The organism is Rhizobium centroccidentale, assembly GCF_030182565.1.
Taxonomy (GTDB): Bacteria; Pseudomonadota; Alphaproteobacteria; order Rhizobiales; family Rhizobiaceae; genus Rhizobium.
In genome coordinates, this window is the sequence record NZ_JAQJCG010000016.1 from 113,023 (window position 1) to 155,541 (window position 42,519).

41 protein-coding genes and 1 tRNA gene are annotated in these 42,519 nt (G+C 60.3%); 18 read left to right on the top strand and 24 right to left on the bottom strand.

Features of this window, described 5'->3' with window-relative positions; genetic code table 11:
- Window positions 1–195 precede the first annotated feature (195 nt).
- Window positions 196–801, bottom strand: a complete 606-nt coding sequence (locus PH562_RS20695; RefSeq protein WP_350223780.1) for a class I SAM-dependent methyltransferase — start codon at window positions 799–801, stop codon at window positions 196–198.
- Window positions 802–1,105: 304 nt separating this feature from the next.
- Between PH562_RS20695 and PH562_RS20700 the strand changes: the two genes are divergently transcribed.
- Window positions 1,106–1,984 (top strand): glycosyltransferase family 2 protein, encoded by an 879-nt coding sequence (locus tag PH562_RS20700; RefSeq protein ID WP_285175421.1) that lies wholly within the window; start codon window positions 1,106–1,108, stop codon window positions 1,982–1,984.
- A gap of 152 nt (window positions 1,985–2,136) precedes the next feature.
- Window positions 2,137–2,436: a putative quinol monooxygenase gene (locus PH562_RS20705; protein ID WP_092708861.1), complete on the top strand. Its 300-nt coding sequence runs from the start codon at window positions 2,137–2,139 to the stop codon at window positions 2,434–2,436.
- Window positions 2,437–2,512: 76 nt separating this feature from the next.
- Here the strand turns inward: PH562_RS20705 and PH562_RS20710 are convergent, their stop codons facing one another.
- The 3 genes from PH562_RS20710 to PH562_RS20720 all read right to left on the bottom strand — a co-directional run bounded on the left by PH562_RS20710 (window position 2,513) and on the right by PH562_RS20720 (window position 4,724).
- Window positions 2,513–2,914, bottom strand: a complete 402-nt coding sequence (locus tag PH562_RS20710) for a hypothetical protein (RefSeq protein ID WP_285175422.1) — start codon at window positions 2,912–2,914, stop codon at window positions 2,513–2,515.
- 265 nt (window positions 2,915–3,179) lie between these two features.
- The gene (locus PH562_RS20715) at window positions 3,180–3,332 is read right to left on the bottom strand and encodes a hypothetical protein (RefSeq protein WP_285175423.1); all 153 of its coding nucleotides are present in this window, start codon (window positions 3,330–3,332) and stop codon (window positions 3,180–3,182) included.
- Between the two features lie 165 nt (window positions 3,333–3,497).
- Window positions 3,498–4,724 (bottom strand): LysR family transcriptional regulator, encoded by a 1,227-nt coding sequence (locus tag PH562_RS20720; RefSeq protein WP_285175453.1) that lies wholly within the window; start codon window positions 4,722–4,724, stop codon window positions 3,498–3,500.
- Between the two features lie 440 nt (window positions 4,725–5,164).
- On the opposite strand from PH562_RS20720, the gene osmF reads away from it, so the two are divergent.
- The 4 genes from osmF (at window position 5,165) to PH562_RS20740 (ending at window position 9,162) form a co-directional block, all read left to right on the top strand.
- The gene (osmF, locus tag PH562_RS20725; protein ID WP_113229394.1) at window positions 5,165–6,073 is read left to right on the top strand and encodes a glycine betaine ABC transporter substrate-binding protein OsmF; all 909 of its coding nucleotides are present in this window, start codon (window positions 5,165–5,167) and stop codon (window positions 6,071–6,073) included.
- A gap of 232 nt (window positions 6,074–6,305) precedes the next feature.
- Window positions 6,306–7,472: an ABC transporter permease gene (locus PH562_RS20730; RefSeq protein ID WP_285175424.1), complete on the top strand. Its 1,167-nt coding sequence runs from the start codon at window positions 6,306–6,308 to the stop codon at window positions 7,470–7,472.
- 5 nt (window positions 7,473–7,477) lie between these two features.
- Complete coding sequence (locus PH562_RS20735; RefSeq protein WP_285175454.1) at window positions 7,478–8,416, top strand: ABC transporter ATP-binding protein; 939 nt, start codon at window positions 7,478–7,480, stop codon at window positions 8,414–8,416.
- Entirely contained in the window at window positions 8,413–9,162 is a 750-nt protein-coding gene (locus tag PH562_RS20740; protein ID WP_285175425.1) for an ABC transporter permease, read from the top strand. Before PH562_RS20735 ends, PH562_RS20740 begins: the two co-directional genes overlap by 4 nt.
- 25 nt (window positions 9,163–9,187) lie before the next feature.
- Here PH562_RS20740 and PH562_RS20745 read toward each other — a convergent pair whose 3' ends face one another.
- Window positions 9,188–9,571, bottom strand: coding sequence for a YciI family protein (locus tag PH562_RS20745; protein WP_285175426.1), 384 nt, complete (start codon window positions 9,569–9,571; stop codon window positions 9,188–9,190).
- A 177-nt stretch (window positions 9,572–9,748) separates the two neighbouring features.
- Between PH562_RS20745 and PH562_RS20750 the strand changes: the two genes are divergently transcribed.
- Window positions 9,749–10,144 carry a VOC family protein gene (locus PH562_RS20750; protein ID WP_285175427.1) on the top strand — a complete coding sequence of 132 codons (396 nt, stop codon included), beginning with the start codon at window positions 9,749–9,751 and terminating at the stop codon, window positions 10,142–10,144.
- A 61-nt stretch (window positions 10,145–10,205) separates the two neighbouring features.
- On the opposite strand, the gene PH562_RS20755 is transcribed toward PH562_RS20750, so the two are convergent.
- A complete protein-coding gene (locus tag PH562_RS20755) occupies window positions 10,206–10,598 on the bottom strand; it encodes a PRC-barrel domain-containing protein (RefSeq protein ID WP_285175428.1) in 393 nt (130 codons plus the stop codon).
- A 349-nt stretch (window positions 10,599–10,947) separates the two neighbouring features.
- Between PH562_RS20755 and PH562_RS20760 the strand changes: the two genes are divergently transcribed.
- Complete coding sequence (locus PH562_RS20760; RefSeq protein ID WP_285175429.1) at window positions 10,948–12,645, top strand: long-chain fatty acid--CoA ligase; 1,698 nt, start codon at window positions 10,948–10,950, stop codon at window positions 12,643–12,645.
- 174 nt (window positions 12,646–12,819) lie between these two features.
- On the top strand, window positions 12,820–14,445 hold the full coding sequence (gene pgi, locus PH562_RS20765; RefSeq protein WP_183713215.1) for a glucose-6-phosphate isomerase: 1,626 nt from the start codon (window positions 12,820–12,822) through the stop codon (window positions 14,443–14,445).
- 398 nt (window positions 14,446–14,843) lie between these two features.
- Here pgi and PH562_RS20770 read toward each other — a convergent pair whose 3' ends face one another.
- The 3 genes from PH562_RS20770 to PH562_RS20780 form a co-directional block, all read right to left on the bottom strand.
- Window positions 14,844–15,770: a carbohydrate kinase family protein gene (locus tag PH562_RS20770; RefSeq protein WP_285175430.1), complete on the bottom strand. Its 927-nt coding sequence runs from the start codon at window positions 15,768–15,770 to the stop codon at window positions 14,844–14,846.
- Window positions 15,771–15,847: 77 nt separating this feature from the next.
- Window positions 15,848–16,546: an orotate phosphoribosyltransferase gene (locus tag PH562_RS20775; RefSeq protein WP_113233767.1), complete on the bottom strand. Its 699-nt coding sequence runs from the start codon at window positions 16,544–16,546 to the stop codon at window positions 15,848–15,850.
- Between the two features lie 125 nt (window positions 16,547–16,671).
- Window positions 16,672–17,322 (bottom strand): TetR/AcrR family transcriptional regulator, encoded by a 651-nt coding sequence (locus PH562_RS20780; protein WP_285175431.1) that lies wholly within the window; start codon window positions 17,320–17,322, stop codon window positions 16,672–16,674.
- 99 nt (window positions 17,323–17,421) lie between these two features.
- Here PH562_RS20780 and PH562_RS20785 point away from each other — a divergent pair, with 99 nt between their 5' ends.
- On the top strand, window positions 17,422–17,895 hold the full coding sequence (locus tag PH562_RS20785) for an anthrone oxygenase family protein (RefSeq protein WP_285175432.1): 474 nt from the start codon (window positions 17,422–17,424) through the stop codon (window positions 17,893–17,895).
- A gap of 43 nt (window positions 17,896–17,938) precedes the next feature.
- On the opposite strand, the gene PH562_RS20790 is transcribed toward PH562_RS20785, so the two are convergent.
- From PH562_RS20790 to PH562_RS20815, 6 genes are all read right to left on the bottom strand, one after another.
- Window positions 17,939–19,090 (bottom strand): GGDEF domain-containing protein, encoded by a 1,152-nt coding sequence (locus tag PH562_RS20790; protein ID WP_285175455.1) that lies wholly within the window; start codon window positions 19,088–19,090, stop codon window positions 17,939–17,941.
- A 197-nt stretch (window positions 19,091–19,287) separates the two neighbouring features.
- Window positions 19,288–20,328: a dihydroorotase gene (gene pyrC, locus PH562_RS20795; protein WP_285175433.1), complete on the bottom strand. Its 1,041-nt coding sequence runs from the start codon at window positions 20,326–20,328 to the stop codon at window positions 19,288–19,290.
- 144 nt (window positions 20,329–20,472) lie between these two features.
- Window positions 20,473–21,105 carry a nucleoside triphosphate hydrolase gene (locus PH562_RS20800; protein ID WP_285175434.1) on the bottom strand — a complete coding sequence of 211 codons (633 nt, stop codon included), beginning with the start codon at window positions 21,103–21,105 and terminating at the stop codon, window positions 20,473–20,475.
- Window positions 21,102–21,911 carry an ATP-binding cassette domain-containing protein gene (locus PH562_RS20805; protein ID WP_174175513.1) on the bottom strand — a complete coding sequence of 270 codons (810 nt, stop codon included), beginning with the start codon at window positions 21,909–21,911 and terminating at the stop codon, window positions 21,102–21,104. The genes PH562_RS20800 and PH562_RS20805 overlap by 4 nt, the downstream gene beginning before the upstream one ends.
- On the bottom strand, window positions 21,887–22,951 hold the full coding sequence (locus PH562_RS20810; protein WP_113406745.1) for an ABC transporter permease: 1,065 nt from the start codon (window positions 22,949–22,951) through the stop codon (window positions 21,887–21,889). Before PH562_RS20810 ends, PH562_RS20805 begins: the two co-directional genes overlap by 25 nt.
- A gap of 173 nt (window positions 22,952–23,124) precedes the next feature.
- Window positions 23,125–24,150 carry a sugar ABC transporter substrate-binding protein gene (locus PH562_RS20815; RefSeq protein ID WP_095433852.1) on the bottom strand — a complete coding sequence of 342 codons (1,026 nt, stop codon included), beginning with the start codon at window positions 24,148–24,150 and terminating at the stop codon, window positions 23,125–23,127.
- Window positions 24,151–24,401: 251 nt separating this feature from the next.
- On the opposite strand from PH562_RS20815, the gene PH562_RS20820 reads away from it, so the two are divergent.
- Together PH562_RS20820 and PH562_RS20825 are read left to right on the top strand one after the other, a co-directional pair.
- Window positions 24,402–25,649: an ROK family transcriptional regulator gene (locus tag PH562_RS20820; RefSeq protein ID WP_285175435.1), complete on the top strand. Its 1,248-nt coding sequence runs from the start codon at window positions 24,402–24,404 to the stop codon at window positions 25,647–25,649.
- Complete coding sequence (locus PH562_RS20825; RefSeq protein WP_285175436.1) at window positions 25,633–26,067, top strand: RbsD/FucU family protein; 435 nt, start codon at window positions 25,633–25,635, stop codon at window positions 26,065–26,067. Before PH562_RS20820 ends, PH562_RS20825 begins: the two co-directional genes overlap by 17 nt.
- A gap of 206 nt (window positions 26,068–26,273) precedes the next feature.
- Here PH562_RS20825 and PH562_RS20830 read toward each other — a convergent pair whose 3' ends face one another.
- The 5 genes from PH562_RS20830 to PH562_RS20850 all read right to left on the bottom strand — a co-directional run bounded on the left by PH562_RS20830 (window position 26,274) and on the right by PH562_RS20850 (window position 31,783).
- Window positions 26,274–27,311 carry a 4-hydroxyproline epimerase gene (locus PH562_RS20830; protein ID WP_285175437.1) on the bottom strand — a complete coding sequence of 346 codons (1,038 nt, stop codon included), beginning with the start codon at window positions 27,309–27,311 and terminating at the stop codon, window positions 26,274–26,276.
- A gap of 174 nt (window positions 27,312–27,485) precedes the next feature.
- Window positions 27,486–28,778: an alpha/beta hydrolase gene (locus tag PH562_RS20835; protein WP_483315367.1), complete on the bottom strand. Its 1,293-nt coding sequence runs from the start codon at window positions 28,776–28,778 to the stop codon at window positions 27,486–27,488.
- A 559-nt stretch (window positions 28,779–29,337) separates the two neighbouring features.
- Window positions 29,338–30,219, bottom strand: a complete 882-nt coding sequence (locus tag PH562_RS20840) for an aldo/keto reductase (protein WP_285175439.1) — start codon at window positions 30,217–30,219, stop codon at window positions 29,338–29,340.
- 212 nt (window positions 30,220–30,431) lie between these two features.
- On the bottom strand, window positions 30,432–31,076 hold the full coding sequence (locus tag PH562_RS20845) for a TetR family transcriptional regulator (protein WP_285175440.1): 645 nt from the start codon (window positions 31,074–31,076) through the stop codon (window positions 30,432–30,434).
- Between the two features lie 59 nt (window positions 31,077–31,135).
- Window positions 31,136–31,783 carry a class I SAM-dependent methyltransferase gene (locus PH562_RS20850; RefSeq protein WP_285175441.1) on the bottom strand — a complete coding sequence of 216 codons (648 nt, stop codon included), beginning with the start codon at window positions 31,781–31,783 and terminating at the stop codon, window positions 31,136–31,138.
- Window positions 31,784–32,000: 217 nt separating this feature from the next.
- Here PH562_RS20850 and PH562_RS20855 point away from each other — a divergent pair, with 217 nt between their 5' ends.
- Window positions 32,001–32,921, top strand: coding sequence for an oxidoreductase (locus tag PH562_RS20855; protein ID WP_285175442.1), 921 nt, complete (start codon window positions 32,001–32,003; stop codon window positions 32,919–32,921).
- A 75-nt stretch (window positions 32,922–32,996) separates the two neighbouring features.
- Here PH562_RS20855 and PH562_RS20860 read toward each other — a convergent pair whose 3' ends face one another.
- Complete coding sequence (locus tag PH562_RS20860; RefSeq protein ID WP_285175443.1) at window positions 32,997–33,470, bottom strand: BA14K family protein; 474 nt, start codon at window positions 33,468–33,470, stop codon at window positions 32,997–32,999.
- A 149-nt stretch (window positions 33,471–33,619) separates the two neighbouring features.
- Between PH562_RS20860 and PH562_RS20865 the strand changes: the two genes are divergently transcribed.
- Complete coding sequence (locus tag PH562_RS20865; protein WP_285175444.1) at window positions 33,620–34,069, top strand: MarR family winged helix-turn-helix transcriptional regulator; 450 nt, start codon at window positions 33,620–33,622, stop codon at window positions 34,067–34,069.
- Complete coding sequence (locus PH562_RS20870) at window positions 34,066–35,622, top strand: MDR family MFS transporter (RefSeq protein WP_285175445.1); 1,557 nt, start codon at window positions 34,066–34,068, stop codon at window positions 35,620–35,622. The genes PH562_RS20865 and PH562_RS20870 overlap by 4 nt, the downstream gene beginning before the upstream one ends.
- Window positions 35,623–35,729: 107 nt before the next feature.
- Here the strand turns inward: PH562_RS20870 and PH562_RS20875 are convergent.
- The 3 genes from PH562_RS20875 to PH562_RS20885 all read right to left on the bottom strand — a co-directional run bounded on the left by PH562_RS20875 (window position 35,730) and on the right by PH562_RS20885 (window position 39,618).
- Window positions 35,730–35,806: transfer RNA gene (locus PH562_RS20875), tRNA-Arg, on the bottom strand.
- A gap of 125 nt (window positions 35,807–35,931) precedes the next feature.
- Window positions 35,932–37,452 (bottom strand): sensor histidine kinase, encoded by a 1,521-nt coding sequence (locus PH562_RS20880; protein ID WP_285175446.1) that lies wholly within the window; start codon window positions 37,450–37,452, stop codon window positions 35,932–35,934.
- A 159-nt stretch (window positions 37,453–37,611) separates the two neighbouring features.
- Window positions 37,612–39,618: a HAMP domain-containing methyl-accepting chemotaxis protein gene (locus PH562_RS20885; protein ID WP_285175447.1), complete on the bottom strand. Its 2,007-nt coding sequence runs from the start codon at window positions 39,616–39,618 to the stop codon at window positions 37,612–37,614.
- 419 nt (window positions 39,619–40,037) lie between these two features.
- Here PH562_RS20885 and rpmH point away from each other — a divergent pair, with 419 nt between their 5' ends.
- From rpmH to yidC, 3 genes are read left to right on the top strand one after another with little or no spacing between them, the layout of a single operon-like run.
- Window positions 40,038–40,172, top strand: coding sequence for a 50S ribosomal protein L34 (gene rpmH, locus PH562_RS20890; RefSeq protein ID WP_041677194.1), 135 nt, complete (start codon window positions 40,038–40,040; stop codon window positions 40,170–40,172).
- 25 nt (window positions 40,173–40,197) lie between these two features.
- The gene (rnpA, locus tag PH562_RS20895) at window positions 40,198–40,599 is read left to right on the top strand and encodes a ribonuclease P protein component (RefSeq protein WP_015338668.1); all 402 of its coding nucleotides are present in this window, start codon (window positions 40,198–40,200) and stop codon (window positions 40,597–40,599) included.
- Entirely contained in the window at window positions 40,599–42,401 is a 1,803-nt protein-coding gene (gene yidC, locus PH562_RS20900) for a membrane protein insertase YidC (RefSeq protein ID WP_285175448.1), read from the top strand. The genes rnpA and yidC overlap by 1 nt, the downstream gene beginning before the upstream one ends.
- Window positions 42,402–42,519: the final 118 nt, after the last annotated feature.

The window sequence follows — 42,519 nt, forward strand, 5'->3', positions numbered from 1 at the left end:
TGCCGCGTCAATCATTTGGCAGGCGCTGAATGGCAGCGGCCTTATCGACCTCGTATCAGCGACGGGCGCCTGCTGGCAGGCCATGACGCCTAAAGCGCAGTGCGATCTTTCAGAATCGCTTTTCGCGCTTCAGGTCTTTGATTTTGCGCATGTTATGTTGTCGCAAAACCGCACCGCGCTTTTGCGGGGCATGCTTCAGAGCCGCTTCAGCGAGAACGAAAAATGCCCGTGGGATTCCACGGTCATGTATTCGAACTGCCAATGGAAATCCTTGCAGAACTTGGTGCAGGCTTCGACCACGCCATATGGAATGGCATCGACGACATTGCCGGTGCAGAAGTCGTGGCCGGCGATGCGGCCGTCCTGCTTGACCTTGAAGTGGCTGATCTGCAGCTCCTCCAGGGTCGTCTCGTAGCTGTGATTGGTGTCGACATAGACCCAATCGAAAAAGCTATTGGGAAATTCCGAAAGCCGCACGGTGGAATAGCCCTGGACGATGCGCAGGCGGCCTTGATCCAATGCGCCCCGGAATTTTGACCTGATCTGCTCCAGGCCCTCCTGATAGCGGGGCGTATCCCACGCGTCGATCAGGTAAAGCTCCCGCGGCGCATTCTTTTCAAAGATCTCGGCGGTGAAATCGCCGAAGGCCGCACCGATCTCGGCACAGACGCCGCCATGCGGCAGGCGGTGCAGAAGCTCGCCGCGATCGGGCAGCAGCCGGGCATTTTCCATGTGATGCAGGCCGAGCTGCGTATGCGGCATGCCGCTCTTATACTGAAATCTCGAGTCGCGCGTTTGCATTTGGCGGCGGATACCTTCGATATCGGCTGAAGGGCAGATCGCATAGACGACCTGTTTCTGGACCGTGGATGCTGCAAGTCTTGGCATTCATGGCTTGCGTCAGGCATTCGCGAGCCGATCACAAATGCCGGCCGGCGAGACGGCCGCCTCTTTCGAAACGCTCTGTCGACGGCTGTAAATGAGCCAGCCGCCGACAACGAAGCAGCTTTTGCGCGCAATCCGTTGAATGCGTGCGATTGGCACAACCAATGATTCAGCTTTTGGTGGTTCCGTGCGCCTGGGGATCATATTCTGGAGGATGCTCATGAAAATTGCCGTTGGCGTGGCGACATGCGGTCGCAAGGCGATTCTCGCCGCGATGATCGATAGATTGGCGAAGCAAGCGCGCAAGCCGGATCATCTCTTCCTGTGTCCGGCCAAGGGCGATGACATCAATACGGAGCACTTACGTTCCGCACCCTTCCCCGTGACGATCGTCTCTTCACCGCAGGGAAGCTGCCCGCAGCGCAATGCCATCATCGATGCAGCCGTCGGCATAGATGTGGTTGTCTTCTTCGATGACGATTTCTTCCCGGCAACGAACTATCTCTCCGAAACGGAAGTCCTATTTGAGGCGGATGAAGAGATCGTTGTGGCGACCGGCGAAGTCGTTCGTGACGGTATCCTTGGACCGGGCCTGACGGCGGACGAAGCGGATGCGGCGCTCGCAGCCGATGCCACGCCCTTTCCGGTGCCAACGATCGAGGACACGCACAACGCCTATGGCTGCAACATGATTTTTCGCCGGAAGCAGATGCTCGCAAATGGCATCTATTTCGACGAGGATCTGCCGCTCTACGGCTGGCAGGAGGATGTGGATCTGTGCCGGCGGCTGCGTCCTTTCGGCAAGATCGTCAAGTTCAATCGCCTGCGGGGCGTCCATCTCGGCGTCAAGACCGGCCGCACATCGGGCCTGCGCCTTGGGTACTCCCAGGTCGCCAATCCGCTCTATCTCGTCAAGAAGCGCTCGGTATCGCTGAAATGGGCGCTGAAGCTGATGGGCGGCAATATCGCCTCGAATGTCGTCGGCTCCGTCAGCCCACCGCCCTATATCGACCGGCGCGGTCGCCTGCAGGGCAATCTCCTCGCGGTCAGCCATCTGCTGAGCGGATCGCTCGATCCGAAATACATCAACCGGATGTGAACGCCGCGATCCAGCAAGAATCCCATGCGCGATAAAAATTGAAGTTTGGCGTTCGAGCGGTCCCGTTCCGTGGTAATGGTTGAAACCGGCCACACATCCGGTGGCATCCGTTATTCCCTATCCGTATTGAATATCGTTTCAAGGACATTTCCATGATTCACGTGCTCGCCATCCTCACCGCCCATCCCGGCAAGCGCGCCGAGGTGCTCGAAGCATTTCAGGCGAATGTTCCGGCCGTCCATGCTGAAGACGGCTGCATCGAATATACCGCCGTCGTGGATGTCGAAGGGGCCGATCCTGCCTTTGGGCCTGATACGTTCGTCGTGGTCGAGAAATGGGAAAGCCTGGCCGCGCTGAAGGCGCATGCCGCTTCCGCGCATATGGCTGCCTATGGCGAGAAGGTGAAGCACCTGATGGCCGATCGCGCCGTTCACGTGCTGAATCCGGCATGACCCAATGCTGTCAGACAGCTCGTAAACTCATCCTCAGACGGCGCCGAAAGGCGCCGTTCTGCCATCGGACAGGCCCTCAGTTGTGCGAAAAATGCGGCTGGCTGTAATAGCGCCAGTGGCCGCCGCCGCCATGCCATCCGCGATGGCCGCCGGCATACCATCCGTGATTGTATCCGCGCCCGCCATACCAACCGTGGTGATGGCGATAGCCGCCATAGCCACCGAAAACGCCGAATACCCCCAAGGGATAGTAGGGCTGGTCATAGCTGTAATAGGGTCGGTCATAGCCATAATACGGCGCGTAGTAGCCGTAATATGGGCGATAGTAGTGATGGCGGTAATAGTAGTGATGATGATAGTGCCTATGGACGATCATCCGATGGTGGTGTCCATGATGATGGTGAGGACGCGCCTCGGCATAGGTTGCCGGCAACACGACCATACCTAGCGCAATCAGCGCTGTTGCCAGAATTTTCATTTCCAGCCTCCTTGAATGCCGGACGTAAACGCTACTCGTATTACTCGCGTCCTCCGGACGATATAATAAACGCAATAGCGCCTTCGAAAGTTCCGCTATCCCTTGGAGAGCAGGCGTTTTCGCGACATCGCCATAGGTCCGCCTAAGCGCGATCGCGCACTTCTCGTCTGATGGGTTTCAATCGGTATCGTCAGGACGGAAGGAGGAGGACGCGATAGATGGGTAGTCGCAAAAACGGCGCCCGAAGGCGCCGTTTTCATGCCAATCAGCTGCCGTCAGGCATGCGAGAAATGCGGCTTGCTGTGCCAGCGATGATGGCGATCTCCATGCCGCCACCCTTCATGGCGATGCCAGCCATGATGATGAGGGCGATAGTCGCGATGATGGTGTTGATGCCAGCGGTGATGGTGATGATCACGCGCCTCGGCATAGGTAGCAGGTAAAACAATAATGCCTAATGCGACGAGCGCCGTTGCAAGAATTTTCATGTATGGTCTCTCCTTGGGTGCCGAACGCGCCCCCCGGCTGCGTACGCCCGGACTAACCTAACCGACCTAAACGCGAAGATGCCGCATTTGTTCCGCTACCGGGGGGATGACGAGCGCTTTCGTGTCGTACCCATCTCTCCAACCAATTCGCGAACCGCCTGCTGGATCAGCCGGCAAGCTTCCACCGAGGCTTTACGGCCGTTATGGGCGAGATGATAGGACAGCGGCAAGATCTCATCGGGCTCGACTATGCGAACCTTGTCTGCGATCGGAAGCGCGCTGACGCGGCCGAGAAACGACACATAGCCATGATTGGCGACGAGATCGACGATGACGGGCAGGGAATCGGCCGAGGTGATATCGCGGCCGCGAAATCGGCGGCGATCGCGGCTGTCATAGCCGAAGGCCGTCGCGGCATTGCCGATGCCGGTCCGGGGGCTCGGCACGCAGAGCGGATGGTTTTCGACGAGCGCGGCAAACGTCTGCTCCGTGCTATCGGGCGGGGCGATCGCTACCATGTCCGTGGCGACTAGTTCCACATGTTCGAAGGCGTCGAGGCCGAAGACGGAATCAACGATGGCGACATCGATGCGGCCGGACCGGAGCGCCTCGCGCAAATCGTCGGCCGTCATCAGCAGCAGCGACAGCATGTTGCTGTTGCCGCCGATGTTCCAGCGCGATACCAGGCTCGCCAGCGAGCGCGCCACCCAGCTTTCCGAGCCTGTGGGAATAATAGAGCCGATGCGGACCGCCCGCGCAGTGCGCTGAAAGCGCTCGTCCGCCGCCGCTTTCATCTCGTCCCAGGCCTGTGCGATCGCGGCGAGAATGGCGTGAACTTCCTGGCCGGCCTCCGTCAGCACCGAGCCCTGCGCCTGCCGGGCGAACAGGCGGCAGCCGAACAATTCCTCCAGATTTGCGATCTGCAGGGAGAGCTGCGGCTGGCCGAGACGCAGGCGGCGGGCAGCGCGATTGATGCTGCCCTGATCAGCGACCTCGAGGAAACGTTCGATGGTTGCGATCTTCAGCGGCAGGCGCGCGGCCCATTGGTCATAGTCCCCTGGCGCTGGCGGCTCCTTCACCAGAGCGGAGAGTTGGCGGATACAGCGGAGAATGGGCTGCAGGCCTTTCTGGACCTTCGAGCTCGCCAGAAGGGTCGCAAGCTCGCCGGAGGCACGCTCGACAAGCTTCATGGCAAGCTCCGTTTCGAGCCGGCGCAGAGCACTGGAGACGGTCGAGGCCGAGAAGGATAGCCTGCGCGCGGTCTCCCTCACCGAGCCGATGGAGAACACCATGTCGGCTATGAACAATGCGCCGAGATACAAATCAGCCCCCTCAGCCGCGGCGCGCATCCTGGCTCGACCGCAGCAATATCAACGATATCCCGACGATATGACGTGTTCTCGAAAAAAGATATCCCTAAGCCGAAAAGCGGCGGCTATCGTTTCTTGCCGCCTACCGATCCAGCCGTAAAATGAGATCGGAACAGCGCCAAACGGGTAAGGGGAACAAAAACAAACGCACTTGCCTCCGAAAAAAGAAATCCAATTTCGCGCGAATGTCGAGTACGCTCGTCATAATCGCGCGACTGCAACGGGTATTCGGGGCGCATCGACTTTTCCGCGATGAGCGCTAACTGCCTGAAGCAGCCACAAATTCGCTTGTGGGCCGCCGGTCCGCTCCAAGCCTGCCTGTCGGACTGCGGCCCTTCAAGGCGGCGCGGGCAAGCAGAAGAACGATTTAACGGGGTACAAAGGGAAACATCATGTTCAAGAAGCTTGCACTTGCCGCCACGCTGACGGCTCTCCTTGCCAGTGGCGCCAGCGCTGCCGACGTCGTCGTCTCCTCCAAGATCGATACCGAAGGCACGCTGCTCGGCAACATCATCCTCGCAGCACTCAATGCCAACGGCATCAAGGCTCAGGATCGCATCGCTCTCGGCACGACGCCGGTCGTGCGCAAGGCCATTACTGCGGGCGAAATCGACATCTATGCCGAATATACCGGCAATGCCGGCTTCTTCTTCAACAAGGCCGACGATGCGGCCTGGAAGAACCTGCAGCAGGGCTACGATCTCGCCAAGAAGCTGGATTACGACGCCAACAAGATCGTCTGGCTGACGCCCTCGCCGGCCAACAACACCTGGGCGATCGCCGTGCGCAACGATGTCGCCGGTCCGGCAAAACTGAAAACCATGTCGGACTTCGGCAAATGGGTTGCCGGCGGCGGCTCGATCAAGATCGCGGCCTCTTCCGAATTCGTCAACTCCCCGGCAGCCCTGCCGGCCTTCGAGACCACCTACAGCTTCAAGCTGAAGCCGGATCAGGAAGTCGTGCTTTCGGGCGGTGACACAGCCGCGACGATCAAGGCTGCGGCCGACCAGACCAACGGCGTCAACACGGCGATGGTCTACGGCACCGACGGCGCCATCGAAGCGGCGGAACTGACCGTTCTCGAAGACGACAAGAGCGTGCAGCCGGTCTATGCACCGACGCCGATCATCCGCGAGGCCGTGTTGAAGGCCAATCCGAAGATCGAAGAGGTTCTGGCGCCGATCTTCAAGGGCCTGACCGCTGACGTGCTGCGCAAGCTGAACGGCCGTATCCAGGTCGATGGCGAGCCGGCTAAGGCTGTTGCCGAATCCTACCTCAAGGACAATGGCTTCCTGAAGTAAGGCACTGACGGTGCTCTGGAGCATGATGCCGAAAGTGTAAACGGTTTTCGGACGACATCATGCTCCACTCCTCTAGTTCCGGAGCGGATTCAGATTTTAGGTCTAACAGACCTAAAATCATCCGCTCCAGCGGCTCCATTTTGATAAGGTAGAGCCGCGGACATTCGAATGGGCATGATCTTGTCCGAACCCGCCTTGAATTCTGGGCTCATGCGCTGACGGAGCTTGCCTGATGGAAGATGCGCTAGCGGTCCGCAGAGTGGATCGTCTCGGAGTGGTATTGGTGGCCGGCGGCGTGCTGGCAACGGCCTGGATGCCGTTCATCATCGTCAAGGCAAACCGCATTGCCGCCGGCAAGCCGCAACTGCTGACGCAGCTCATTGCCCAGCCGGCCGCGCTGTGCCTGCTCGTCCTTCTGGCCGCAGCCGCGTTCGCCGCGCTTTTCCTGCGCAACCAGATCATTCGCCTCGGGATCGCAACGCTCGCGATCGCCATGCTGATCGTCACCCTCGGACTGGTCTCGACGGCCGCGACGCCTGCGGGCAGCACTGTGGCGCGCATTACCCCCGGCGGCTGCTTCTGGGTGCTGCTCGCGGTGGTAGGATTGATGATTTCGGATGCGCTGGTCAAGCTGCGGCTGACGCCCTGGCTGCGGGTTGCGGCACTGGCTGTTTATGCCGCCCTGCTTGCCGCGGTCCTGCGCTCCGGCCTGCTCAACAATCTCTCGATCATGAAGGAATACGCCAACAATGCCGACAAATTCTGGCATGAGGCGTTCAACCATGTGTTCCTGTCTCTGGGCTCGGTCGCGATCGCCATCGTGCTGGCGCTGCCGCTCGGCATCTTCTGCTATTGGCAACCTGGCACCCGCGCCGTCGTGCTGCGGGCGCTGAGCCTGGTGCAGACCATCCCCAGCCTTGCCCTCTTCGGCATTCTCATGCTGCCACTCGGCTATATCGCCGCCAACGTGCCTTTCGCCGCCGAGATCGGCGTCAAAGGCATTGGCGTGGCGCCGGCGCTGGTGGCGCTCGTCATCTATTCTCTGCTGCCGATCGTCGCCAACACCGTTGTCGGCCTTGCCGGCGTCGACCCTTCCGTGCGTGATTCCGCCACCGGCATGGGGCTGACGCGCCGGCAGATCCTGACCGGTATCGACTTGCCGCTCGCCTTTCCGGTCATCCTCACCGGCATCCGCATCGTGCTGGTACAGGCGATCGGCCTCGTCACCGTGGCGGCGCTCATCGGCGGCGGCGGCTTCGGTCTCTTCATCTTCCAGGGCATCGGCCAGACGGCCAATGACCTCGTGCTGCTCGGCGCCGTGCCGACGGTCTTTCTCGCCTTCTCATCGGCCGTCATCCTCGATGCGGTCATCGACAGCATCCGGGGACAACGCGCATGACCAACATGATCGAGCTCAAGGGCGTCACCAAGCGTTATGGCAACGCCACAGTGGTCGATAATGTCAGCATGAGCATGGAGAAGGGCACGATCACCGTCATCGTCGGTACGTCCGGCTCCGGCAAATCGACGCTGATGCGCATGATCAACCGGCTGGTGCCGATATCGGCCGGCCACATCTCCGTTGCCGGCGAAGACATCATGAATGTGCCGGCGACCGAGCTTCGCCGCCGCATCGGCTATGCCATCCAGGGGCACGGCCTTTTTCCACATCGCACCGTTGCACAGAATATCGCCACCGTCCCGGAGCTGCTCGGATGGGAGAAGACGCGCATCGACAGCCGTGTCGAAGAACTCCTCAATCTCTTCCATCTCGACCCCGGCACCTTTGCGGGCAAATATCCGAGCCAGCTTTCCGGCGGCCAGCAACAACGCGTCGGCGTCGCCCGCGCCCTTGCGGCCGAACCGGAACTGCTGCTGATGGACGAGCCCTTCGGCGCGCTCGACCCGGTCATCCGCGGCAAGGCGCAAGACGATCTTCTGGCGATCCAGAAGCAGTTCGGCACGACCATCGTCCTCGTCACCCATGACATGGACGAAGCCTTCCATCTCGGCGATAAGATCGCGGTCATGAGCGGCGGCAAGCTTTTGCAATGCTCAGAGCCCGAGAAGATCCTGACGGAACCCGCCGACCCCTTCGTGCAGCAGCTCACCGGCACGTCCGACCGCGCCTTGAAGCTGATGTCGCTGCTGCCGCTGAAGGAAAGCATGCAGCCGCCGCGGCCCGGGCTCGGTCACAGCCTGCCGCAGAGCCTCAATCTGCGCGACGCATTGGCGGAATTGATTTGGCAAGGCGCGGACGAGGCGACGGTTGAGGACGAGCGCAAGATGCCCGTCGGCTCGATCTCGATCCAGCATCTGATCGAGCTGGGCCGCAAAGCATGAAATTTCTCGCCGCCAATCTCTTTCGCGTCCTGGCCCTGGCATTGCTGCTTGTCATGCTGTTCCGTCCGGAATGGCTGACGCCCGTTCTGGCGCCGCTGACGAAATTCGGGGCGTCGCCGATCTATACACAGAACAGCCTGCCGAGCCTGGCGCTCAGCCATCTCGAACTGATTCTCGTCTCGATCGCGGCAAGCGGCATCCTGGCGGTGCTCGGCGGCATTTTCGTCACGCGGCCGATCGGCGCCGATTTCCTGCCGTTGTCGCGGGCAATCGCCAATGCCGGGCAGACCTTTCCGCCGGTTGCCGTGCTGGCGCTTGCGATCTCAACCACCGGCTTCGGTGCGGTGCCGACATTTATCGCGCTGTTTCTCTATGCGCTGCTGCCGATCTTCGAGAACACGGTCGCGGGCCTGCAGCAGGTGCCCGCCTCGGTGCTCGATGCCGCCGATGGCATGGGCATGAACGGCTGGCAGCGGCTCTTCCGCGTCGAGCTGCCGCTCGCCCTGCCGCTCATCATCGAAGGGCTGAAAATCGCGACCGTGATCAATATCGGTACGGCGACGATCGGCTCGACCGTCGCTGCCAAAGGGCTCGGCGAAGTCATCATCGCCGGGCTGATCAACGACAACACCGCCTTCATCCTGCAGGGCGGCCTGATTGTCGGACTGATGGCGGTGCTGATCTATGACGGCATGGAGATGATCGAGCGGTCGGTCACCAGCAAGATCGGCCTTCAACCTCATTGAGATCGACGCCGATCACAGCTTCCCATCAGTTGCCTTCGCCTGACGGCAAGGATGCGCCAGGCAGGTAAAGCGAAATCGGTCTGACTTCATAAACGGCGGTGGGATTGACGCGGCGCAATTCGCGCGCTGCCTCGACTGCCCCCTCAATCGTCGGAAAATCGACGACGTAGAAGCCGAGCAGCTGTTCCTTGGTTTCTGCAAACGGCCCGTCGATGACCATGCCCGCACCCTTCCCCCGCAAGGTCACGGCATTCTGGGTCGATCCAAGACGCGCAGCCGGCCCCAGCGATTTCTGCGCGACCATGCGGTCATTGATCTCCAAAAGGTCCGTCATGAGCGCGGCATCTTGCTCCTTACTCCAGGATTCGACGATACCTTCCTCGTGATAGGCCAGAATGGCATAGTACATGGTTTCCCCCCTTGAGCCCTATACGTGGGCGCCAGGGAGTTAAGCAGACCGATCGCAATCCGGAAACCCTGGATCTATGCTCGATCGGAGATATGGCGAGTTTCCCCATGCTTGCCTTCAATGGCTGCCGATGGCATTGGCTGCAATGACATGCCCTGACGATTTATGGAGACGCCGATGGCCAAGATGATTCACTCGATGATCCGCGTGCTGGACGAGGCGCGCTCGACCGAATTCTACGACAAGGCCTTCGGCCTGAAGGTTGCCGACCGCATTGCCTTCGAGACCTTCACTCTGGTCTATCTCAGCAATGCCGAGACCGGGTTCGAACTGGAATTGACCGTCAATCAGGGCCGCATCGAGCCTTATGCGCAAGGGGATGCCTACGGTCACCTTGCGGTTTTGGTCTCAGAACTGAAGGACGAGCATGCGCGCATGACCAAACTCGGGCTCAACCCCGGCAAGATCATCGAACTCAATCGTGATGGGAAGCTTTTTGCATTACTGTTCTTCGTCACCGACCCCGATGGCTATAAGATCGAGGTCGTGCAGAGACATGGGCGGTTTCAATAGGGCCAAACAATGCACAGCCCCGCGGAGGCGGGGCTTGCCGTAGCGCCCTTCGCTAGCCCGATCACATCCAATAGGGCGGCACGCCGAAATAATCGTGGCTCTTGTGGCCATGATTCTTATGATCGTGATCGTCCTTGGCGGCGAAACGACATGCCTTTTCGATGTCGTTCTTGGTCATGCTGACGCGATAGCCGTCGATGCGGGCATCGTAGCGCAGCTTCTCCCAAGGCAGCCGGTAGTGCTCCTGGCCGATGCCGAAGAAACCGCCGAAGCTCAGAATGACGAAAGCGATGCGTCCATCACTTTTTTCCATCATCAAGCGTTCAATATGACCAATCTGCTTGCCGTCCGAGCCGAATACCCTGGACCCTTCAACGCGGTCGCAGGCGACCAGCATCGACATGTCCTTGATGTAAAGGTCACGACCCGAAAAATCGGCACTCTCTTTATGCATATGCGCACCTCCTTTTGGATACGCGTCACATAAACTATGGAGCGTCCGATCTGCTCTTTGAGGCAGCACGATGCTCCGATGGGTTTAGACCCATGGCGCTATTAACGCTCCGTTGTCATAAAAGTTCCAGTCCTTTTTTTCAGGATTGTAAAAAAACGTGAGCGCAAGACGATTATTGACGTTTACGTCAAGGTTATTGTAGCTTCGGTTGCGCTCCGATGATTTAGTTGAGAGCAAAGACTGCGGCGATGTGAAAAGCGGGAGACTTTTTGATCGTCCAATGACACTCTGCATAGCCGCCGCATATGACGGCGGAGCGTGGTGATGGTGCGTAGAGGAGGAAATGCGCATGAATTCAGTCTCCGCTCCTTCGGATAGACCGCAGGTCAAGAAAATATGGCTTGCCTCCTATCCGGATATCGTACCGGCAGAGCTGCCGCCGCTGGAGCATGCATCGCTCGCCGAACTGTTGGAGGAAAGCTGCTCGCGCTATGCCGACAGACCCGCCTTCACCAGCATGGGCAAATCCATCACCTATCGCGATCTCGACTTGCAGACACGCAAGATTGCCGCTTGGCTGCAAAGCCTCGGCCTGCAGAAGGGCGACCGCGTTGCCGTCATGATGCCGAACGTGCTGCAAAATCCGATCGCGGTTTACGGCATCCTTCGCGCCGGGCTTGTCGTCGTCAACGTCAACCCGCTCTATACGCCGCGCGAACTCGAACACCAGTTGCGTGACTGCGGCGCCAAGGCGATTTTCGTTCTGGAAAACTTCGCTCATACGGTTGAGCAGGTTCTGGCCCATACGGATGTGCGCCATGTCGTCGTGACCGCGCTCGGCGACATGCTGGGGGTCAAGGGCCACATCGTCAACCTGATCGTCCGTAAGGTGAAGAAGCTCGTCCCAGCCTGGTCCATTCCCGGCCATCGCAGTTTCAAGAGCGTGATCGCCGAGGGCTCGCGTCTGCCCCTGAAGCTATCGGAACTGACCGGCAGCGACATTGCCTTCCTGCAATATACCGGCGGCACGACCGGCGTCGCCAAGGGCGCGATCCTCACGCATTCAAACCTGCTCGCCAACCAGCTGCAGTTGCTGCTCTGGCTGCAATCCGCCTATATCAACAAGCCGCGCCCCGAGCAGCTAACCTTCGTCTGCGCCCTGCCGCTCTATCATATCTTCGCGCTGACGGTGAATTCTCTCATGGGCATGTCGCTCGGCGGCCATAATGTGCTGATCGCCAATCCGCGTGACATACCCGCCTTCATCAAAGAGCTCGGCAAATACAAGTTCGACATGTTCCCCGGCCTGAACACCCTGTTCAACGCGCTGATGAACAATCCGGAGTTTACCAAGCTCGACCTGTCCAATACCGCAACGCTTGCCGGCGGCATGGCGGTGCAGCGGCCAGTCGCCGAACGGTGGCAGAAAATGACGGGCGCCTGGATCACCGAAGGTTATGGCCTTTCAGAGACCTCGCCGGTCGCAAGCGCCAATCGTTTCGACAGCCCGGAATTTACCGGCACGATCGGCCTGCCGATCACGGGAACCGATTTCGACATTCGCGACGAGAACGGCAATTCGCTGCCGCTCGGCGAAGTCGGCGAGATCTGCATTCGCGGCCCCCAGGTGATGGCCGGTTATTGGAAGCAGCCGGCCGAGACCGCACGCGTCATGACACCGGATGGCTTCTTCCGCAGTGGCGACATGGGCTTCATGGACGAACGGGGCTACACCAAGATCGTGGATCGCAAGAAGGACATGATCCTGGTCTCGGGCTTCAACGTCTATCCGAACGAGATCGAGGAAGTCGCCGTCATGCATCCGGGCGTGCTCGAGGCCGCGGCAATCGGCGTGCCCGACCCGCACTCCGGCGAGGCGGTGAAGCTCTTCATCGTCAGGAAGGACCCGGCTTTGACCGAGGCCGACGTCAAGGCTCATTGCGCTGAAAATCTAACCAATTACAAACGCCCGCGCTTCATCGAATTCCGCACCGAATTGCCGAAATCGAATGTCGGCAAGATCCTGCGCAAGGAGTTGCGCGGCTGACATAATTCCATGTCATTCACGAAGCCGCTCGCGCTTTTTCACGAGCGGCTTTTTTCGTTTTGGGTGATAGGTGAACTTGATTTACGCCCTACATAGGGAATAGTTTTCGCGACCAAACTCAAAGCGCTTGGCCCGGTTTTGAAGGCCAGCAGCGCGAACCGCAAGGAGCCTCCCATGAACGCCCTCGTCGATCAACTGAAGAGCACCGCATCGGCAACGAAGGCTACGGATATTCGCGCCGCTTTCGCCGCCGATCCGAAACGCTTTTCCCGCTTCAGCGCCTCGTTCGACGACCTGCTGATGGATTACTCCAAGACGGCTGTCAACGACGATATCCTCGCTCTGCTCGAGAAGCTCGCAGCCGAGGGCGGCGTTGCCGCCAAGCGCGAGGAAATGTTCTCCGGCGTCGCCATCAACTTCACCGAAAACCGCGCCGTCCTGCACACCGCGCTGCGCAACCGCTCGAACAAGCCGGTGCTGGTCGACGGCAAGGACGTCATGCCTGATGTCAACGCGGTTCTCGCCGCTATGGGCAAATTTGCCGACGGCATCCGCTCGGGCGCGCTGAAGGGCTCGACGGGCAAGGCGATCACCGATGTCATCAATATCGGTATCGGCGGCTCCGATCTCGGCCCGGTCATGGCAACGCTGGCGCTCGCCCCCTTCCACGATGGTCCGCGCTCGCACTTCATCTCCAATATCGACGGCGCCCATATCGCCGATATCCTGAAGCTCGTTAAGCCGGAAACGACGCTCTTCATCGTCGCTTCGAAAACCTTCACGACGATCGAGACGATGACCAATGCCCAGACGGCACGCAAGTTCATCGCCGATGCGCTCGGCGAAGCCGCCGTGCAGCATCACTTCGCCGCCGTTTCGACGGCGCTCGACAAGGTTGCCGCCTTCGGCATCGACAGCGAGCGCGTCTTCGGCTTCTGGGATTGGGTCGGCGGCCGCTACTCGATCTGGTCTGCCATCGGCCTGCCGCTGATGATCGCGATCGGCCCGGAAAACTTCGGCAAGTTCCTCGACGGCGCGCATGCGATGGACAACCATTTCCGCCAGGCGCCCTTCAAGGAAAACCTGCCGATGCTGCTTGGCCTGATCGGCTTCTATCACCGCAACGTGCTCGGCTATCCCACGCGCGCGATCCTGCCCTATGACCAGCGCCTGTCGCGCTTCCCGGCCTACCTGCAGCAGCTGGATATGGAATCGAACGGCAAGGGCGTCACCATCGACGGCACGCCGGTCGAAGGCAATTCCGGCCCGGTCGTCTGGGGCGAGCCCGGCACCAACGGCCAGCACGCCTTCTATCAGCTCATCCACCAGGGCACGAGCATCATCCCGGCCGAATTCATGATCGCCGCCAACGGCTTCGAGCCGGAGCTGCGCCACCAGCACGACCTGCTGATGGCCAATTGCCTGGCGCAGTCGGAAGCGCTGATGAAAGGGCGCACCTTCGAGGAAGCCAAGGCTCAGCTCACCTCCAAGGGGATGGACGACAAAAAGGCCGATTTCATCGCGCCGCACCGCGTCTTCACCGGCAACCGCCCGTCGATCACCTTCGTCTATGACAAGCTGACGCCATTCGCACTCGGCCGCCTGATCGCCCTCTACGAGCATCGCGTCTTCGTCGAAGGCGTGCTCTTCCGCATCAACTCCTTCGACCAGTGGGGCGTCGAGCTCGGTAAGGAACTGGCAACGGGCCTGCTGCCGGTCATCGAAGGCAAGGAAAGCGCTGCCGGCCACGATTCTTCGACGCAAGGGCTGGTGGCTGCGCTGGCAAGCCGCGCGAAGTAAAAGCGTTCATCCACCTCCCCCTTGAGGGGGGAGGTCGCCGCAAAGCGGCGGGTGGGGGTGATTGAGCTTGCCCTCTCGCCCGAAGGATCGCCCCACCCCGACACTGTGTGCCAATCCTGCTCTTTGTGACAGGGTTGGATCACAGCTGGATCTCATCGTTTGAATGTGTGGCGGGTACACCCCCCTGTGTCAGCTTCGCTGACATCTCCCCCACAAGGGGGGAGATTGGTAACCCGTGGCGTCCTCTCGTAACAAGCAAGCCCGCAGCTTTTGAGGAAGCGTTTGCTGTCATAGGATGTGCGGCAAACTCCCAACGATCTCCCCCCTTGTGGGGGAGATGTCACGACAGTGACAGAGGGGGGTGCGGCCTCTCTCCACCCCCAAAGCCCGATAAACGATTACAGCCCGATCTCACTTGCCCAAGGCGGATTTGCGCCAGCACGCGATACCGTCACCGCCGCAGCCTTGGCGCCCAGAGCCAGAGCATCCTGCAGCGCCTTCTCATTGAGCGAAGCCACCTGCGCCTTGGTCAGCAGGTTGTTCATCTTCAGCGATGCCAGAATGCCAGCATCGAAGGTATCACCAGCCCCGACCGTATCGACGACCGTGACGCGCTCGCTCGGCACCGAGACCTTCAGTGACTTTGTATAGCCGGTCGCGCCTTCCGCGCCCTTGGTGACGACGACGAGCTTGGCGCCCTGGTTCAGCCAATGGGCGGCCAGCTCATCGTGATTGCCAGCAATGCCGAACCATTCCAGATCCTCATCGGAAAATTTGAGAATGTCGGACATGGCAGCCATCCGGCTGATGCGGCCCATATGCGCCGCCTGGTCCTTGATGAAGCCCGGGCGGATGTTCGGGTCGAGCGAGATCACCCGGCTCTGGTGTTCGCGCTTCATCAGTGCCTCATAGGTTGCGCCACAGGGATCGGGGATCAGGCTGATCGCACCGAAATGCAGAGCTTCGCAATCATCGCCGAGCGCCGGAAGATCCGCTTCGGTGATCATGCGGCCGGCCGTGCCTTCGTCGTAGAAGGCATAGGTTGCCTGACCGTTGACGAGCTTGACGAAGGCAATCGTGCTCGGACGCGGCGTGATGGCGCAATAACTGAAATCGACCTTGGAGGCCGAGAGCGTGTCGCGCAGGATTTCGCCCATCATGTCATCGGCAATGCCGGTGAAGAAGCCTGTGGGAATGCCGAGGCGCCCAAGCGCGATCGCAGTGTTGAAGATCGCGCCGCCGGCATAGGGGGCAAAGCCCTTTTCACCCAGCGTCGTATCCCGCGGCAGCATGTCGATCAAAGCCTCGCCACAGCACAAAATCATTCCGGCCTCCCAAAGAGCGCGTCTGTCTTATCCAGTTACATAAATCGATTAGATAGATTCAATGCAAAAGCAAAGCGTCAGTTTGTCGGCAGCTCCGAAATACCGCCGTTCCAACCGGACCAGGCGAGCGGCGCATTGAGAAAGGCCTCGACTTCCTCGAGCGTCTTGTCGTCGAACAGCTTCTGCTCCTTGGCGACGGCGAGCACTTCGCGCCAGGTCGTGATGTATTGCAGGCTGACTTTCCGGTTGGCAAAGCGTTCGACCGCCTCGGGGAAGATGCCGTAATAGAACAGCGCCATGCCATGATCGACGATACCGCCGGCTGCGCGGATCGCGTCGATGAAAGTGAACATGCTGCCGCCGGCCGTCGTCAGATCCTCGATGACGAGCACGCGGGCGCCCTCCTTCATGTCGCCTTCGATCTGGGCGTTGCGGCCATGGCCCTTCGGCTGCTTACGAACGTAGATCATCGGCAGGTTGAGGCGCTCGGCCAGGAAGGCGGCGAAGGGAATGCCCGCCGTCTCGCCGCCGGCGACGCAATCGAACTGCTCGAAGCCGACATTGCGCACGATGATGCTGGCGGCGAAATCCATGACCGTCGAGCGGATGCGTGGATAGGAGATCAGCTTTCGGCAATCGATATAGACCGGGCTCGCCATGCCGGATGCGAATTTGTAGGGCTTGTCGGCATTGAAGTGGACCGCCTTGATCTCCCAAAGCATCCTAGCCATCAACTCGGCCATGACAGTGCGATCGGTGAATATCATCTGGGTCATGCAAGGCCTCCTTGGCGAGCGCTAATGTTCCAGCGGCAATAGCAGCAAGCGGGCCGAGTTTCCAGACGTATGAAAGCTTTTGCGGATATCCCCGCGGTCGCCGTCTGCAGGGCGACCGGAAGCAATTAGCGCAGTGCTCCAAGATCGGCAGGGAGCATGGCCTTGAACAGTTCGATGACCTTGTCGCCTTCCTCCCGTTCGATCGAAATCGCATAGCGCACCGCAGCCGCGACAAGCTGCATGGTCAACCGGGCTGTTCTTGCAAGTTCGGAATCGTCGCGCTCCGGCCATAGGCGTTTTAGGACGGTCAGAAATGCCTGCGAGTGCCATTCCATGTCGTCGGCATCGACCTGCTGCAGCAGTTTGTCGGCATGGGTCGCATGCCAGATGTCGCGCATGACAGGCTCTTCCAGAAACATTGCGTAATAGCCGTCGACGATGCGGCCAAGGGCCGACTGGAGCTGGTCGCGACTCTTGATCGCCGCCAGCTCATCTTCGACGCATTGCCGGCCCTGCTCGTTGAAGCGCTCCGCCAGCACGCGGATGATTGCCGTCTTGTCGGGGAAATATTGGTAGAGCGAGCCGAAGGAAACGCCCGCCTTTTCGACGATCTCGCCCATGCGCAGCGCATCGCTCCCGTTTTTCGCAATCAGATCGGATGCCACCGAAAGGATCAAATCCACCCGCTCACGGCCACGCTGCTGGCTGGGTATGCGTCGCGGTGTGCCTGCCTCGTCCTTGCTGCGCCTGCGTCTCGCGATCGATTCCTGCGTCATGCCATTCCCTGCCTGTGCCTGTTGACAAGCAATATAAGAGAGTTTATCACATTTCGCAAATGAGAGAATTTATCACATTTTATGCTGGAGGAGCTTGAAATGCAGATCACAACTATCGCCCTCATCATCGCCGCGATCAGCAGCGGTCTTCTCGCCGGCGTCTACTTTGCCTTCTCGACCTTCGTCATGCAGGCCTTCGCCCGTCTTCCCGTTGATCAGGGGATCGCGGCGATGCAATCGATCAACGTCACGATCGTGCGCTCGCCCTTCATCGTGCTGTTCCTGCTGACGGCAGCGCTCTCGATCTTCATCGCCGTGATGGCCATTCTTTATTGGCGGGGCGGCACCAGCATGATGATGCTGGCGGGTGCGGCGCTCTATATCGTCGCGAGCTTTCTTTCGACCATAGTGTTCAACGTGCCGCTGAACGACGCTCTGGACAGGCTTGACGGCCATTCGGCAGAGGCGGCACAGCTATGGTCCAGCTTTCTCACCGACTGGATGGGCTGGAACCATGTACGCACGGTCGCCTCGCTCTTGGCCGCATGCGCCTTCGTGAAAGCCCTATTCTAAAGGCATTGGTGTGGTGGCGATGCAGTTCGCGAAAGTTTACCGGTTAGACAGCCCGCAGATAGGCCGCGACCTCGACACGGTTGCGGCCGTTTCGCTTCGCCTCGTAGAGCGCCTTGTCGGCGGCCCGAAGCACATCGTCAAAGCCGGCCCCTTTGGCCGTGCCGGTCGCGACGCCCGCGCTGACGGTGCAGGCGAAAGATTTGTCTTCGATGCTGACCACTCGTGCCGCCAAAGCATCGCGCACCCGCTCAGCCACCTGCTCGGCACGGCCCGGCAGGGCATTGTCGAGAACGAGCGCGAACTCCTCGCCGCCAAGACGGGCCACAGTATCGGAAGAACGCAAGCCGAAGGAAAGTTCCTCCGCGAAAAGCTTGAGTACGAGATCGCCGGCGGCATGGCCATGCTGATCGTTGATCGTCTTGAAGCGATCTATGTCGAAAATGATAACGGCCATTGAGGCACCGAAGGACCGGCGGCCGTAGAGATCGAACAGCGCGCGGCGATTGAGCAGCCCGGTCAGGGAGTCGGTGATCGCCTCCTGACGGTGAAAGGCGGCCTGACGCCACTGATGCAAAGCCAGCGATAGCGCTCCGATCCCGGTCATTCCGGCGATGCATACCGCGAGGCTGACATCCTCTGCCCAATTATCCGGCGCATGACCGAGCACCAGCTTGCCGTCGGCGATCAATACGGCCGCGCACAGCGCGAAGGAAATCGCCGTCAGCGTGTAAAGCGCGGTAATGCCGTAGAGCGGCGTCGGTGCCTCGCGCCGGCTCAGCCAATACTCGCGCGCCGTCAGAAGCAGGAGCATGCAGATGACAAGGTTATCGGCGATGAAAGCCAGCCCGTCGTAGCCGGCAAGCATCGGCCCGATCGATGCTGTCATGCCCGGCAGGCAACCGAGGGCAAAGCGGATCTTGGAAAGGCGACGGGTGCGAAACTGATAACCAGCCACCCAGATCGTCGCGAAGCCAAGGAAGAATAAGACGAACGTCAAAATGGCAAAAATCGGCCTGGGGTGGTCGACATAGGCGCCATAGAGGAAAATGCCACCGACGATGGGCACAAGCCCGGCAGAACACGTCAGGAGGAAGGTATCGGGCCGGCGCGAAAACCAGCTTCCGACCAAGGTGACCGCAAGACATGAGGCGGAGACACCGAGAGCCAGAAGAAGCGAGTTGTAATCGACCAGCATCATGCTCTTTCAACGGTTTGATTTCTACCGCAGGGGATTGCTGCCACGCTAGGCCGTCAAGGGTATCAAATTAGTTACGGCAAATAATAAAGAAAATGTGTTTCAACAAAATATACGTTCAAAATTGCGGCATACACCAATTGAGTGCCGCAATACAGTCTTATATATTTATTTCACTTATGTAGATTAAACTAAAATTAAATCTCGACATCCCAGTGCAAAGGGAACATCGGGTCGAAAACGGTAACCGGTCCGGCGCCAGTTTCGATCTTTGCCGGGAAGGTTACAGCTTCGGGCCGGCGCACGAGCGTGATGCTATCCTCGTTGACCGGCAGGCCATACCAGGCCGGACCATTCAGCGAAGCAAAAGCCTCAAGCCTGTCCAATGCACCTTCCTGCTCGAAGACATGCGCAAGGCAGCTCATGGTGTTGATCGACGTATAAATGCCGGCGCAGCCGCAGGCGCATTCCTTCAGCGGATCGACATGCGGCGCCGAATCCGTGCCGAGGAAGAACCTGGCGTCGCCGCTCGTTGCCGCCGCACGCAGCGCCAGACGATGGCTTTCGCGCTTGGCGACCGGCAGGCAATAATAATGCGGGCGAATACCGCCGACGAGGATGGCATTGCGGTTGATGATCAGGTGATGCGTCGTGATGGAGCCGGCGAGATTTGCATTTGCCGACTTGATGTAGTCGACGCCATCTGACGTTGTCACATGCTCCATCGTGACCTTCAGTTCCGGCAGACGCTGGCGCAACGGATCGAGCACGGTTTCGATGAACACGGCCTCACGATCGAAAATATCCACCTCGGGCGTCGTCACCTCGCCATGAACGCAGAGCGGCAGGCCGATCTTCGCCATGCGCTCCAGCACCGGCATTGCCTTATTGAGATCCCGCACGCCGCCATGCGAATTGGTCGTCGCACCCGCCGGATAGAGTTTGACGGCCGATATAAGGCCGCTCTTCTTGCCTTTTTCGACGTCGTCGGGATTGGTGTGTTCGGTGAGATAAAGCGTCATCAGCGGTTCGAACCGATCGCCCGCCGGCAATGCTTTCAGGATGCGCTCGCGATAGGCGGTCGCATCCGCCGTGGTCACGACCGGCGGCACGAGATTGGGCATGATGATGGCGCGGGCAAAATGCCTGGAAGTATCAGCGATCACACCCTCCAGCATGGCTCCATCCCGCAAATGCAGATGCCAGTCGTCAGGACGGCGGATGGTGAGCTTTTGCATGGGCGCGACCTCTGGAAATGTGAGCGCGATCTTGCCCGACGGCTGCTTCGGCCTTTTCGGGATCGCACTTTCTGCTATCGCGCTTCGATAGCACCATCCGCCCTCGCAAAACAATCCGCGACGGCGGTTAAATGATGGGCGAGGTCAATCCTGCACGATATCGAAGGTAGCGTCCGCCCGGCGGCGGTTCTCGAGGATAAGCCGGCCATTCGGCAGATCGTTGCCATAAACCTTGGCCCGGGCGGCTTCTTCATCGAGATCGTAGCCCCGCCAGCGAGCCCAGAGCCGCTCCTCGAGCACTTCCATGGGAGGGGCGAGCATGATCGAATAGTCGAACAGACCTTCCAGCTCCGCCCATTTGCCCTGGCTGAACAGCAGATAATTGCCCTCGATGACGATGAAGCGATGATCTGCCGAGACGATACGGGCAGAGGCGATGGCAATCTCTCGTGAGCGGTCGAAGACCGGCACGAGGACCTCCTGATCGGCGGCGCGCACGGCCTTGATGATATCGAGGAAGGCGCGCACGTCGAAACTGTCAGGCACGCCCTTCCGCTTCAAAAGTCCCTTCTCGATCAGGACGGCATTGTCCATATGGAAGCCATCCATCGGCAGAACTTCGGCGCTCTCACCCTTCGCCTTCAGCGCCTTGGCGACATTATCGGCCAGGGTGGATTTGCCAGCGCCGGGCGGGCCGGCAATCGCGACCAGGAAGCGTTTCGCGTTGCCGGCGCGGGTGATGATCTCGCCGGCAACATCGTCAATAGAAGCACTCATGCAGCAACATTCTCAACCGGGGGAGCCTTAGCGCCGGTCATGAAGGCAACAGCATCGGACATCGAATAATCCTTGGGATTGATGACGGTCAGGCGTCGTCCAAGGCGATGGATATGGATACGGTCCGCAACCTCGAAGACATGCGGCATATTGTGCGAGATCAGGACGATCGGCAAGCCGCGCGCACGCACATCGAGGATGAGTTCGAGAACCTTGCGGCTTTCCTTGACGCCAAGGGCTGCTGTCGGTTCGTCCATGATGACGACCTTGGAGCCGAAGGCGGCGGCACGGGCGACGGCCACACCCTGGCGCTGGCCGCCGGAGAGCGTTTCCACCGCCTGGTTGATGTTCTGGATCGTCATCAGGCCGAGTTCGGTCAGCTTGTCGCGGGCGCGCTTTTCCATGGCCGGCCGGTCGAGCATGCGGAACACCGAGCCAAGAATGCCGGGCCTGCGCACTTCGCGGCCGAGGAACATGTTGTCGGCGATCGAGAGCGCCGGCGACAGGGCCAGGTTCTGGTAGACCGTTTCGATGCCGGCCTCGCGCGCTTCCATCGGCGAGCGGAAGTGGACGGGCTTGCCTTCCAGCTTGATCTCGCCCTCGTCGGGGGTGACCGCGCCGGAAATGGCCTTGATCAGCGACGATTTGCCGGCGCCGTTGTCACCGATCACGGCAAGAATCTCGCCGGGATAGAGATCGAAATCGGCGTTGTCGAGCGCGGTCACACGTCCATAGCGCTTGACGAGGCCACGCGCGGTGAGAAGGGGTTCGCCAGTCGTGGTCATGCCGATACCTTTCTGATCCATTGATCGATCGCGACGGCGCCGATGATGAGCACGCCGGTCAGAAGCACCTTCCACTGCGGGTCGGCGCCGAGCATGTTGAGGCCCATGGAGACGACGCCGACGATCATGGCGCCGAAGAGCGTGCCGAGGATCGAGCCGCGCCCGCCAAAGAGCGAGATGCCGCCAATCACGGTTGCGGTGATTGCCTGAAGATTGAAATCGGTCACGGCAGAAGACGGGGAGACCGAGCCATTGCGGCCGATGGAGACCCAGGCGGCAAGCGCTGCGATCAAGCCCGAAACGCCATAGACCGCGAGAAGAACCTTCTTGGTCTGGATACCGGCGAGTTTCGCCGCTTCCGGATCATCACCCACCGCGTAGACGTGGCGGCCCCAGGCAGTGTGATTGAGGACATACCAAAGGCCGATAACCAGAAGCACCATGGCAATGACACCGAGGGTCAGCACGGCACCGCCGACGCGGAAGCTCGCGGCGAACAGATGCAGCAGCGGCGCCTTTTCATCGACATCGGTGTCGCGGATGGTTTCATTGGCCGAATAGATGAAATTCGTCGCCATCACGATATTCCACGTGCCGAGCGTCACGATGAACGGCGGCAGCTTCATATTGGCGACAAGGAAACCGTTGAGCAGCCCGCAGATGCCGCCCACCACCATGCCGGCAACGATGGCGACCGGTGTCGGCAGGCCGTATGTCACGGCGACATTGCCCATGACGACCGAGGAGATGACCATGATGACGCCGATCGAGAGATCGATGCCGGCGGTCAGGATGACCAGCGTCTGGGCCGCGCCGAGAATACCGACGATGGCGATCTGCTGCAGGATGAGCGTCAGTGTATAGGCGGAAAAGAACTTCCCGCCGATCGTGATGCCGAAGATCACGATCGCCAGCACCAGGACGATCAGCGGCACCGCCGCCGGCGTCGAATGCAGAAAGTGCTGCACGCGCTTCAATAGAGAGACATCGTTGTGCTCGAACGAAGCGACATTCTTGTCGCTGCTATCGAGAACACGTTCGAATTCCTGTGCTCCGGACATAATTATTCCTCCGCCACCGCGCACATGCGCGGAAACCGCCGGCTGTTGGGGGCCAGCCAGGATCTGAACCCGGCCGACGTGACTGTTTCGATTGTCTGCTCCCTGTAAAAGAGCCGCGCCAGCAGGCGCATGACGCGGCTCCCGAAGGGGACTATATCACACTTGTGAGGGGCTTAGCCCCAGCACTTGTTCAAGCCTTCCTTGGTGTCGATGGATTTCAGGCCGGAGACCGGCTTGTCCGTCACCAGGGAAACGCCGGTGTCGAAGAAGCTCTTGCCTTCGGTCGGCTTCGGCTTTTCACCGCTATCGGCGAACTTCTTGATGGCCTCGACGCCGAGGGCTGCCATCATCAGCGGATACTGCTGGGCGGTTGCGCCGATGACGCCGTCCTTGACCGACTTGACGCCGGGGCAACCGCCGTCGATCGATACGATCAGCACCTGCTTTTCGAGGCCGACGGCCTTCAGGGCCTGATAGGCGCCGGTAGCAGCCGGCTCGTTGATCGTGTGGATGACGTTGATGCTGGAATCCTTCTGCAGAAGGTTTTCCATGGCCTTGCGGCCGCCCTCTTCGTTGCCGTTGGTGACGTCATGGCCGACGATGCGCGGATCGGTTTCATCGCCGATCTTATTCGGATCCTTCGGGTCGATGCCAAAGCCGATCATGAAGCCCTGGTCGCGCAGAACGTCGACCGACGGCTGCGACGGCGTCAGGTCGAGGAAGCCGATCTTGGCATCCTTGGCCTTGTCGCCCAGAGTTTCCTTGGCCCACTGGCCAACGAGTTTGCCGGCGAGCAGATTGTCCGTGGCAAAGGTGGCGTCAGCGGAATCAGCCGGCTCAAGCGGTGTGTCGAGCGCGATAACAAGCAGACCGGCGTCACGTGCTTTCTTGACGGAGGGAACGATGCCCTTGGTGTCGGATGCGGTGATCAGGATGCCCTTCGCGCCATCGGCAATGCAGCTCTCGATCGCGGCAACCTGGCTTTCACTGTCACCGTCGATCTTACCGGCATAGGACTTCAGCGTGACGCCGAGTTCCTTGGCCTTGGCGGTCGCGCCTTCCTTCATCTTGACGAAGAAGGGATTGGTATCGGTCTTGGTGATGAGGCAGGCGGATACGCCGGCGGCCTTGGCAGGTGCGGCAAAAGCAACGCCGAGCGCCAGGGCGGCAACGGCTGCGGAAATAACGGATTTCTTCATTCAATCCTCCCGATGTTTGAAAAGCCGGACCCTCCGGCTGTCGCGGGCTCACTTCGAACCCGGTTAAAGATGCGTCAAGCCTGTCGGATTGTTTTCGGTAGACCTCCTCCAAGGCTATGTGCGCATCCCCGACGGCCAATATCAGACCCTAAAGAAATCCACCTGTCAATAAATAAATCGGATTGAATTATTAATTCGATGTGGCATTCTGGAAGAAAATAAGGCATGGCCATGATGGAAGGAGCAGGCCCATGTCTCTCGTACATGACCCGGAGGACACACCCACAACACCCGCTATTCTCGACCCCTCCGGGGGCGCGAACCAGCTTGGCGTGCGCGCCCATAACGAACGGCTCGTGCTTTCGCTCGTTCGCCGCCACGGCGCGCTTTCGAAGGCCGATATCGCGCGGCGGAGCGGGCTTTCGGCGCAGACGGTGTCCGTCATCATGCGGGAGCTGGAAAAGGACGGGCTGCTATCGCGCGATGCTCCGGTCCGCGGGCGCGTCGGCCAGCCTTCCATTCCGATGCGGCTCAATCCGGACGCCGTACTTTCCTTTGGCGTCAAGATCGGCCGGCGCAGCGCCGACCTCGTGCTGATGGATTTCGTCGGCGGCATCCGGATGCAGCTCCATCAGATCTACCCCTACCCGCTGCCGCAAGACATCATCACCTTCGTCGCAGCCGGTATCAAGGAACTGGAAGGGCGCCTCAGCGAAGAGCAGCGCCGCAAGATCGCGGGAATGGGCGTTGCCGCACCATTCGAGCTATGGAATTGGGCCGAGCAGGTGGGCGCGCCGCCAGGAGCGATGGATGCCTGGCGAGGCTTCGATCTAAGAGCCGAAATCGCCTCGCGTGTGGCTTACCCCGTCTTCCTGCAGAACGACGCCACCAGCGCCTGCGGTGCCGAGCTGGTCTTCGGGATCGGCCCCCATTATCCGGATTTCGTCTATTTCTTCATCGGCTCGTTCCTCGGCGGCGGCATCGTCCTGAATTCGTCCGTCTTTGTTGGCCGGACCGGGACGGCCGGCGCACTCGGCCCGCTTCCCGTGCGCGGCCGCAACGGCGAGAACCGTCAGCTTCTGGAAATCGCCTCGATCTTCGTGCTGGAAAACCTATTGCGGGATCATGGTTTCGATCCACGCCCTCTCTGGTATTCAGCGGATAATTGGATCGATTTCGGCGAACCGCTGGAGATCTGGATCCAGGATACGGCCAAGGCTCTCGCACAGGCGATCGTCGCCTCCGCCTCCGTTCTCGATTTCAGCGCGGCGGTCATCGATGGCGGCTTTCCCGGCTGGGTGCGGGAACGCGTGGTGCGCGCAACCATCAAGGCAGCGGCGGAACTGGATCTTCAGGGTGTCGTCATGCCCGAGATCATCGAGGGTGCCGTCGGGCCGCAGGCCCGCGCCATCGGCGGCGCCAGCCTGCCGATCTTCGCGCGCTACCTCATCGACCAAAACGTTCTTTTCAAGGAGATTGAGCATGCTGAAGGGCATTGACCCGCTGTTGAGCCCGGAACTTCTGGCGACGCTACGCGCCATGGGCCACGGCGACGAGATCGCCCTCGTGGACGGCAATTATCCCGGCCTCGAACATGGGCGCCGCCTCATCCGCCTCGACGGCCATGGCGTCATTCCCGTGCTCGATGCGGTGCTGAGCGTGCTGCCGATCGACGATTTCGTGCCGCAGGCGATATTCCGGGCGACCGTCAAGCAGGACCGCGATGCCGTCGACCCCGTCCATGCGGAGATGATCGAGTGCTGCGCCCGGCATGTGCCTGAGATCAAGGTCGTGCCGTTACTGCCGGCGGAGTTCTATGAACGGGTGCAGCGTGCGCATGCGCTCATCCAGACCAGCGAGCCGCGGCTCTACGGGAATATCATTCTGCGCAAGGGTGTGATTTATCCGAAAGCATAAGATTGTGCCAAAGGCCGCTCATCCGGCCTTCGGCCACCTTCTCCCCGCCAGCGGGAAGAAGGAGATGGGCGCATCTACAGCCTTCTTTCCGGCAATTTGGTTAGACGTGAATGTAGAATTAGTCCCCTCTCCCCGCATGCGGGGAGAGGCTAGGGTGAGGGGCTAAGCTGTTGAAAAGGCAGGCAATGACTGCCGATACTCTACCCTCAAATATCGCCCGCAGAAGGTCCCCAAACATCCGTCATGGCAAAGCCTCCCGCCATCGGGTCGAATGGATCGAGCGCCACCTGGCTGAGGCCGAAAGTGAAGCCGCGCCCGGTGATCGTCGGGATGATGGCCGGCTTGCCGGCCACTTCGGTCTCCGCCTGCAGCCCCACTTCGAACTCCGAACCGATGATCGAGCGGGACTTGAAGATATCGCCGATCTTGGCCTTGCCGCGGGCGTGCAGCGTCGCCAGATTGGCGGAATTGCCGGTGCCGCAGGGCGAACGATCGGCGCGGCCGGGCCACATGGTCGTGCAGGTGCGGATAGCGCCATCGGCGTCGATATCGCGGAACATCACATAGGCAACGCCCGAGATGGCCGGGATTTCCGGGTGGACTACGGTCATCGCACGGTTGATCGCTTCCTTGATGATCATGCCGGCCTGCACGAGGGCGGCTGCATTGGCCTTTTCGATCTTCAAGCCGATCTGACCGACATCGACGAGCGCGTAGAAAATGCCGCCGTAGCAGAGGTCGAGCTTGATCTTGCCCCATTGCGGCGTGTCGAGCCCGACATCCAGCTCATGCACGAAGGACGGCACCATGGTCAGCCGCACCTTTTCGCAGCGGCCGTCGCGGCAGGTCGCAGTGGCGCGCACGAGGCCGGCGGCCGTATCGAGCGTGACGACGGTTTCCGGCTCCTTCATCTCGACGATGCCGGATTCAAGCAGCGCCGTGGTCACGCAGATGGAATTCGAGCCGGAGCTTGCATGCGCCTGATCGGGCTGCAAGATGATGAAACCGGCATCGGCCTCAGGATGCTTGGCCGGCAGCAGCAGGTTCACGGATCCGATCGGCGCGCCGCGCGGCTCCAGCACGAGGAAACGGCGCAGCTCCTGGCCCTTTGGATCCGTGTTCAGCCAATGGAGCTGCTCGGCAATGCTGTTGCCGGGGATCTTCGGCACGCCGCCGATGGCAACCTTGCCGATCTCACCCTCGCAGTGGACATCCAGCAACTGGATCGTGCGCTTCCATCTCATTTCACAGGCTCCCATCGGACGTGTTGCGTCATGCCGCCGCCAACGCGCGTATTCTGGCGGGTAAACCGAGCCAGCGCCATGCGCAATTCTCTGATATATCAGATTGAGCAGCATGGCCATGGCGTTTTGCGGCGGCGTTGAAACGCCTCGGCCGAGAAATTTGCTGTGAAGGCGCTATTGCTTCAATGCGTCGCCGACATTGTTGCCGGTTGCCTCGACGCTATCGCCCAGCGAGCCGACGGTATTGTTCGCCGATGCGCCGACACGACGCCATTGCTCGCCGTAATTCGCACGCGTCCGAGGGTCGAAAATGGCAATCGGAGCGCTGACGGCAGCACCCGCGACGCTGCCGACCGTCTGGGCAGCGCCCATGGCGACCGCGCCGACGGCATCGCCGATGCCGACATCGGAATCGGTGATCGTCTGGCCGGCAATCAACCGTGCGCCGATCAGCTTCACCACTTCCGGGCTCTCGGCGAACTTGCCGTGATTGAGGCCATCGCCGGTCTTGAGCTTGGTGAGATCCAGCACGGTGATCCCCTGTTTTTCCAGCTCGCTGCGATAGGGCTCGGCGGTGGGATCGATCTGACCGAGCCGGTCGATATTGCCGGAAATGCGCCGCGACAGCGAAAGAGCGCGGTCGTCCCGCGAGACGAACAGCGTGAAGTGCGGCTTGTCCTTGCCGAGTGCAGCGAACTGCCGGCCGAAGACATCGACGTCGAGATCAGGCGAAGCGAGGATGACGTTCTTGATCTTCGGCGCGACGCGGCCGTTGCGGATCGCCATCTGCCGCAGCGATTCGACTGCGAGCCAACTGCCCATCGAATGCGCCATGAGGGTGATGTCGCCGACAGCCGGATCGGCCGCAACGCGACGCAGCAGCTCTTCTAGGGAGTCGCGGGAATAGTTCGTGCTTTCCTTGTCGTAGGCATAATCGAAAATGCTGGCGCGCGACGGCCAGGTGAATACGATCGGCGCGACGTCGGCATGCGAATCGTGAACGATCTGCGCAAAGCGGTAGACGGCATCCTCATAGCGGTTGTTGAAACCATGCACGAAGATCAGCACCCGCTTGTTCTTTGGCAATTCCGCATGCACCCAGGCACGCCCATCCGCTTCGGTCGCGAGTGGCTTGACGCCGATCGTGACGAAATTCTTCAAAGGATTGCCCGGCAAGCGGCTCGGCCACTGCACCTGACCGACCTTGCGATTGGCCTCCGGCGGAATGGAGACGCTGACGGCATCCACCTTGAGCCCCGGTCCGCGCTCGCCCGAAAACAGAATGGCCGGGTCCTTGTCCGGCAGGCGTGTCGTCGCGACGAGGAGGTCGACCCTGGATGTGCCCGGCACGTTTTCACTGATAGGCTGCATGACCCCGATGGGGCGGCCGCATGCGGCGAGCGACAACGTGGCAACGACAGCTACAGTTCGGAAAAACAGCTTTCTCCATCGGTCCGAACCCGCCATGCGCTGCATCATGCAACCCTTCCTTACCGCCATAACGTCGCGCCACTCTACGCATGGATACCTGCGGCGCAAGCGACTCCAGCGGTTCTTGACCACATGATGCGATGCTAATTCGCGGCGGCATTGCAAAGGCGCAACGCCTTTAAAGATCCGGAAAATCACTGAGGAAGATGAGATAAAAAAGAGCCCGATGCGGGAGGAGGATGCATCGGGCTCTTGATCCGGATTGGCAACTGGGAGGAGGAGGAGTGTTGCCAATCATTGAAGGAGCGCTGGGAGGAGGAGTGCGCTGCCTTCGAGGGATTAGATATAACGCTGGCGACTGCATGAACAGATCATCTTTCGCATTGCAGCAATGCAGCGAATGCATTGCTTTCTTCGCAGATGCCGAAAATATCGCATAGCGCCGGCATTTCGAGGCTTCCAGCGCCTATTTTGCAGTCGTTCTTTGCCAATTCCGCAAGATTCACGTGATTGTGATCATCACTTTTGCATGGGAAGCGCCGTTCGCCGAGATATGGCCGGTGGGTCATGTCCCGCCGGCCAAACGATTTTCAGCTCACGCCGCCTTGAAGGCCTTCTTGCCTTCGGCATCCAACGCTGCGAATTCCTCATCGGAGAGGACGATGTTCACGGCGGCGGTATTTTCCTCGAGATGCTTGACCTTGCCCGTTCCGGGAATCGGCAGCATCATGGGGCTGCGCTTCAGCACCCATGCAAGCGCGATCTGGCTCGGAGCGGCATTGTGCTTTTTCGCGATGGTATCGAGCAGCGAGCCTTCCTTGGCGAGATCACCAGCGGCCAACGGGAACCAGGGAATGAAGCCGATGCCGTGCTTCTCGCAATAATCGAGCACGTCTTCGCTGGTGCGATCGACCAGGTTATAGCGGTTCTGCACCGTGACGACCTTGAAATGCTTCGATGCGGCTTCGATGTCGGCAACAGTCACTTCGCTCAAGCCCGCGTGGCGGATGATGCCGTCATCTAACAGCGACTTCACGGCATCGAACTGCTCCGCCGCCGGCACCTTGGAATCGATGCGATGCAGCTGCCAGAGATCGATACGATCGACGCCGAGGTTGCGCAGGCTCTTGTGCGCCTGCTGGATCAGATATTCAGGGCGACCCACCGGCACCCAGACATTCGGGCCGGTTCGGGTAAGACCGCCTTTGGTCGCAACCACGAGACCATGACCGTAGGGATGGAGAGCCTCCTTGATCAGACGTTCGGAAACATCCGGGCCATAGGAATCGGCCGTATCGATGAAATTGATGCCGAGTTCCGGCAGGCGCCTCAGCGTACGGACAGCTTCGTCATGGTTCTCTGGCTCACCCCATATACCGGCGCCGGTGATACGCATGGCACCGAAACCGAGACGATGTACGGGAAGGTCACCGCCGATCTTGAACTGACCGGACTTGGCTGCGTCGAATTCTGACATGGTTATAGTCCCTTTTGCTGATCTGAAATGTATCTGGCGTTTCCGGCATCCGCGGAGGAGCCGAGACTTGAAGGGCAAATCGTGGGTTTCGCGAGGGAGAGATACAGTCGCGACCCGATACTACATGGGTCTGCATCACGGCATATGCAATGCATCGATACGCGATGCGGCGCGACCGATCAGGGCGGTTTCTCTGGATCAGCCCGGCGCAGTCATGGGCGCCGTTGCACCTGCTCGCCGAGATCGGCGAGCGTGGCCCAAAGCTCATCGAAGAGGTTACGAGCGAACTGCTCTACGGAAACATCCTGCGGAGATTGCATCCAGCGCTCGCTGCCTATGCGCAGCATCGTCACGACTGCGGCCGCAAGCATGCCAAGGCGAAGACGCTCCTCCTGGCTGCCGCTGCCGCGGGCAAACAGTGCATCCGCAAGCTTCTTTTCCAGCTTGGCATATTTGAGTTGGTCGCGTGCTTGAAGCGTCGGCGTATTGTGAATCAGGGCCGCCAGAGCAAGGCTCTGCGGATCCGCGATGGCCGCACGAAGAGCAGAATTGACGGCCGTCTCGATGACCTCGACGATTGAAGTATCTTCGGGCTGTGCGGCAACCGCGCCGATCAGCTCGCGGGCAAAACCATCCTGCCAGGCGGCAACCACCTCTTCCTTGCTGGGGAAGTAATCGAAGAAGCTGCGCTTGGAAACATCGGCGGCTTCCGTGATGTCCTCGATGGTGGTGGCTTCAAAGCCACGCTCGAGGAACAGCCGCAGGGCGGCAGCTTCAATGCGTTCGCGGGTTTGACGACGCTTACGCTCGCGCCGGCCTTCCTTTACCGCGCTATCGACATTCGGCTTTTTCGCCATCCGCTACCCCCGGCACTCACTAAGGGCCGCCCCAAATCGGCCTTGCCGGCTTCCGGCACCTAGGCGCTGATTCCAGCATTCTCTCCGGTGCTACGATATTTGGAGCCGATGATCGAGAGCTCCAGAGGATTTTGCCGCGATATCCTGTAGACGCCGGCAGGCGGAATGTTGCGTACCGTACCGCCAATGCGCTTTGCGGTGAGCCCAAGGCTTTCAAGGATCGGTTTCTGCACCGGACAGCGCGGGCCGTAGGTGAACTGATAGAAAGCCCCTCCCGGCTTCATCGTTTCGAAGGCACCGCCGACGATGGCCGTCACCTTGGAAGGCGGCATGGACAGCAATGGCAGGCCGCTGATAACGGCGCCAAAAGGTGTATCATCGAAGAGACCGCATTGACCGAGCTTGGCCGCATCCATATGCACCACCCGCGCTTCGGGGAAGCGCCCGCGCAAGCGGACGGCAAACTCCTCGCCGAATTCGACGAGCGTCAGCGCGCTTTCCGGAATACCACGCGCCAGCAACGCCCGGGTGAATACGCCGGTGCCGGGGCCGAGCTCGAGGATCGGACCATCGAACGGCTCGATCTCCTGCGTCATCAATCTTGCCAGCCTCTCACTCGAGGGCGCCACCGCCGCAACGCGCATCGGATTGCTCACCCAGGAGCGGAAGAACTGCACGAAATCAGCGCATGAGGTCTTTGTCGTCATTCCGCAAATCCAATCGTCGGTCACATAATTTGATGAGGGCCGAACAGCGTGGCAATTCGAAGGCATACAGCGCCGCTAGACCGTCGAAAGTCATTGATATGCAAGCATCATCGCATATTTTGCACTTAGATATTTTCATTTATTGCAAACTTGCATTTAGTGTAGAAATTACCAAATACAATGGGCAATGCCAAAATCTCTCCACAGGAGCTCCGCAATGCCAGACTGGACAGTGAAAGATATTCCGCCGCAGACGGGCCGCATCGCAGTTATCACCGGCGCCAACAGCGGTATCGGCTACGAGGCGGCAAAGGCCCTGGCAGGCGCCGGCGCCAAGGTCGTCATCGCATCGCGCAACGAGGCCAGGGCTCAAGAGGCGATCGCCAAGATCCGCGCAGCAACACCGGGCGCAGACGTGACCTTCGAGGCGCTCGATCTTGCCAGCCTCGATTCCGTCGCGCGCACGGCGACCCGCATCGCCGATAGCCTGCCGCATATCGACCTGCTCATCAACAATGCCGGCGTCATGGCCATCCCGGACCGGCACGAGACCGAAGATGGTTTCGAGATGCAGATGGGCGCCAATTATATCGGCCATTTTGCCTGGACGATGCGGCTGCTGCCAAAGGTTTCTGCGGCCGAAAATCCGCGAGTGGTCACGGTGAGCAGCCTGGCGCATCGCAGCGGCAGGATCAATTTCGACGATCTGCAATGGCGCAAGCGCTATCGTCCCTGGCCCGCCTATTGTCAATCGAAGCTGGCAACGCTGCTCTTCAGCCTGGAGCTCGATCGCATCGCACGCGCCGAGGGCTGGAAGCTTAAAAGCATTGCCGCCCATCCCGGCTATGCCGTCACCGGCCTGCAAACCACCGGCCCCCGCATGGGCCGCGACAGGCCGGGCAGTCTTGAACTCCTGACGAAACTGCTGGGACCGTTTACATCGCAATCGGCAGCGGCTGGCGCCTTGCCGACGCTTTTTGCCGCCACAGCACCGTCCGCGGAAGGCGGCACCATGTATGGCCCGAACGGTTTCTATGAACTCAAGGGTCCGCCGGTGCGTGCCAAGATTGCCGCTCATGCCCGCGATCAGGCGATTTGGCGGCGGCTGTGGGATGTCTCCGAGCAGTTAACCGGTTGAAGACACCCCTTCCCGCAACGGCCTGAAAAGAAATCCCCCTCCGTAGAACGAAGAGGGATTTCGATCTGTTTCACATTACGGGCTGACGCACTGGCGGCGCGGACCATTGGTCGGCTGATAGGTATTGTCCGACACACGATAGGTCTTGTAGCGGCTCGCACACCAGCGAACATGCGCGCTGCCGCGCGGTGGCTGCGAAACGGCCCCGCCGATGATTGCGCCGGCAGTGAAGGCGGCCATCGGATACCACCAGCCATCATGGCGCCGGTAGCCCGGACGATGATAGCGATAGCCGCGATGGCCATGCCAATAACCCGGGCGATGATGCGGACGGTAGTGAGGACGATAATGCGGACGGTGACGCCCGCGATAGTGCCTATTGTGGTGGCGATATTGAACTTCGGTCAGGCCGGCGGGCTGATCACCCGTCGGCTGGATTGCCGGCTGGATCAGCGGCTGGATCGGCGCGGCGGCCGCCGGGTCGAAAGACGTAATCGCAAGCAGGGCGCTCAGGGCAGTCACTGTTACGGTTGTCAGAAATCGTTTCACAGCTCTTCTCCTCCTATCGAGTCGTAATACTGATGAACAACGCGCAATGATTGAAAACCTTTCACAATATTATCGCTTGCGCAAGTACAAGCCGCGCGATACCGATATAGATAGGAAGCCTATCTATCTATGTGCGAACGAGGCTATCGATGAGCAAAGCCGACCGTCATCACGGGGCCGAGGAAGCCTATGCGCTGGCAGAGGCGTTGCGTCCTGCCCTCCATCGCCTGCATCGACAATTGCGGCGCGAGAGCGACGAGGCCGGGCTGTCGCCACTGCACGCCTTGTTGCTCGTCGCCATCATTCAACAGCCAGGCATCGGCGTTGTCGAACTGGCGCGGTTGGAGAGACTGCGCGGACCGACGATTTCAGGCCATGTGAAGGCGATGGAGCGGGACAGCCTCATTGCCCGTTCCGAACCGGACCCGAGCGACCGCCGCCGCAATGGCCTGGTGGCGACCAAGAAAGGTGAGGAAATCATCCGAAGCCTGAAACGGCGCAGGACTGACTGGCTCGCCTCCGAACTCGCCAAATTGTCGCCGCAGCAACGAGATGCCATCCGCGCCGCAATCGAACCGCTCATGGAGATCGGACAATGAATACGGCTCGTCCGAATGCTGTCCCACCATCCGCTCCGACGACAGGCGACCCGCCCGATCGCCGCGAGATCCGCGCCGTCATCCTCGGGCTGATGATCGTCCTCGGTCTCGGCGCCATCGACCAGAGCATCGTCGCGACAGCACTGCCGCGCATCGTCAGCGACCTCGGCGGACTGACGCACCTCTCTTGGGTGGTCAGCGCCTATGTGCTCGCCTCGACCAGCACCATGCCGCTCTATGGCAAGCTCAGCGACCAATACGGCCGCAAGCCGATGATCTATGCGGCAATCCTCATCTTTCTTCTCGGCTCGGTGCTGAGCGGCATGGCGCAAACGCTCCCGCAGCTCATCATCTTCCGAGCGATCCAGGGGATCGGCGCGGGCGGATTGCTGCCGCTGGCGCAGATCATCATCGGCGACATCGTGCCGCCGGCCAGACGCGGGCGTAATCAGGGTTCGATCGCGGCCGTCTTCGCCGTCTGCAGCGTCATCGGCCCGATCGCCGGCGGCGTCATCACCGATCTTCTGTCATGGCACTGGATCTTCTACGTCAACCTGCCGATCGGCGCTGTCGCCCTCGTCATGATCGGCCGGGCGCTGAAGCGCCCGCATCAGGCGCGCAGCCGCCGCATCGACTATCTCGGCGCGGCGCTGCTGACCAGCTGTACGACGAGCTTCCTGCTGGTGCTCGCGCTCGGCGGCAATGAATGGGCCTGGAACTCGCCTGAAATCTTCGGTCTTTCAGCGCTTGCACTCGTTCTCTTCATCTTTTTCATCCTGCATATCCAGCGTGAAGCCGAGCCGGTGCTGCCGCCCGATCTCTTCCGCAACCGGCTCTTCGTTGTCGCCTGCATCGTGCTCGCCCTCACCTTCATGGGCATGCTGGGAGCAAGCCTCTTCTTTCCGCTGTTCTTCCAGATGGTCATGGGGGTCAGCCCCTCGCATTCCGGCCTGCTCACCGGCCCGCTGATGATCGGCGTCGTCATCTCCTCCATGGTCAACGGGCGCGTGCTGCTGCATCGCTTCGGGCGCTACAAGCCGGCACAGCTCTGCGGCCTCAGCCTCGCAACCGCCGCCTTCGCCGTACTCGCCTGGGCTGCAGCCACTAGCCAGGGCTTCTGGATCATCGAGCCGGCGATCTTTGCGCTTGGCCTCGGCCTTGGCCTCGTCATGCCCACCATGACGATCGCCGTCCAGAATGCCCTCCCCCTTGCCCATCGTGGCGTGGGGACGGCGACGCTTGCCTTCTTCCGCTCGCTCGGCGGCCTCATCGGCGTCACCGGCTCCGGCGCCATTCTTGCCTATCGCGTACAGAATGCCGGCGGCGTCCTCGACGGGATGCATGGTTCCTCATTGACCGAAGCCGGTATGAAGCAGCTCGCCACCGCCTCCCCGGAGGCGCATGACGCGGCGATAGCGCTCTATCGCCACGCGATCGCCATGACTTTTGCGACGGGCACTGCGATTGTGGCACTGGCGCTGATCGTGCTGTTGTTCTTGCCGGAACTGCCGTTGGCGACGGATCATGGGCAGGAAATGAAGCGCCAAGGTTGATCGACGCAAAGAGGACGTCAGTCCCTCAACGCGTGCAGCGATTATCCAGCGACAGATCCATAGTGCATAAGCATTATGCCGTCAGTCAAAAAAGCAGATGGAGGAAATGGCGCACCCGAAGAGATTCGAACTCCTGACCCCCAGATTCGTAGTCTGGTGCTCTATCCAGCTGAGCTACGGGTGCGTGGCCGAAACGGAAGAAACCGTTGGCGTGGGCGGTTCTCTAAAGCCTCCCTTGAGGGAATGCAAGTGGATTTCTGAAAAAGATCGCGATTTTCGCGCATCTTGATGCCAAGCAGCTGAAAACAATCAATTTTCTTGCAGGCTTCTGCTGCGGTAATCATCAAGGGATACCGGGCGGTCGGGAATTTCGATGCGGAACTGTGTGCCGGCCGCCGGTTTTTCGACGAGCGCGATCGTGCCGCCATGGGCAAGGACGAGCTCACGGGCGATCGCCAGGCCAAGGCCGGTGCCACCCGAGCGGGCGGAACCGCGAAAGGCCGTAAACAGGTTCTCCCTCGCCTTTTGCGGCATGCCCGGGCCGGTATCGTCGACGGTGATGCTGACGACACTGCCGATTCGGTGCGCCGAGACCGTGATCTGCCTGACGCTATCGGGCTCCGTCTCGCCGAAAGCGATCAGCGCCTGATGGGCGTTGCGGCAGAGATTATGGATGACGCGGAACAGCTGCTCGCTGTCGGCATCAACCTCCAGGTCCGGGCTGAGCTGCTCGATGAACTCGATGCCGCTATCTGGATCGATCGCCAGGATATCTCGGACCTCCTCGACGAGCTCGAATATGCGAATCTTGCGCCGACGGGGCGCCGATTCGGAAGTCTGGCCAAAGGAGAGGACCTCGGTCGTATAGCCAACGGCGCGGTCGATGGTGCGCAACAGCTTTGGGGCGAAGCGCTTGACCATCGGGTCGTCGACATCGACCAGACGGTCCGACATCAGCTGCGCGGCCGAAAGGATGTTGCGCATGTCGTGATTGATTTTCGACACGGCGAGGCCCAGCGCTGCCAGGTTCTTCTGTTGCTTCAGGGTTTTCTGCAATTGCGACTGCATCGCGGCGAGATGCCGGCCGGCCACGGCCAGTTCGTCCCGCCCCTTCACCGGCGCAAGAATACGGCCGGGATCCTCCGGATCATCGGAATAGGCCTGCATGCTATCGGTCAAGCGACGGATGGGACGGATCATCATGCGATTGATCGCGAAGAAGATCAGCGTTGCGGTGAACAGCGAGATCAGGATGGAGACGAAGAAGACGCTGGTCGAATAGGCAAGCATGGCGTTGCGCAGCCGGGTATCCTTCAGCACCACCTCGATACCGGTATTGGCATCGCCGCCGACCGGACCGAACACGCGGATGATGCGATTGCCGCCAAACAGCAGCGTATCGAGCGCATCCTTGATAGCGGTGAGCTGGGACAGGTCACTGAGATCGTATTTCTCATCCACGGCGGCCGGCATTTCGGCCGTCGCCAGCAGCCGCGACGTGCCGTCCTTGCGCAGGACGATTGCCCGCGTGCCCGTCGCCATCAGCGTTTCCTTTTGCAGAGCACGCGGCAGTTCGGCCGGCTGCAGACCGTCGATGACGATGGCGGCAGCGGCGGCGGTGTTCAGCCGATCCTGCAGCCAGCGCAGCCGCATATTGGCGACCGAAGGCACAAAAATCAGCACTTCCGCCAACGAGATGAAAACAACGGTGAGGATGAGGAGCTTGCCGGAAAGGCCGCCGAAAATACCTGTGGGACGGTAAAGCTGTGACAGGCGGCCTTTCTCGACCTTGCCGTTCTTTACGGCATCCTTGTCCTGCCCACTGTCCATTTCAATTGTCCCGCTTCGCCTAAAAAGCGATCTGATGCGACCTGATCGAAACTAGATAATAGGCGATTGTGGAGGTTTTTCCAATCGGCTCGGGATTTTGACGGAAGGTAAGGCCGGCAGCGACGCTCAGGCGCCGCAGCCAGCCTCGTATCTGACGGATCAGAACTCTTCCCAGCCTTGCGCCGTCGTGGCCGGAGCAAGCGCTCCGCCGGCAAAGGCGGTCGCGACCCTGTCGATCATGCGGCGTGCCGGCGAAGCGGCCGGACGATGCGTCTCGGCGCGTGCTGGAACAGGAGCGGAAACATTGGCTGCGTCCACCTTGAAGCGCGAAACGAGCTGGACGAGACCATCCGCTTCGGCTGCCAGGCGATGGGTCGCGGCCGAAGTTTCCTCGACCATAGCTGCATTGCGCTGGGTAACTTCATCCATCTGGTTGACGGCCTTGTTCACTTCGGACAGGCCCGTTGCCTGCTCACGCGCCGCCGTCGCTATCGAGTGGATGTGGTCGTTGATCCTGAGCACACGGGCCTCGATAGACGACAGTGCTTCGCCGGTTGCCTGCACCAGTTTGACGCCGACCTGCACCTCGTTACCGGATTTGCCGATCAAAGCCTTGATATCCTTGGCAGCTGTCGCGGAGCGTTGCGCAAGCTCGCGTACTTCCTGGGCAACCACCGCGAAGCCCTTGCCCGCCTCGCCGGCGCGCGCGGCCTCGACGCCCGCATTCAACGCGAGAAGATTGGTCTGGAAGGCGATATCGTCGATCACGCCGATGATCTGGCTGATCTCGCCCGAGGCCTGCTCGATGCGCCCCATGGCGTCGATCGCGTTGCGGACGACCGTGCCGGAACGGGCCGCATCGTCCTTGGCTTCGCTGACCATGACGCTGGCCTCGCGCGCCCGCTCCGTGGAGTTCTGCACGACGGATGTGATCTCGTCGAGCGCTGCCGAGGTCTCTTCCAGGGCGGCCGCCTGCTGTTCGGTGCGCTTGGAGAGATCATCACTGGCGTGACGGAGCTCATTGGTGTTGGAGTTGATCGAGCCTGTGGTCTCGCGCACTTCGCTCATGGTGCTCTTTAGCGTCTCGAATGTCGCGTTGACGTTCTGTTGCAGTTCAGCGAAGGCGCCCTGGAAATTGCCCTTCATCGCCTGGGTCAGATCACCGTCAGCCAGGCTTGCAATGACGCGGCGAACCTCGCCGATCCCCGTGTCGACACTGATCAGGAGCTCGTTGACGTTACGCGCGAAACGGTTGAGATTGACGTCGCCATAGTCCTTCTCGATGCGCTGGCTGAAATCGCCGGCTGCCGCGGCAGAAACTGCGAGAGACATGCTCGACTGAAGCTCGTCGCTTTTTGCGCGCAGGGCCGCTTCCTCGGCATTCATGCGGCGCACGGCGTTGCCGTTTTCCTTGAAGACGTCGACGGCTGCCGCCATCTCGCCGATTTCGTCCCGACGGCCGGCAAACGGCACCTCGATATCGAAATGGCCGTCAGCGACATTCTTGATCGCATCGGTCACCTTGCGGATCGGGCGGCTCAGATGAACCGTTCCGATATAGGCGCCGAGGCCGACGCCGGCCACGATACCGGCAATCATGATTCCGAGGACGACCCACAGGACGCTGCTGTGAAAGGCTGCAATCTCGGCCTCGGCCTTCGCGAGCTCCGCCTTGTCGGTCTGGACGATCGCATCGATCTCGGCCTGGAAAGCCTTGCGGTTGGCGCGGTTGGCTTCATTGTTGCCCTGCTTGCCGGCGGCATCCGGACCATCCGTCACGCCGAGCCTGGCCGTTTCCGTGCGAAAGGCGCGAAACTCCTGGGCGCGGGCCTGCAGCTTGGTGAATTCCGGCTTCTGCGTATCCGGCACCAGAGGCGCCCAGCTCGTCAGCACCTTGTCGATTTCGTCGAGATCGGCCATCAGCCCATCGGCAAAGGGTTTGGAATCCTTTGCCGCGGCAGCGGCATAGATGCCGCGCGCTTCCATGACCACCGCGGTCACGTAGCGGTTCAGATGCTCGCCCATGTAAGCGCGGCTCGCCGTCTGCTCGTAGCTCTGTAATTTCTGGTCATATTGATGCAATGCATAGAGGGCCGTGGCGCCGATCAGAAGCGCCGCCCCAGCCATGACAGATACAAGCAGATTTATTTTGCCGCGAATTTTCACAATACCCCTCCGGCGCAGATCCCATCCCCCGTAAATCGATGGGTTTTACGACATAGAGCTAGATATCGGCTAAAATCATTAACGTTATATTGAGGTATTTTTAATCTAGACATGCGGCATTCCCTACTATACTTTCCGTATATTTTAGAATATCCGTAATCTATATTTAAGGTTGCATGCACATTCGCTAGAGCCTGACGCCAAATGACGCGCCACCGCCGCCAACAGCGCGAATTTGCCTGATTTCAAGGAATCTGCGCCCTTATAATTGACTTCCGGGGCCTTGATCCGTATAAGCCCGCGCACGTCCGGTCATGGAGCCTGCATTTGCGGGCCAAGTCCGTTCGCCATAATCAACAACGCTCCTTGCTATCACAAGCAAAGCTCAAGAAGGGCCGCACTCCGCGGTGTTTAAATAAATGAAGCGTACCTACCAACCATCCAAGCTTGTCCGCAAGCGTCGTCACGGCTTCCGTGCGCGCATGGCCACCAAGGGCGGCCGTGCGGTTCTTTCCGCTCGCCGTAACCGCGGCCGCAAGCGTCTTTCGGCCTAAGGGCCGAAGTGCCCGATAATCCAGGATGGCGGGCAAATTGACGAATGAACGACCCAAAAAGACTGTCGGGCGGCTGAAAAGCCGGCCGCAGTTTCTTGCAGTCCGCGAAGGCGAGAAGCGCAGAGGCAGCTTCTTCCTCATCGAAATGCTGGACCGCAAGACCGCCGACGCCGAACCCCGCGTCGGTTTTACCGTTACCAAAAAACATGGCAACGCGGTGGAGCGCAACCGCATGCGGCGCAGGCTGAAAGAAGCCGTGCGGCTTCACGCCGGATTTGCAATGCAGCCCGGACACGACTATGTGGTTGTCGCGCGACGCGAGGTGCTGACCGCGCCTTTCGAAAAACTGGCGAGCGAACTCGTAAGCCGCATCGAAACCAGGCCGAAACACCGGCGGTCGGAAAAGGACCGCTCCAGGAAAGTATGATGGAAAACAACCGCAATTACTTCATTGCAATTGCACTGTCTGTGCTGATTGTTCTCGGCTGGCAGTTTTTCTACATGAACCCGCGCCTCGAAGCGCAGCGCCAGGCCGAGCAGGCCGCCAAGCAACACCAGCAGGCGCAGCAGGCCCAGACGACGCAGCCAGCCCCCGCAGGCACTGCAGTCAACGGTTCGCTGCCGGCAAACGGCCAGACGACGCCGACTGTCCTCACCCGTGACCAGTCCGTCGAAAAGACCGCATCCGCGCGCGTTGTCATCGATACGCCGGCCCTTGCCGGCTCCATCAACCTGGAAGGCGCCCGCCTCGACGATCTTCGTCTGAAGGCCTATCACGAGACGGTCGACAAGAGCAGCCCGATCATCACCCTGTTCAGCCCGGCCGACACCAAGGACGGCTACTTCACCGAACTCGGCTATGTCGGCAGCGACGCGACGGGTGCAGTCCCAGGCCCTTCGACCCTTTGGAAGCTCACGAGCGGCGACAAGCTGACCGACAAGACACCGGTGACGCTCTCCTACACCAATGACAAGGGCATCACCTTCAGCCGCACGATCTCCGTCGACGATCGCTATATGTTCACGATCACCGACAAGATCGCCAACGCCAGCCAGGCGCCGATTGCACTGTCGAGCTATGGCCGCGTCACCCGCTATAACAAGCCCGAGACGCCTTCGGCCTACGTCCTGCATGAAGGCTTCATCGGCGTCATCGGCGATGACGGTCTGATCGAGACGAAATATGCCTCAACCGAAAAGGAAGCCACGACGCCCGCCAAGGCGACGGGCGGCTGGCTCGGCATAACGGACAAGTATTGGGCTGCAACCATCGTGCCGCCGCAGTCGACCGCTTATGACGCCCGCTTCTCGCACTTCGCGGATGGCACGCCGCGTTACCAGGCAGACTACAAGCAGGATGCGATCACGGTAGCCCCCGGTCAGTCGATCGACCTGAAGAACCTCGTCTTCGCCGGCGCCAAGGAAGTCCCGGTCATCGACCGCTATGAGACCAGCTATTCGATCCCACGCTTCGACCGGCTGATCGACTGGGGCTGGTTCTATTTCATCACCAAGCCGATGTTCAAGCTGATGGATTTCTTCTTCCGCTACTTCGGCAATTTCGGCGTCGCGATCCTCTGCACCACCATCGTCGTCAAGGCGCTCTTCTTCCCGCTCGCCAGCCGGCAATATGCTTCCATGGCGAACATGAAGCGCGTGCAGCCGAAGATGGAGGAGCTGAAGGCCAAGTTCGGCGACGACCGCATGGCCCTGCAGCAGGCGACCATGCAGCTCTACAAGGAAGAGAAGATCAACCCGATCGCGGGCTGCTGGCCGGTGCTTCTGCAGATCCCGATCTTCTTCTCGCTCTACAAGGTGATCTACATCACCATCGAAATGCGCCATGCGCCGTTCTTCGGCTGGATTCAGGACCTTTCCGCTCCCGATCCGACCTCGATCGTCAACCTCTTCGGCTTGCTGCCGTTTGCGGCTCCGACCTTCCTGCATCTCGGCGTCTGGCCGCTGATCATGGGCGTCACCATGTTCTTCCAAATGCGCATGAACCCGACGCCGCCGGACCCGACTCAGGCGATGATCTTCAACTGGATGCCGCTGGTGTTCATGTTCATGCTGGCAAGCTTCCCCGCCGGCCTAGTGATCTACTGGGCCTGGAACAACACACTCTCGGTCATCCAGCAGTCGATCATCATGAAGCGCCACGGCGTGAAGGTGGAGCTCTTCGACAATCTGAAGGGCCTCTTCAAACGAAAACCGGCACCATCGAAATGACGAAAAAAGCCCTGCTTCGTGAACTGACCCCATAAAGTTGGACGGTTCATAGGCTGGGATGATTTGAGGGCTGGGTCCTGTATTTCACAGGGCTCAGCCCTTTGAGTTTCATCCTGAT

What these genes read in the sequence shown, in the direction of transcription:
- PH562_RS20700 (WP_285175421.1), top strand. Translation starts at nt 1,106, where the DNA reads ATGAAAATTGCCGTTGGCGTGGCGACATGCGGTCGCAAGGCGATTCTC.
- PH562_RS20790 (WP_285175455.1), bottom strand. Translation starts at nt 19,090, where the DNA reads ATGCTGGTCGATTACAACTCGCTTCTTCTGGCTCTCGGTGTCTCCGCC.
- PH562_RS20805 (WP_174175513.1), bottom strand. Translation starts at nt 21,911, where the DNA reads ATGGATCAGAAAGGTATCGGCATGACCACGACTGGCGAACCCCTTCTC.
- pgi (WP_183713215.1), top strand. Translation starts at nt 12,820, where the DNA reads ATGAACGCCCTCGTCGATCAACTGAAGAGCACCGCATCGGCAACGAAG.
- PH562_RS20855 (WP_285175442.1), top strand. Translation starts at nt 32,001, where the DNA reads ATGCCAGACTGGACAGTGAAAGATATTCCGCCGCAGACGGGCCGCATC.
- PH562_RS20710 (WP_285175422.1), bottom strand. Translation starts at nt 2,914, where the DNA reads ATGAAAATTCTGGCAACAGCGCTGATTGCGCTAGGTATGGTCGTGTTG.
- PH562_RS20695 (WP_350223780.1), bottom strand. Translation starts at nt 801, where the DNA reads ATGCAAACGCGCGACTCGAGATTTCAGTATAAGAGCGGCATGCCGCAT.
- PH562_RS20835 (WP_483315367.1), bottom strand. Translation starts at nt 28,778, where the DNA reads ATGGCGGGTTCGGACCGATGGAGAAAGCTGTTTTTCCGAACTGTAGCT.
- PH562_RS20880 (WP_285175446.1), bottom strand. Translation starts at nt 37,452, where the DNA reads ATGGACAGTGGGCAGGACAAGGATGCCGTAAAGAACGGCAAGGTCGAG.
- PH562_RS20850 (WP_285175441.1), bottom strand. Translation starts at nt 31,783, where the DNA reads ATGACGACAAAGACCTCATGCGCTGATTTCGTGCAGTTCTTCCGCTCC.
- PH562_RS20705 (WP_092708861.1), top strand. Translation starts at nt 2,137, where the DNA reads ATGATTCACGTGCTCGCCATCCTCACCGCCCATCCCGGCAAGCGCGCC.
- PH562_RS20820 (WP_285175435.1), top strand. Translation starts at nt 24,402, where the DNA reads ATGTCTCTCGTACATGACCCGGAGGACACACCCACAACACCCGCTATT.
- osmF (WP_113229394.1), top strand. Translation starts at nt 5,165, where the DNA reads ATGTTCAAGAAGCTTGCACTTGCCGCCACGCTGACGGCTCTCCTTGCC.
- PH562_RS20825 (WP_285175436.1), top strand. Translation starts at nt 25,633, where the DNA reads ATGCTGAAGGGCATTGACCCGCTGTTGAGCCCGGAACTTCTGGCGACG.
- PH562_RS20870 (WP_285175445.1), top strand. Translation starts at nt 34,066, where the DNA reads ATGAATACGGCTCGTCCGAATGCTGTCCCACCATCCGCTCCGACGACA.
- PH562_RS20730 (WP_285175424.1), top strand. Translation starts at nt 6,306, where the DNA reads ATGGAAGATGCGCTAGCGGTCCGCAGAGTGGATCGTCTCGGAGTGGTA.
- PH562_RS20780 (WP_285175431.1), bottom strand. Translation starts at nt 17,322, where the DNA reads ATGACGCAGGAATCGATCGCGAGACGCAGGCGCAGCAAGGACGAGGCA.
- rpmH (WP_041677194.1), top strand. Translation starts at nt 40,038, where the DNA reads ATGAAGCGTACCTACCAACCATCCAAGCTTGTCCGCAAGCGTCGTCAC.
- PH562_RS20815 (WP_095433852.1), bottom strand. Translation starts at nt 24,150, where the DNA reads ATGAAGAAATCCGTTATTTCCGCAGCCGTTGCCGCCCTGGCGCTCGGC.
- PH562_RS20750 (WP_285175427.1), top strand. Translation starts at nt 9,749, where the DNA reads ATGGCCAAGATGATTCACTCGATGATCCGCGTGCTGGACGAGGCGCGC.
- PH562_RS20845 (WP_285175440.1), bottom strand. Translation starts at nt 31,076, where the DNA reads ATGGCGAAAAAGCCGAATGTCGATAGCGCGGTAAAGGAAGGCCGGCGC.
- PH562_RS20770 (WP_285175430.1), bottom strand. Translation starts at nt 15,770, where the DNA reads ATGATTTTGTGCTGTGGCGAGGCTTTGATCGACATGCTGCCGCGGGAT.
- PH562_RS20760 (WP_285175429.1), top strand. Translation starts at nt 10,948, where the DNA reads ATGAATTCAGTCTCCGCTCCTTCGGATAGACCGCAGGTCAAGAAAATA.
- PH562_RS20830 (WP_285175437.1), bottom strand. Translation starts at nt 27,311, where the DNA reads ATGAGATGGAAGCGCACGATCCAGTTGCTGGATGTCCACTGCGAGGGT.
- PH562_RS20735 (WP_285175454.1), top strand. Translation starts at nt 7,478, where the DNA reads ATGATCGAGCTCAAGGGCGTCACCAAGCGTTATGGCAACGCCACAGTG.
- PH562_RS20865 (WP_285175444.1), top strand. Translation starts at nt 33,620, where the DNA reads ATGAGCAAAGCCGACCGTCATCACGGGGCCGAGGAAGCCTATGCGCTG.
- PH562_RS20785 (WP_285175432.1), top strand. Translation starts at nt 17,422, where the DNA reads ATGCAGATCACAACTATCGCCCTCATCATCGCCGCGATCAGCAGCGGT.
- PH562_RS20840 (WP_285175439.1), bottom strand. Translation starts at nt 30,219, where the DNA reads ATGTCAGAATTCGACGCAGCCAAGTCCGGTCAGTTCAAGATCGGCGGT.
- rnpA (WP_015338668.1), top strand. Translation starts at nt 40,198, where the DNA reads ATGGCGGGCAAATTGACGAATGAACGACCCAAAAAGACTGTCGGGCGG.
- PH562_RS20810 (WP_113406745.1), bottom strand. Translation starts at nt 22,951, where the DNA reads ATGTCCGGAGCACAGGAATTCGAACGTGTTCTCGATAGCAGCGACAAG.
- PH562_RS20740 (WP_285175425.1), top strand. Translation starts at nt 8,413, where the DNA reads ATGAAATTTCTCGCCGCCAATCTCTTTCGCGTCCTGGCCCTGGCATTG.
- pyrC (WP_285175433.1), bottom strand. Translation starts at nt 20,328, where the DNA reads ATGCAAAAGCTCACCATCCGCCGTCCTGACGACTGGCATCTGCATTTG.
- PH562_RS20745 (WP_285175426.1), bottom strand. Translation starts at nt 9,571, where the DNA reads ATGTACTATGCCATTCTGGCCTATCACGAGGAAGGTATCGTCGAATCC.
- yidC (WP_285175448.1), top strand. Translation starts at nt 40,599, where the DNA reads ATGGAAAACAACCGCAATTACTTCATTGCAATTGCACTGTCTGTGCTG.
- PH562_RS20755 (WP_285175428.1), bottom strand. Translation starts at nt 10,598, where the DNA reads ATGCATAAAGAGAGTGCCGATTTTTCGGGTCGTGACCTTTACATCAAG.
- PH562_RS20775 (WP_113233767.1), bottom strand. Translation starts at nt 16,546, where the DNA reads ATGACCCAGATGATATTCACCGATCGCACTGTCATGGCCGAGTTGATG.
- PH562_RS20800 (WP_285175434.1), bottom strand. Translation starts at nt 21,105, where the DNA reads ATGAGTGCTTCTATTGACGATGTTGCCGGCGAGATCATCACCCGCGCC.